The organism is Psychrobacter sp. AOP5-GZ1-6, from assembly GCF_052376345.1.
Classification (GTDB): domain Bacteria; phylum Pseudomonadota; class Gammaproteobacteria; order Pseudomonadales; family Moraxellaceae; genus Psychrobacter.
Window position 1 is genome coordinate 1 of the sequence record NZ_JBQSVP010000017.1, and the last position, 42720, is coordinate 42720.

At 41.1% G+C, this 42720-nt stretch carries 36 protein-coding genes; 19 read left to right on the forward strand and 17 right to left on the reverse strand.

Annotated features, from left to right (window positions below; genetic code table 11):
- Window positions 1-653: 653 nt before the first annotated feature.
- On the forward strand, window positions 654-2354 hold the full coding sequence (locus ACT3RN_RS03995; RefSeq protein ID WP_192991851.1) for an AMP-binding protein: 1701 nt from the start codon (window positions 654-656) through the stop codon (window positions 2352-2354).
- A gap of 84 nt (window positions 2355-2438) precedes the next feature.
- Here the strand turns inward: ACT3RN_RS03995 and ACT3RN_RS04000 are convergent, their stop codons facing one another.
- From ACT3RN_RS04000 to sohB, 5 genes are all read right to left on the reverse strand, one after another.
- Window positions 2439-3308: an SDR family oxidoreductase gene (locus tag ACT3RN_RS04000; protein ID WP_192520513.1), complete on the reverse strand. Its 870-nt coding sequence runs from the start codon at window positions 3306-3308 to the stop codon at window positions 2439-2441.
- 181 nt (window positions 3309-3489) lie between these two features.
- On the reverse strand, window positions 3490-4242 hold the full coding sequence (locus tag ACT3RN_RS04005) for a histidine phosphatase family protein (RefSeq protein ID WP_192520512.1): 753 nt from the start codon (window positions 4240-4242) through the stop codon (window positions 3490-3492).
- Between the two features lie 145 nt (window positions 4243-4387).
- A complete protein-coding gene (locus tag ACT3RN_RS04010) occupies window positions 4388-5671 on the reverse strand; it encodes a phosphotransferase family protein (protein ID WP_192520511.1) in 1284 nt (427 codons plus the stop codon).
- A gap of 227 nt (window positions 5672-5898) precedes the next feature.
- On the reverse strand, window positions 5899-7137 hold the full coding sequence (locus ACT3RN_RS04015) for an acyl-CoA dehydrogenase family protein (protein WP_192991852.1): 1239 nt from the start codon (window positions 7135-7137) through the stop codon (window positions 5899-5901).
- 316 nt (window positions 7138-7453) lie between these two features.
- Complete coding sequence (gene sohB, locus ACT3RN_RS04020; protein WP_192520192.1) at window positions 7454-8434, reverse strand: protease SohB; 981 nt, start codon at window positions 8432-8434, stop codon at window positions 7454-7456.
- 353 nt (window positions 8435-8787) lie between these two features.
- Between sohB and aspS the strand changes: the two genes are divergently transcribed.
- From aspS to ACT3RN_RS04050, 6 genes are all read left to right on the forward strand, one after another.
- The gene (gene aspS, locus ACT3RN_RS04025; RefSeq protein ID WP_192520191.1) at window positions 8788-10614 is read left to right on the forward strand and encodes an aspartate--tRNA ligase; all 1827 of its coding nucleotides are present in this window, start codon (window positions 8788-8790) and stop codon (window positions 10612-10614) included.
- A 65-nt stretch (window positions 10615-10679) separates the two neighbouring features.
- Window positions 10680-11624, forward strand: a complete 945-nt coding sequence (locus ACT3RN_RS04030) for a lysophospholipid acyltransferase family protein (RefSeq protein WP_444518506.1) — start codon at window positions 10680-10682, stop codon at window positions 11622-11624.
- A gap of 199 nt (window positions 11625-11823) precedes the next feature.
- Window positions 11824-12540: a glycosyltransferase gene (locus ACT3RN_RS04035; protein WP_192520193.1), complete on the forward strand. Its 717-nt coding sequence runs from the start codon at window positions 11824-11826 to the stop codon at window positions 12538-12540.
- Window positions 12541-13045: 505 nt separating this feature from the next.
- Window positions 13046-14212 (forward strand): nucleotide sugar dehydrogenase, encoded by a 1167-nt coding sequence (locus ACT3RN_RS04040; RefSeq protein ID WP_192520189.1) that lies wholly within the window; start codon window positions 13046-13048, stop codon window positions 14210-14212.
- A 152-nt stretch (window positions 14213-14364) separates the two neighbouring features.
- A complete protein-coding gene (locus tag ACT3RN_RS04045; RefSeq protein WP_192520188.1) occupies window positions 14365-15114 on the forward strand; it encodes a hypothetical protein in 750 nt (249 codons plus the stop codon).
- Window positions 15115-15119: 5 nt separating this feature from the next.
- Window positions 15120-15971 carry a glycosyltransferase family 25 protein gene (locus ACT3RN_RS04050; protein WP_192520187.1) on the forward strand — a complete coding sequence of 284 codons (852 nt, stop codon included), beginning with the start codon at window positions 15120-15122 and terminating at the stop codon, window positions 15969-15971.
- Window positions 15972-15986: 15 nt separating this feature from the next.
- On the opposite strand, the gene ACT3RN_RS04055 is transcribed toward ACT3RN_RS04050, so the two are convergent.
- The 4 genes from ACT3RN_RS04055 to glnE form a co-directional block, all read right to left on the reverse strand.
- Window positions 15987-17078: a glycosyltransferase gene (locus ACT3RN_RS04055; protein WP_192991850.1), complete on the reverse strand. Its 1092-nt coding sequence runs from the start codon at window positions 17076-17078 to the stop codon at window positions 15987-15989.
- A gap of 11 nt (window positions 17079-17089) precedes the next feature.
- Window positions 17090-18181: a glycosyltransferase family 8 protein gene (locus ACT3RN_RS04060; RefSeq protein WP_192991849.1), complete on the reverse strand. Its 1092-nt coding sequence runs from the start codon at window positions 18179-18181 to the stop codon at window positions 17090-17092.
- 324 nt (window positions 18182-18505) lie between these two features.
- Complete coding sequence (locus ACT3RN_RS04065; RefSeq protein WP_192991848.1) at window positions 18506-19435, reverse strand: branched-chain amino acid transaminase; 930 nt, start codon at window positions 19433-19435, stop codon at window positions 18506-18508.
- A 190-nt stretch (window positions 19436-19625) separates the two neighbouring features.
- A complete protein-coding gene (glnE, locus tag ACT3RN_RS04070; RefSeq protein ID WP_192991847.1) occupies window positions 19626-22496 on the reverse strand; it encodes a bifunctional [glutamate--ammonia ligase]-adenylyl-L-tyrosine phosphorylase/[glutamate--ammonia-ligase] adenylyltransferase in 2871 nt (956 codons plus the stop codon).
- 220 nt (window positions 22497-22716) lie between these two features.
- Here glnE and tusD point away from each other — a divergent pair, with 220 nt between their 5' ends.
- The 4 genes from tusD (at window position 22717) to ACT3RN_RS04090 (ending at window position 24260) form a co-directional block, all read left to right on the forward strand.
- Window positions 22717-23133 carry a sulfurtransferase complex subunit TusD gene (gene tusD, locus ACT3RN_RS04075; protein ID WP_192991846.1) on the forward strand — a complete coding sequence of 139 codons (417 nt, stop codon included), beginning with the start codon at window positions 22717-22719 and terminating at the stop codon, window positions 23131-23133.
- An 88-nt stretch (window positions 23134-23221) separates the two neighbouring features.
- Window positions 23222-23545 (forward strand): hypothetical protein, encoded by a 324-nt coding sequence (locus ACT3RN_RS04080; protein WP_192520149.1) that lies wholly within the window; start codon window positions 23222-23224, stop codon window positions 23543-23545.
- Window positions 23546-23568: 23 nt separating this feature from the next.
- Window positions 23569-23898: a hypothetical protein gene (locus ACT3RN_RS04085; RefSeq protein ID WP_192520148.1), complete on the forward strand. Its 330-nt coding sequence runs from the start codon at window positions 23569-23571 to the stop codon at window positions 23896-23898.
- Window positions 23895-24260 (forward strand): TusE/DsrC/DsvC family sulfur relay protein, encoded by a 366-nt coding sequence (locus ACT3RN_RS04090; protein ID WP_192520147.1) that lies wholly within the window; start codon window positions 23895-23897, stop codon window positions 24258-24260. Before ACT3RN_RS04085 ends, ACT3RN_RS04090 begins: the two co-directional genes overlap by 4 nt.
- 158 nt (window positions 24261-24418) lie before the next feature.
- On the opposite strand, the gene ACT3RN_RS04095 is transcribed toward ACT3RN_RS04090, so the two are convergent.
- Complete coding sequence (locus ACT3RN_RS04095) at window positions 24419-24979, reverse strand: tRNA (cytidine(34)-2'-O)-methyltransferase (protein ID WP_192520146.1); 561 nt, start codon at window positions 24977-24979, stop codon at window positions 24419-24421.
- A 258-nt stretch (window positions 24980-25237) separates the two neighbouring features.
- On the opposite strand from ACT3RN_RS04095, the gene ACT3RN_RS04100 reads away from it, so the two are divergent.
- Window positions 25238-25378, forward strand: coding sequence for an entericidin A/B family lipoprotein (locus tag ACT3RN_RS04100; protein ID WP_101204419.1), 141 nt, complete (start codon window positions 25238-25240; stop codon window positions 25376-25378).
- A gap of 306 nt (window positions 25379-25684) precedes the next feature.
- Here ACT3RN_RS04100 and hemW read toward each other — a convergent pair whose 3' ends face one another.
- Entirely contained in the window at window positions 25685-27004 is a 1320-nt protein-coding gene (hemW, locus tag ACT3RN_RS04105; RefSeq protein WP_192520145.1) for a radical SAM family heme chaperone HemW, read from the reverse strand.
- Window positions 27005-27255: 251 nt separating this feature from the next.
- Here hemW and ACT3RN_RS04110 point away from each other — a divergent pair, with 251 nt between their 5' ends.
- From ACT3RN_RS04110 to accC, 4 genes are all read left to right on the forward strand, one after another.
- Window positions 27256-27729 (forward strand): EVE domain-containing protein, encoded by a 474-nt coding sequence (locus ACT3RN_RS04110; RefSeq protein ID WP_192520144.1) that lies wholly within the window; start codon window positions 27256-27258, stop codon window positions 27727-27729.
- Between the two features lie 320 nt (window positions 27730-28049).
- Window positions 28050-29417: an MATE family efflux transporter gene (locus tag ACT3RN_RS04115; protein ID WP_192991845.1), complete on the forward strand. Its 1368-nt coding sequence runs from the start codon at window positions 28050-28052 to the stop codon at window positions 29415-29417.
- Between the two features lie 412 nt (window positions 29418-29829).
- Window positions 29830-30258, forward strand: coding sequence for an acetyl-CoA carboxylase biotin carboxyl carrier protein (accB, locus tag ACT3RN_RS04120; protein ID WP_192519744.1), 429 nt, complete (start codon window positions 29830-29832; stop codon window positions 30256-30258).
- 156 nt (window positions 30259-30414) lie between these two features.
- Window positions 30415-31770, forward strand: coding sequence for an acetyl-CoA carboxylase biotin carboxylase subunit (gene accC, locus ACT3RN_RS04125; protein WP_192519745.1), 1356 nt, complete (start codon window positions 30415-30417; stop codon window positions 31768-31770).
- A 144-nt stretch (window positions 31771-31914) separates the two neighbouring features.
- Here the strand turns inward: accC and ACT3RN_RS04130 are convergent, their stop codons facing one another.
- Complete coding sequence (locus tag ACT3RN_RS04130; RefSeq protein ID WP_192519746.1) at window positions 31915-32535, reverse strand: hypothetical protein; 621 nt, start codon at window positions 32533-32535, stop codon at window positions 31915-31917.
- A gap of 251 nt (window positions 32536-32786) precedes the next feature.
- Window positions 32787-34571: a 2-isopropylmalate synthase gene (gene leuA, locus ACT3RN_RS04135; protein ID WP_192519747.1), complete on the reverse strand. Its 1785-nt coding sequence runs from the start codon at window positions 34569-34571 to the stop codon at window positions 32787-32789.
- Between the two features lie 217 nt (window positions 34572-34788).
- Here leuA and ACT3RN_RS04140 point away from each other — a divergent pair, with 217 nt between their 5' ends.
- Window positions 34789-35277: an Lrp/AsnC family transcriptional regulator gene (locus ACT3RN_RS04140; protein ID WP_192519748.1), complete on the forward strand. Its 489-nt coding sequence runs from the start codon at window positions 34789-34791 to the stop codon at window positions 35275-35277.
- On the opposite strand, the gene ACT3RN_RS04145 is transcribed toward ACT3RN_RS04140, so the two are convergent.
- From ACT3RN_RS04145 to ACT3RN_RS04160, 4 genes are all read right to left on the reverse strand, one after another.
- Window positions 35274-36587 (reverse strand): ABC1 kinase family protein, encoded by a 1314-nt coding sequence (locus tag ACT3RN_RS04145; RefSeq protein WP_192519749.1) that lies wholly within the window; start codon window positions 36585-36587, stop codon window positions 35274-35276. The two genes, ACT3RN_RS04140 and ACT3RN_RS04145, sit on opposite strands and share 4 nt — an antisense overlap.
- A 90-nt stretch (window positions 36588-36677) precedes the next feature.
- Entirely contained in the window at window positions 36678-37472 is a 795-nt protein-coding gene (locus tag ACT3RN_RS04150) for a HesA/MoeB/ThiF family protein (RefSeq protein WP_192519750.1), read from the reverse strand.
- Window positions 37473-37536: 64 nt separating this feature from the next.
- Complete coding sequence (gene prmC / locus ACT3RN_RS04155) at window positions 37537-38442, reverse strand: peptide chain release factor N(5)-glutamine methyltransferase (protein ID WP_192991844.1); 906 nt, start codon at window positions 38440-38442, stop codon at window positions 37537-37539.
- Complete coding sequence (locus ACT3RN_RS04160; protein ID WP_192519752.1) at window positions 38439-40406, reverse strand: AmpG family muropeptide MFS transporter; 1968 nt, start codon at window positions 40404-40406, stop codon at window positions 38439-38441. The genes prmC and ACT3RN_RS04160 overlap by 4 nt, the downstream gene beginning before the upstream one ends.
- Before the next feature lie 413 nt (window positions 40407-40819).
- Between ACT3RN_RS04160 and ACT3RN_RS04165 the strand changes: the two genes are divergently transcribed.
- On the forward strand, window positions 40820-41404 hold the full coding sequence (locus ACT3RN_RS04165) for an HAD family hydrolase (protein WP_192519753.1): 585 nt from the start codon (window positions 40820-40822) through the stop codon (window positions 41402-41404).
- A gap of 159 nt (window positions 41405-41563) precedes the next feature.
- Window positions 41564-42493: a LysR substrate-binding domain-containing protein gene (locus tag ACT3RN_RS04170; RefSeq protein WP_192519754.1), complete on the forward strand. Its 930-nt coding sequence runs from the start codon at window positions 41564-41566 to the stop codon at window positions 42491-42493.
- Window positions 42494-42720: the final 227 nt, after the last annotated feature.

The window sequence follows — 42720 nt, forward strand, 5'->3', positions numbered from 1 at the left end:
CAAAGAGACATATAAGTAAGGTGTTGCTGCAAAGATTATAAAAGAATATCGAATAATTCCCAAAAAAAATAAACATAAGTTTTTTAAATAAGGGCGTTTGATACTATTGGTAGAACGCTCTGAACTGTAAAAATAGATAATTTCTATGCAGAAACCTGCCCTGTTATAACCATATTGTTAAAACTATCACCCAATAAATTGCCTTAAAAGAGTAATACTGGTTATAATGACTATTATTCTCAATAAAAATAACCGACTACAACATTTTATCGACCATTTATCTCAAAATAGTTGCAACATATATATTTAAATTAATCAAATTTAAATATAAACTATCAAGTATTATATTGGCATAAAAAAATCAATTGTAGTTATGTTAATGTGTTGTCAAAATAAGTTGCTTTACTTTTTTTCAGTCTCAAAAAAAATACCTAACCGTTTAATCTACTTAGATTATGATTCTTTGCGGTTAAATGAATTTGTAATTAAAAAGCTATAGATATAAAGGCCAGCGTATTCTAACAGTCTGTGAAACCATATCATGTCACTCAGCAAGCCATTGCTCTCACAGCAACGATCTGTATTGTTTGACACGAATGTGACTACCTTTTTATAGAACCTTAACTTAATCTCAGCATTTAAGAACGCTAAGTATGACAGTTGATAAACCTTGGCTTGCTCAATACCCAAAAAATGTACCTAAAACCATCAATCCAGATCAATATGCAAATCTGATTGAGTTATACGAGGAATGCTTTGACCGTTTCCGTCCCCATCCTATGACTATCTGTATGGGTGTTACTCATACTTATGGTGACGTGGACAAAGCATCACTTGCAGTTGCCGCATGGTTACAAGCTCAAGGTATTCCTAAAGGCAGTGTCGTAGCATTAATGATGCCAAACGTTCCGCAATACTTACCTACAATGATTGGTATATTGCGCGCAGGATACGTATGTACGCCTGTTAATCCATTATACACTGGCCGTGAGCTACGCCATCAGTTAAACGATTCAGGTGCCCAGACTATTTTTGTGGTGGATAATTTTGCCCAAGCACTTGAGCAAGTTATTGACGAGACAAACATCAGGCGCATTGTTCTCTCAAAAATGGGCGATATGATGGGACTAAAAGGTATTTTAGTCAATACCGTTATCCGTCAGGTGAAACGCTTAGTCCCCAAGTATAATCTTAATGACCCAAAATATCAGGTTACTAAGTTTCCTGAAGTGCTTAAAAAAGGCAAAAACCTACCTGTTCAATCGCCAAAAACCACCATGCAACAAAAAGCTATCTTGCAATATACGGGTGGAACGACAGGACTATCCAAAGGGGCGATTTTATCACAGCGTAATATCGTTTCTGCTGCTCTACAGTCAGAAGCATGGTACCGCCCTGTCACTTCAGAAATTAACGAAGTCTATATCAATATGGTGATGGCTCTACCGCTATATCATATTTTTGCATTTATGCTGAGTTTGCTTGGTATGCGTTCAGGCTACACCTTTATATTGGTGCCAAACCCACGCGATATGTCAGGCTTTGTTAAAACATTATCAAAACAACCGTTTCATATTATTCCTGCTGTCAACACACTATTCAAAGGCTTACTCGATCAGCCAAACTTTAAAGATTTGGATTTTAGCTCACTACGCATATCACAAGCAGGTGGTATGGCAGCAACTGAACAGACCGCGGCTAAATGGTTGGCAGTCACTGGTTGCCCAATGATTGAAGGTTGGGGCATGACTGAAGGTGTTGCTGCTGGTACAGCCAACGTCATCACTGACCGTAAATTCAACGGTACAATTGGTATACCCGTTCCTAGCGTCGATGTCATCGTTGCTGACGATAATGGTAAACATGTGGGATTCAATCAAGCAGGAGAAATGTGTATAAAAGGTCCTAATGTGACCTCAGGCTACTTTAATAAAGACAGTAGCAACGATTTCACCACTGATGGTTATTTCCGCACTGGTGACATTGTCAGCATGGATGAACAAGGTTATATCACCCTACTTGACCGCAAAAAAGATATGATTTTGGTTTCAGGCTTTAACGTTTTTCCAAATGAAATTGAATCCGTCATGCTTGACTACAAAGGCATTATTGACTGTGCGGTAATTGGTATTCCAGATAGCCGCCAAGGCGAAGCTGTCAAAATTTATGTTGTCCCGAGCGATGATGATGTCACCAAAAATGATATTAGAGAATATGCTTTGGAAAACCTCACTGGTTACAAATGTCCGCATCATATTGAATTCATCAATGAACTACCAAAGAGCAATATTGGTAAAGTATTGCGGAAAAAATTGCGCGAAAAACATATATCAGATAACCCTCAAACACTATAACGTCTGAACGTCATAGTGTTTGAATTAAAAAAAGCCCTCTACTTATCAAGTAAAGGGCTTTTTTAATATTTTGATGACTGACTATTAGTTCATCTTATTAACCAGCCGTAATGGTAAGTGTTTCATAGCCTGCCCGACAACTGACCAAGGCAAGCTTGGTACACACGCTTCATCTACGCCAGCTTCAATCGCTGCGACGATTGCTTTGGTACCTGTTTCAGCATCTACTTCAAACGGCAGTGGCTTGGCATTTTCATTGATTTCGGTACGAATATAACCTGGATAAATAGTGGAAACTTTAATCGGCAACTTTGTTAATAGCATATCAGCACGAATACCTTCTGCCAAATAAGCCAATCCCGCCTTGGCAGCACCATAAGCCGTCAGATGCTTAGGCAAGCCACGCATCGCAGACATACTAGATATCACAACCAAATGACCAGCATTCTGTGTTCGAAAAACATTCATAGCCGCTTCACACTGTGCTAAGGCTGATACGAAATTTATTTCAACGGTACGGCGGTTGGTTTCAAAACGACCTTTGCCAATACGGCGACTCTCGCCAACACCTGCATTCACAACAACTTTATCAATATGACCAAAATCAGCAGTAAAGGCATCAAACACTTCAAAAATCGAACTGTAATCACTGACATCTAAGGCTCGATGCTCGATACGAATATTAGGATATGCTGCTACCAATTCTGATTTTAGACCCTCCAAACGATCTATACGACGCGCGCATATCGCAAGATTGTAGCCAAGCGCAGCAAAGAGCCTAGTCATCCCTTCCCCCAGACCTGAACTCGCACCTGTGATAAGTACGGTTTTATCTTGTCCAACCTGCTGCTTATTTAGCTTTTGTAAATAGCGTGTTGGCTGAACGGCACCAAATATCTTATTCTTATTTTGTCTGGCTTTTTTGGTGAGCAAATTTATCACTCTACTTTGCATGGACAGTCCTTTTTATATCGACATGAGATCAAAACGATAATCTATAATATCCTAAATTTATAGATTGATTTTGTTTGTTATCAAAATAAACCAACAGCATCCGACCAATGCTATGGCTGACCTTACTCATATAAAGCGCAGTTATGTATCTTAAGCAACTTCCTTGTCGTTGCTGCTATGTTTAACGCCACGTTACGAAAGATTGGCCATCAGAAAATAAATGACTGTATTCGTTTAGAGACAATAAACGTGTACTTTTGTTTTTGACAGTAATGGAAGTGACACCGGTATTGACCAAATTTTTATTCAACTGATATGCGGTTTGACTGCTTTGTTTTAATAGCTGTGCCGTAATAGCTGCTATCACACCCCCTGAGGTAAAAACCAATACCGTATTATCAGCATCCAAGTTAAGATTGGCTATCTGAATACAAACCTGTTCAAGTGCTTGCTGAGCGCGGTGATTAAACTGCGGCCAACTTTCTAGATAATCCTGATCGTTGTCACCACCATGCCAACGCTGCATCGCCTGATCAAACAACTCAGCTAAACGGGTCGCTGGCACCTCTGCTTTAGCAATCTCAGCTGCAATCGCGCCTTTATTAATAAACGCAGGATCCGATTTGACAAACACGTCTTTATGATTGAATTCATCAAACTGCGGTAAAATATAACTATCAGGCTCACGCATGCTCGTAGACGTGTTGCGACTATTTTTAATAGTCATAGATGACTGATAACTGGCCAAAAAATGCTGAGCAGAATCCTGCTGTCTCACCAGACTCCCTGTAAATATGGCATCGATACGGCGTTGTGTGGCCGCATAGTGCTGACCCAGCATTTTTGCTTGTGTGATACCTAACTCTGAGAGCTGATCGTAATTCTCTTGTCCAAATGATGCCTGGCCGTGACGTGCTAAAAGGATGGTTGTCATATTAATATTGCCTGTTTTCTATGCCTTTCTATAAGGTGCTTTATATATGTAGCTGCAGCTATGCGCTTTTTGATACGAAAAAAACACTTTGTAGCTGTAACCATGAACATAATGGCTACAAATACCTCGTAATATTGTAGGTAAGCTAAGCATACATAGCGTCAGCATAGCCTTTCGGTAATGTACTCTTTACCAGCGCTTGCACCTCACTCGGCAACTGCTCCATACTTTCGGCATCTATCTTAATATCTGACGAATGTGCTGTTAAATATGCGGTAAATGATGCATCACCTTCAAATGCCGCAATGAGCTTTAAAGATTTAGCATGCAACATGTGAACCACTATCCACATACTCTCAAAAACTGGGTTTGAGGTTTGTTTGTTATAAAAACGATAATAAATCTGCTGAATAATACCAGCCAAACGAAATAAGCCAAATACCTCATAAAACGTCCAATTAGAGACTTGCAGACCTGTTTTTGTCAGGTAATAGTCCACTACTTCATTGCGGGTCATCATACCGTCTAAATGTGTCGGTTGACGACGTGACTGCTGCATCACTGCATCATCATCAGCCTCTATCCAATAAGCAAGGGCACTGCCCAATTCCATTAGCGGATCACCTAGCGTTGCCATCTCCCAATCAAGCACTCCGATCACTCGTGTGGGATCTTCTGCATCTAAAATAACATTGTCAAAGCGCCAATCGTTATGAATCACGCAGGTCTTGATATCTGCTGGTGTATGACCAGTGAGCCATTGGCCAACTAGGCCAAAGCTAGGAACATTAGGCGTTTTAGCTTTAGCATAACGTTTGTTCCAGCCACCAACTTGTCGTGCGCAGTAGCCATCACCACGTCCTAACGCTACTAAGTTAGGATGATTGCTATAATCAACTTGATGTAGCTCTATTAAAGCATCAATAACATTGGTACATAACTCACGGATTTGGGCTGGATTAAGATTGATATCTTTGGGTAAATTGGCACGTGGGATGATGCCTTCAACACGCTCCATCACATAGAAATCATCACCAATAACCGACTCATCTTGACACAACGCAATCATTTCTGGCACATAGGGATATGCATCCTTCAATGCGGCTTGAACTGTGTATTCACGCACCATATCATGAGCAGATTTGGCTTTGGTTCCCTTTGGGGGACGACGTAATATCAAATCTTGGTTGTCATACTTCAGACGATATGTCCAATTGGATGCGCCTCCGGAAAACTGAGTAACCTCAGGTTCACCTTGAATATTCACACCCTGTGCGCGTAACCAGCTACTGACTGCCTGTACATCTAGAGACTCACCATCACGAACCGCGCCACCGATGTCCAAAACCTTTGTGTTTTTTGCAATGCTGTCAGTCGTAGCAGCATCATTCGTGGCACTATTATTTGTGGGACTGCTATTAGTCGCCATAAGACATTCCTTATCTATATTTAATGATAATCACTTACATATAAATCAGATACGGTTTTAACCTACTATCTCTAGTATTATCGTCATCCCATTGTATCCAAATTATAGTAAATTCACTATATCCATACTCAAGCTAGAGCATGTCACCCAGTTACCAGTGTTATCAATGCAATCGCACACTATAAATGATGACACGCCCTACTATCTGTGATTATTAATCACTATTATTATTTATTTTTACGACTAAACCCTTGGCTCTTCAGCTCTAATTTTGCAATCATGGTTTTATGAACTTCATCAGGGCCATCAGCCAAGCGCAACACCCTTGCTTGAGCATAGAAGCCTGGCAACATTGTATCCTGACACACACCCATGCCACCATGAACCTGAATCGCCATATCGACGACTTCTTGTAGTACAGTCGGCGCCACTACTTTGATCGCAGATATTTCTGTGAGTGCCGCTTTTGTTCCTTGTGCATCCATCTTCTGTGCAGCATACAAAGTCAGCAAACGAGCTTGGTCAATTTTGATACGAGCTTCAGCAATGCGCTCAAAGTTTCCGCCCAACTCTAGTATTGGCTTACCAAAAGCAGTACGAGACATACCACGTTTTACCGCAAGCTCTAAAGATTTTTCAGCAGCACCAATACAGCGCATGCAATGATGAATACGACCTGGCCCTAGACGACCTTGCGCAATCTCAAAGCCCATCCCTGGTCCACCAATAAAGTGGCTGACTGGCACACGTACATCTTTAAAGCTCACTTCACCATGCCCGTGCGGTGCATCATAATCACCGAATACTTTAAGCATACGCTCAATATGTACGCCAGCCGTTTTAACTGGTACCAATACCATCGAATGCTGATGATGACGGTCTTTGTTTTCATCAGGGGTATAAGCCATCACAATCAAAATATCAACAGCAGGGTCGCCCAAACCAGATGACCACCATTTGCTACCATTGACAATTATCTCATCAGCATCAACTACAGCCGTCGCTTGCATATTAGTGGCATCACTCGATGCCACCTCGGGTTCAGTCATACAAAAGACAGATCGCGTCTTACCTTCTAATATTGGCGTCAACCACTTGTCTTGTTGCTCTGGTGAGCCATAACGCCACAACAACTCCATATTGCCGCTATCAGGGGCATTACAGTTGAATACATGAGGTGCTAATAAACTGCGGCCTGTCAATTCTGCAATTGGTGCATAATCAGTGACAGAAAGCCCTGCACCTAATGTGTCATCAGGCAAGAACAAATTCCACAAACCAGCTTCACGCGCTTGCTTGCGCAGGTTTTCATAGGCTTCTGGCCATTCCCAGTTCTGCCAATCACCATCAGGATTTTTTTTGTGACAATCTGTCCAAAACTGCGCTTCTATTGGCTCAATATGGGTTTCGATAAATGCTTTGACTTTGGCATGCATGGTTTGCCCATGTTCTGTTGCGGTAAACATCAATGTATTATTTGACATAAGTGACTTCCTTTTCCTTATTTATCATTTGAATCAAGTGTTAATAAAAAACTCCATCAGAGCCTTATAGTCGGTTCAACCTAAAAGTAGCACAAGCCAACCTAGTGTAGAAGTATGTTTAATACCCAAAGCGAGGTTAACACCACAATACTTTTATAGTAGAATAACTATAGTGTACGCACGTATACTGTTTCCGTGTGTCTCATTTATAACACAGCATTTGTGAATAAACAGCAAAAAGGCGCGACCCGCTAGGACACGCCTTTTACAAAACACAAACAATGCTTAGATTTTGCTGCTATTTGAGAATATTCAAACGACTGTTCAGGTCAAAACGAGCCAAGGCATCTGGTAGTTTGTCGACCACCGTACTTACTGTCGCTTCTGCTGCTTGAGCCAACCCGAGCTTTTCAGCCAATGTTGGTTTTTGACGCGAGTGCAATGCATATACCTCACTATTTTCCATACGTTCTAAAATATAGCTATCTGACGTTTGTAGACTATCGATTAAGTTAAGTGTCAGTGCATCTTCGCCATACCAGTGCTCGCCAGTAGCCACTTTGGCAACATCCAATGCTGGACGATAGGTATTGACAAAGTGTTTGAACAATTCATGCGTCTGCTCTAGCTCTTCTTGATATTTAGTGCGGTCTTCGGCATCGTTTTCACCAAACATAGTAACCGTGCGCTTATAGTCACCAGCCGTAAACATCTCATAATCCACATCATGGTTTTTTAGCCATTTATGAAAGTTCGGTAGCTGTGACACCACGCCGATTGAACCGATAATGGCAAATGGCGCAGCAATCACATTATCCGCCACACAAGCCATCATATAACCACCACTGGCAGCCACTTTATCGACACATACTGTTAGTTTTAGGCCCGCGTCTTTTAGACGAACCAATTGCGCTGCGGCCAAACCATAACCATGAACCATCCCGCCACCTGACTCAAGACGAACGATGACCTCGTCGCCTTTGTTTGCAGTGCTGATCAGCGTGCTGATTTCTTCACGTAAATGCTTGACTGCTGTTGCTTTGATATCACCATCAAAATCTAGGACAAAAACTTGTGCCTTGTCATCCGCATTTTTTTTCTTATGTTTGGTTTTTACTTTTAATGCCTGTTTGGCTTTTTTGGCCATGGTCTTTTTGAATTGTTTGAGTGCCGCTTTGCCTTGAGTTGCTTCCATTAAATGCTCACGGCGTTGCTCTTGGCTTTTATTTAAATGTATAACTCGTAGTTCGATAGGGTTTTTTGCGGGATGAAAAAGCATGAGCAGTATTCCTTAAGTAATTGAAACCATTTTAATAAATTTTATAAGTTAGCTTGATATGTGCATAGTGGGCTATATTTTCAAGCAATATGACAATATTTAACCAGATGTAAATGTTCTGGTATCAATACATGTAGCGCTGAAGTATTACCGTTATTTGATTGACCTCAGCAGGTTGTATAACAAAGGCAGATTAGGCATAATATGCGTTTAAACCAAATTTTCTGCAGCCAACGTGATGACCATTTGTCGTAATCGCGTTGTTTGTGCGTTTTTTAGCGGATAGCTCGAATCGCACAGCGATGGCTGCATTATTGTATTTCGAATTGGGCTGACAACTGGATAACTATATTATGACGCATAGCGAATACCGAGACGAATATTGCGGAGCTGTAACCGAAAGCTTGATTGATCAAACCATTAGTGTCGTAGGCTGGGTACATCGTCGTCGCGATCACGGTGGCGTGATTTTCTTAGACATGCGTGACCGTGCTGGTATCTTGCAGGTCGTTGTTGATCCTGATACCCCAGAAGCGTTTGCTACTGCTGATGCAGTACGCCCAGAATACGTACTAAAAATTACTGGTCGCGTACGTCGTCGTTACGAAGGTACAGAGAACGCCAATATGACCAGTGGTCAAATTGAGCTATTAGGTAAAGAGATCGAGGTACTTGCCAAGTCTGAAACCCCACCATTCCCATTAAATGATGACAAAGCCACGGTATCAGAGGACTTATGTCTAAAATATCGCTATCTGGATATGCGTCGTCCACAAATGCAAGAACGTATGGTATTCCGTGCGAAAGCCACATCAGCGATTCGTCGTTATTTAGATGACCATGGCTTCTTGGATGTTGAAACCCCTATCTTGACTCGTGCCACACCAGAAGGTGCGCGTGATTATCTAGTACCATCACGTACCCGTCCAGGTAACTTTTTTGCTCTACCACAATCGCCACAGCTATTTAAACAGTTGCTAATGGTGTCAGGGTTTGACCGTTACTATCAAATCGCTAAGTGTTTCCGTGATGAGGATTTACGTGCTGATCGTCAGCCTGAATTTACACAGGTGGATATTGAGACTTCTTTCTTAAATGAAGAAGAAATCATGAACATCAACGAAGGTCTAATCAAGCATTTGTTCAAGACCATGATGGACGTTGAGTTCGAGCAGTTTCCCCGCATGACTTACGCTGAAGCAATGCGTGACTACGCCTCAGACAAGCCTGACTTGCGTATTCCTTTAAAACTCATCGACATTGCCGATTTGATGAAAGACGTTGATTTTAAAGTATTCGCTGGTCCTGCTAACGATCCTAAAGGTCGTGTGGCTGCCCTGCGTATTCCTGGTGGCGCTTCATTAAGCCGCAAACAAATCGATGCTTATACCAAGTTCGTTGGTATCTATGGCGCACGTGGCTTGGCTTATATCAAAGTCAATGATGCCAGCAAAATCAACAACGGCGTAGATAAAGAGTCTGGCCTACAGTCTCCAATCATCAAAAACATGACTGATGAAGTATTGGCAAGCCTAATCGAACGTACTGGTTCAGAAGATGGTGATATCATCTTCTTTGGTGCAGATAAAGCCAGTGTCGTAAACGATGCAATCGGCGCACTACGTCAAAAAATCGGTCTCGACCTTGACATGACAACTTGTGAGTGGGCACCACTTTGGGTAACCGACTTCCCAATGTTTGAGCAAACTGATGATGGCAACTGGACATCAATGCATCATCCATTCACTAAGCCTAAAGGCTCAGTTGATGAATTAAAACACAACCCAGAATCAGCCCTATCTATTGCTTATGATATGGTGTTGAACGGTACAGAAATTGGTGGCGGTAGCTTACGTATCAACACCTTTGATATGCAGCAAGCCGTACTTGAAGCTTTGGGTATCGGCGAGCAAGAGGCTGAAGACAAATTTGGTTTCTTACTTGATGCATTGAAATTCGGTGCACCACCGCATGGTGGTTTGGCGTTTGGTTTAGATCGCTTGATTATGTTGATGGTAGGGGCAAACTCTATCCGTGACGTGATTGCCTTCCCTAAAACCAAAACCGCTGATTGCCCACTGACTCAAGCACCTGCTGGCGTCGATAGCAGACAACTGCGTGATCTTGGTATCCGTGTGCGCGAAAAAGCACAGGCTGACACCAATCAATCTGCACAATAAACAGTCAAGATAATGGTTAGCTACTTTTCTGACTGGTTACGTGATTCATCACCGTGTGAATGGTCATGAATCCGTATCATATTTTCAAATTCGTGCCACTGTCTGTATTACAGATATTGGCACGTTTTGCTGCGTGGATAATTATAAAGATACCCAGTCTCAGCATCATGCGTACGGTTAGTACCAACATGGCGATGATTGCTCCTAAATTGTCCACTGCACAAAAACAAGCGTTAACCAAAGAGATTATTTATCATCAATGTTTAACCAGTATTGAGTCAATCAAAAGCTGGGCAATGTCACCTGAGTGGAGTATTTCTCAGATTCGTGATGTCCATAATAAAGAGATTTTATTAGAAGGACTGGCTAATCCTAACGGCATGTTGGCCATCGTACCGCACCTTGGTACGTGGGAGATGATGAATGCATGGCTCAACCAGTTTGGTTCGCCGACCATCATGTATAAACCCGTCAAAGGCAGTCTCACTGATGACTTTGTGCTGCAAGGTCGTTCACGGCTTAATGCAACTTTGGTCCCTACTGATGGCAGCGGTGTCAAAGCTATCTTTAAAACCCTTAAACAAGGTGGCTTTAGTATCATATTGCCTGACCATGTTCCAGATCCATCTGGCGGTGTGGTTGTGCCTTTTTTTGGAGTGGAGACATTAACCAGTACGCTCGCCTCCAAATTGGCCAGTAAAACCAAATGTGCATTGGTAGGCTTATCTTGTATCCGTCGTGACGACGGGCGTGACTTTGATATTTATTGCTATCGGCTTGATAATCCAGCACTTTATGACCGCAATACAGAAACATCTGCTCAGGCACTTAATTTAGCCATGCAACATATGATTGAAGACAAGTGCAGTCATTATATGTGGGGCTATCGACGTTTCAAACATATTCCCACACTGGGCAATCCTTATACTGCTGACCAAGAAGCGCTAGCCAATTTTATTCATAAAAACAATCAAACTGTCCATGCTGATAAAAGTCAACATAAGCAATAACCATACAGTCAGTTAAGCGTTTAGAGAGATTGTGAATAACATCCATGCTAATATTGGCTAACTTTTGTGGCTTTTAGCTTTATTAACTTTTTATCGATATCAATATGAGTGCATTATGGCAACTGACCTAACGAACATCTCATCAACCGACCTCACGGCAGCAGAGTCCAGTACTACTGCGCAACGTTATGTCATCTGTATGAAATGGGGTGATAAATACGGCCCTGAGTACGTCAACCGCTTGTACAATATGGTCAGCCGCCATCTTACCTTAGACTTTCAAATGGTCTGTCTCACAGATGATAGTACGGGTATTGACCCTGCTATCATGTGCCACCCTATCCCAGAAATGGATCTGCCAGCAGGTCCTGAACGCGGTTGGAAAAAGCTTACAACGTTCAAGCCTGAACTGTACGATCTCAAAGGCGTAGCACTGTTTTTAGATATCGACATCGTTATCGTCGATAATATCGATGCCTTTTTCACTTACCAAGCCGAGCATGAAGACAGCGTCGTCATCATCCGTGACTGGAAAAAACCATGGCGCATGATTGGCAATAGTTCAGTCTATCGCTTTAACATTGGTACGGGCACGTATCCTGACTTATTGGCAAACTTCGAGCGCAACTTTGACACTATTCGTCAGCAAGTACGCCACGAACAGGCCTATTTGTCCAACTATTTACGCGAACATCATCACCTAGAATATTGGGATAAAACTTGGTGCGTCAGCTTCAAATACCAATGTATTGCGCCTATTCCTTTTAACTTTGTGCGTGCACCTACACTGCCTGATGGTGCAAAGATAGTAATATTTCATGGTGAGATTAACCCGCCAGATGCCATCAATGGTAGCGGCGGCAAGTGGTATCGTCATGTTAAACCAAGTCCATGGTTAAAAACTCATTGGCAGTAAGTAAAAAGTCTATAGCATAGCTGCCACAACAAGCAATACTGAATAATTTTCCAAATATAAACTAAGGCGTGTTGCTAAGGTATTCACATTACCTTCGACTTACTCTTTGTTTGGAACACAGATTTCATAACCTAGCAGCAATCAGCAGTGCCTATTTGTGAATAATCAAACACGCCCTAATACAAATTAGCTATACTAAGACTTAATTGCGATATGCTTTTCAAACAGCAATGAAGCCTATCTAAACACCACCTTTACCTTACTATCATAACTACTTCGTAAACAATCATCAGTCTTCATCAAACACTAGGGCGTGTCTTCATTTTAAAAATGGTGATAAAAATGAGATAAACAGCAGTCAAACAAGGAAAATAGCGCAGATAATATCGATATATTAGTCAGCTATTTGACGCCGTTTAGCAAAATTTAGCCATTTTTAACCCATTTAGATGACTATCGATTGAATTGAAGACACGCCCTAATTCAACAATTACTTGGATTAATCATGAAAATAGCAGTTGTAGGCACCGGTTATGTTGGTTTATCAAATGCGTTGTTACTGGCCCAGCATAATGAAGTCATTGCGGTTGATATCATTTCTGAAAGAATCGAACTACTGAACTCGAAGCAGTCACCTATCGAAGATAATTATATTGCAGATTTTTTATCATCTAAAGACCTGAATTTTTCTGCAACAACTGATGCACAATCTGCCTATAAAGATGCAGACTTCATCATTATTGCAACGCCAACAGACTACGATATAAAGACCAACTACTTTAACACTTCAACTGTAGAGGCTGTCATTGAACAAGCGCTATCAGTAAACCATAAAGCTACTATCATCATAAAGTCCACCGTTCCCGTTGGTTATACTAACGGTATAAGAGAAAGGTTTTCCAGCCAAAATATTATCTTTTCTCCTGAGTTTTTACGTGAAGGCAAGGCACTCTATGACAATCTTTACCCATCAAGAATCATCGTTGGCGAACAGTCTGAGCGTGCCGAAATATTTGCAAACTTACTCTTAGAAGGTGCTATTAAAAAAGATGCACCCCTGCTATTTACCGACTCGACTGAAGCTGAAGCCATTAAGTTGTTTTCTAACACTTACTTAGCCATGCGTGTTGCTTATTTTAATGAGCTAGATACCTACGCGCAGACCTTCGGCTTAGATACCAAACAAATTATCAAAGGCGTAGGCCTAGACCCCCGTATCGGTGATCACTACAACAACCCATCATTTGGCTATGGTGGCTACTGCCTACCTAAAGATACCAAACAGCTCCTTGCCAACTATAACGAAGTCCCTAGCAACCTTATTAGAGCCATCGTTGATTCTAATAGCACTCGTAAAGACTTTATCGCCGACGCAATAATCAAAAAACAACCAAAGACCGTGGGGATTTATAGACTGGTGATGAAGAGTGGCTCAGATAACTTCAGAGCATCTGCTATCCAAGGCGTTATGAAGCGTATCAAAGCGAAAGGGATCACAGTGGTCGTTTATGAACCAGTTTTACAAGAAGATAACTTCTTTAATTCAAAAGTCATTACGGATTTAAACGCATTCAAAGCTATGAGTGATATTATTGTAGCCAATCGCTTATCCACTTATATTCAGGATGTATCAGATAAAGTATTTACACGTGACTTGTTCGAAAGCGATTAGCTGCTGTATTACAAACCTAGAAAAATTAAACACTGACTATCGTTTATGCCTCATTTAGCACTCTTTTGGCTGGCCACATTGCCTTCTGTAGATTGTAGGAAATGGTATCGCCATCTGAAAATAATCCCAACGCTGAAGGAATATTAGTAATAATGAAACAACCTAAATCTAAATTGGCTAACCTACTTTCTTTGAATCAGCATCGTAAAAGACTTGGTGCAGCAAAAGTAGCAAATCAATTACAACAAGTGGATTGGGAAACCATGAGCTCACAGATCATTGAGGGTGATACAAGCACATACACTCATGGTTCTGACAAAAACCTACAATCTCATATTGATAATTTGAGACATGAATTTGTGGGTCGTACAGAGCTTGAGTACTACCATGCCAGTTTAATTGTACTAATACGCCGTGACTTTCAAACAAAAAACAACTTCAACATCTTCGAGCAGCTTTGGTATCAAAACCATGAGTTTTTGATCAACAACCTCAATACCCGATGGTTAATTTCAGCTTGTGATACCTTCATAGATCACTCTGATGATGACTACTTAATATCTTTATTGATGAATGCTGTTATCATGGTGAATACGATTAAGCTACAAGAAAGTGAGCTGTTTTTAACCGCATCAGAGAAAGCTTTACCGAAATTAGAGCGCAAAAATTCTTTAGAAGCTGAAAGATTAGCATTGTTTGATGGTGTTTCAGGATTTGCAGTGGGTACTGATGATACATTACGTAATATGCGCTGGCGCTTAGATAAGTTATGTAACGCTCATGTACTTGGCGGCATTGTTCTTAAAGTTTTTGAAAGTGCTCAGCACCCAGATGCTAACACCGTGTACTCCCGATTTCGTGCTTTGCATACTCGGGATAAAACTGCTTGGTGGACGGAATAAAATCAATGTCAAATCAATCAAATATAACAGCGTTAGTCATTAACTTAAATAGCGCAGTAAAACGCTGGTGCTTTCAGGAAAAACAATTAAGCCATCTTAAGATCAACTATCATCGTCACGCAGCAACATCTGTAGATGACTTAACAGATGCTACGTATGAAAAGTGGGCTAATGACTGGCAACGGAAACTGAGACGTACCGAAGTGGCTTGTTTTTTAAGCCATTACCGTGTTTGGAAACATATCGCTAATAGCGGGCAAGCGTTTTTGGTTTTAGAAGACGATGTCTTACTGTCTGAGCACCTTCCTGAAGCCTTAGCAGTCTTAGAAAACAATCAGTCTCTTGATTATGATCATATTACTTTCGAAACTAGAGGCAGAAAGAAGCTTGTTACTAAACAAAGTGTCTTAGACTCAGAACATTTTAGCCTGCACACTCTATTTCTAGATAAAACAGGAGCAGCAGCTTATCTTCTAACCCCAGCAGGAGCAAAGAAGCTGATTAATCAAGTAGACAAGAAGGGTGCGGGACTAGCTGATGCTCTTCTGTGCCATACTAAGACTCTAAAAAAGTTACAATCTATTCCTGCTTTGGCTATTCAAATGGATATGGCAAGTCATTACAAGATGTCCAACCTTGAACAACCGTCTGTTGCCAAAAGCAATATTTCTACAGTCATCCATTCTAAACCTACGGCAAATAGCCTATCAGATAAGCTAACATTTAAATCTAAGCGCTTAGCTGCTCAGGTAGATATGGGGCTGATTCAAGCTCGCCACTCTAGTCAATCTAATTATATTGAAATAAGACCAAATGAAGATGAGTTTGCCTACTTATCTTATTTACTTAAAAATTAATTGACTCTTTTTTCATTAGGATTCTAAAGTCTGAAGATATTTTTGAGCAACACTATCAGGTAGCAAACCTACGTCAAAGCTACTACTAAAGCTTTCAGGACTTTCACTAATCTCATTCAATTTAGCAGATAAACTCTCTATATCACCTACCTTCACTAGGTTACTCTCAGGAAGAAGCTCTCTTGGTCCAGATTCACAGTCTGTACTTATAACTGGCACACCTAAAGCCAAAGCTTCCGCTATTACAATGCCAAACCCTTCATAAATTGAAGAAAGCACCATCGCATCAGCATTAACTATCAAAGGATAAGGGTTCGGCTCAAACCCACAAAATATAACCTTATCTGTGACACCTAGCTCACTGCAGAGGTTTTCACATTCTTGTTTAAGCTCTCCCTGCCCTACCAGTAGCAATGGTTTTCTCTGATGACTCCTCGCATAAGCCTTTATCAAGTCCATATGATTTTTTTGAGCCTTAAACTTTCCGACATGAATGAGATAACCCTGCTTGAGTAATGGATACTGAGTGATTAATTTGTGTAGTATATCCAACTGCTTAGCAGATTTTAAAATAAACTCTCTATCAATTGGATTATGAATAGCTGTAAGTGAGCTTATCTGTTTGACTATACCTTCGAAGTCCTGCTTCACACCTTGACTAACTGCTACAATGTTCTGATTTGAATATACGTTTTGTAGCGCTTCATTCGTTAAATAGGTATGGATACTCTTTTCCTTAGATAAGGTGTTATGTATTACAAACAACTTATTAGGCAACTTACTATATGCTAGGACCTGATCCACCTGCCATAAATTAGATATCAAAAGCGCAGGTGTATCAGTAATATTATTTTTTACATATTTATCGAACACTCGAGCAAACACCTTATTTCGGATATACTTAGGCATCCATCGATAAGACTGATAAGATAAAAAATGCAAATGAATATCTGATACTTCATAGTCAACTTGATTTTTGAAGCAAACAATATGAGGTTTATAGCCTAGCTGTTTAAAACCTTCAGCAAGCGTCAATACAAAGCGTTCAGCTCCTCCGCCTTGTAGGCTAAATATTGCTAGAATGACCTTATTTTTTTTCAGAGTCATATGCCATCTCTTTACTTAGTGAAAATATTTTTATTCACGTTTTTTATTGCTCCTTCAACGCTATTATTTCTATATAGGTCAAATTTAATATTTCTAATAAAAGTACTCCAAGGTTTTTTGATATTAGAAATGGTGGTTGATATTTTCTCTCTATTAGCACTTTCGTACTTGGGGTTAAGGCTACGGATTTGAGCATGTGTTTTCAGCGGCTGAACTATTTCTGGAAAGTTTTCTGTTAGAAACATCTTGTACTGCGGTACATAGGGTTGAGTATACTCACAATCAAACATCCAAGGTTTATTACGACTAATAAAATGAATAATATAAGGCTCTACCTTCTTTATTAGCCTATAGTTAGTTTCATGCAGCTGCCAATTAAATTCAAAAGGAATGACTGGCATTTCACCCATAAAGGCTATATTTATTGCAGACTGATCATGACATCTTAAGTTTGAGCTTTTATTAAAAGCAGCTTCAAAAACCCTTTCAACTAAACTATATTTTATACAGTTTTGGACATCAAAAACCAACACGCCTGAGTTTCTATATAAATGGTTACCTTCATGATATACACGAAGATAATCTAGTATTTTGGGTGTAACACCATTCTTAATTTTAGAGTGCCTATTAACTTCGGTAATATCAGGTGCTGCTGCCACGCAGAAATCACTATCAAAATCATCGCATAAGAACATTAAGTCTTTAAAAAAAGGCTTGTTAATATATACATCTGCATCTAAATAAACAATTCGCTCATACTCTTCAGCGAAAACATGAGGCAAAAAAACCCTGTTATAAGCAGCTAGTGATAAATGATCAACAGGTAAGCTATCCATACCTGTAGCATTAAGCTCAATGAATCTAATATCTAAGCTTCTAAAGCTTTCTGGAACTAACTTAAGGTCCGGTAAACAAATACATATATCAAAAGAACGCTCTTTTTCTTTATTTATTATTTGTTTTGCACAAAATAACGAGTAAGCTAGATATCCCTCATCAACACAGAATACAACTGCATTCTGAAACTTATTTATACTATTATATTTTTCAACCTGACAATATATCGAACCATTCAACGTCTTTATTGATAAATTACTGATCATAAACTTCCTCTTAAATACTTTTCACTGGTGTTCATTGCTCTTCCATATTATTAGTGCGTTATACATAAACAAACCCACCTCTCTAAATAACTAGCATAAATTAATATGTTTTTATGAGTTTTATTACAAATCGAAGTAGTTACATTATGAATACATATATTTAAATCTATATTATCTACTTACAAGAGTACAAACCCATTTAATAATAATTATAATGTAGCTAGTAAAAAGCTGAGACCTGCAACCTACAGAACTCAGCCTTTCTAGAGCTTCAGTTTGTTTTTAAATAATATTAAACCTTATGATTAATTAGATATGAAATTATCAATCAATAAAACTTAACCAATCCATATACTGCTCATTGCGACCATGTACCACGTCAAAATACAAGGTTTGCAGCTTCTCAGTTAATGGACCACGGCCCCCATTACCGATAGTACGGTCATCGTATTCACGAATCGGTGTGACCTCAGCAGCCGTACCGGTCATAAAGATCTCGTCCGCTAAGTAAAACTCATCACGAGTGATGCGACGCTCGACGACTTTGATACCTAAGTCATCAGCAAACTGAATGATCGTACGACGGGTGATACCGTCAAGCGCACCACCGCCCAAATCTGGTGTATGTAGTACGCCGTCTTTCACTAAGAATAAGTTCTCGCCAGCGCCTTGGCAGACATACCCTTGGGGATCCATTAGGATGGCTTCGTCATAGCCATTGCGGGTGACTTCTTGGTTGGCCATGATAGAGACAGGATAGTTGCTCGAGGCTTTGGCTTTACACATGGTCACATTGGTCATGTGGTGGGTAAATGATGAGGTTTTGACACGGATACCGTTTTTGATGCCTTCTTCACCAAGATAGGCGCCCCAGTGCCATGCTGCGACCATGGCATTGATACTGTTATCACGTGATGATAGGCCAAGTTTTTCTGCGCCAACCCAAATCAGCGGACGGATATACGCCTCTGCCAAGTTGTTTTGTTTGACCACGTCTTTCTGGGCTTGCTCAAGTGCCGCTGCGTCAAAAGGCACATCCATCTGAAAAATCTTCGCTGAGCCCATCAAACGCTCAGTGTGCTCTTTTAGGCGAAAAATCGCTGTACGGTTGTCAGCAGTTTGGTAAGCGCGAACCCCTTCAAATACTGCCATGCCATAATGTAGGCTATGGGTCAGTACGTGGACGCTGGCATCGGGCTGCTCGATCATCGTGCCATTCATCCAAAGCTTACCTTCTTGTGTTGCCATATTCATTTTATAGTCCTTATGCTAGCGCTGACGTCTAACTTTTTTAAGTAGGTTTTGTTTAACAGTGATTATCAACCATATATGATACCACCACCGCATCTATTTTTATGGTAAAAAATGCATCTTGGTTGTGAAAATTGGTTTAAGAAAACCAATTGTCAATTTTTTATAAGTAGTTTGTACATTGTCTCAATGCTCAAGGCGTATCCTCGGCATCATCCACCCCCATCAAGTGCTGCCACTGATCTTGCACCAGTGCGCGCGTTTCCTTCCATAGCGATTCATCGACCAATAGCGACTGCTCGGATAGTGCCAACTGATGGGTGGCCGCGCGTATTCTGAGATAAGCATCGGTCAAGTCTTGGCAAACTTGCGCTTCCCAAATTCCTAGTAATGCAACCTCTTCAAAAATCCGAACGTTGTCGCTCCATTTGGTCAAGCTTGGGTACTCATGTGAGTAGGCCAATACGGCAAACTGTGCCAAAAACTCAATATCAATGATGCCGCCAGCATCTTGTTTCAGATGGAATTTACCAGCGTGCTGTTTCCACTGGCTGGTGCCTAGATGCTTTTGCATTTTAATACGCATACTGGTGACTTCACTACGCACTTGCTCTAGCGTACGCGGTAATGCCAGCACATTTCGTCGAATGTCATAGAAGCGCGCCATGACTCTTTTATCTCCACAAACTCCCCGCGCCCGCACCAATGCCTGATGTTCCCACGACCAGGCTTTATCCATCTGATACGTCTCAAAAGCATTACAAGACACAACCATCATGCCTGCATTACCTGAAGGGCGCAGACGCATATCAATCTCATAAACACGACCATCTCGAGTTTGCGTATTGAGGTAGTTCATCAATTTTTGTACCAAGCGCGCAGCGAACTTCATACCGCTTACAGACTTTTCACCTGTGGTCATGCCTTGTTCTTTAATTTTATGTAAAAACACCAAATCCAAGTCTGAAGAATAGGACAGCTCTAACCCGCCAAGTTTACCATAACCAATAATAGCAAATCCACAATTGGCTTCAGTCACAGGGTCGCCGTCTTGGCCAATAGGATAGCCATAGCGGCTGACAATCTCTGAAAAAGCACGCTCTAATGCTGCCTCTAATACCACTGCTGCGATATAAGTTAATGAATCAGATACTTTCATAATAGGACGTTCAGCCAATATATCGCTAGCAGCCACCGCCAATATTTGGTTCTTTTTAAACAGTCGTAAGACGCTGAGCAGCTTTTCTTCATCATGAGGTTCTACACGTAATAACTGTTGACGCAGAATATCACGCAGCTCAGCCTTATCAGGTAAATGATGGTAGCGCTGCTGTAAGAAAGTATCTAGCAGTACAGGATAGTGTGCCAACTCTTTTGCAATCCAAGGACTCGCTGACAGCATCGGAATGAGTTCAGTTGTTGCATTTGGGTTTTCTGCAATCATCACTAAATAAATAGAACGGCGACAAATCGCTTCGAGTAAGGAGATGAGACGTGGCAACGCTGTGTTGGCCAATTGCTGCTGATCTTGATGTGCCAATAGCGCATGGACAATCACAGGATATGCATCATCTAAACGCTCTCTTGCTTCGTCACTTAAGTTTCCGACCAGTTTTGACTGCCAAAAGCTTTGTAGTAGCTCACGGTTTGTTTGTGTGAGCACTTTGTTTAAGCGTGTAATCTGCTCATCAAGATCTTCTGGCTCAAGGCTTTCATCGTCTTGATCTGGTACTTGCCGTTCAATTACCATCTTCTCAAACGGTACATTTACATTATTTCGATGCTGATTGAGTGTGTGCAACAAGGCTTTCCAATCCTCAAAACCCAATGTGATAGCCAGATTATGTTGCCAATGTGGATCATGTGGTAAGCGTTGTGTTTGCTGATCATTAATCGCCTGAATTGCATGCTCAAGTCGACGTAAAAAGCGATAAGCTGCTTGTAGATGCCTATAAGTTACAAGCTCTAAATACTTGAGCTTATATAATACCTGCATCGCTTCTAGACACGACTTCACTTGTAATTGAGAATGCCTACCACCATAAATCAACTGAAACGCTTGTACGATAAATTCAATATCCCTAATGCCACCTGCGCCAAGTTTGATATTATCCAAATCTTCACGTTGTGCCACTTGGTTTTGGATGAGAGATTTCATCTCTCTCAATGCTGAAAAAGCACTGTAATCAACATAATAGCGAAAAACAAATGGCTTAATAAGCGCTTGCAACTCATCATAAAACGGTTGTTCTAGCTGCCCTACCACACGCGCTTTTAGCCATGCAAAACGTTCCCAAGCTCGTCCATGTCGACAAAAATACTTTTGTAGTGCTGACAGATGAATAGCCAAATCACTACCATCGCCCCATGGACGCAGACGCATATCAACACGAAAGACGAATCCATCTGCTGTGTTATGATCCAACAACTTGATAATACCTTGACCAAGCCTAGTCATAAAACGCTTGTTATCTATGCTACGTGTGCCTTTGGCTTTATCTCCATTGGTTTCACCCAGTGCCTGATGCACAAAGATAAGATCGATGTCACTCGATAAATTCAGCTCATGAGCACCAAGCTTACCCATAGCCATGATAGCCATATCATCAATTTGAACCTGACCTTTATCATCAATAAAAGTCGGTTCGCCATATTGGTCAATCAAGTTTTGATAGGTATAATCTTTAGCAAACGAGATACAGCCAGCTGCAAACTCAGAGAGCTCATCAGTTAATTGCTCAAGTTTAATCATCTGCAAAGCATCTTGCCATATCCAACGCATCATAAGTAAGGTGCGCAAATGACGTAACCCTCTCATCACCTTAACTTCATCAGCAAGTTGATAATTCTCATCCAACGTATAGTCTTGTATCAGATCGTCAATCTGCTGCCGCGTTAAAGTCTGATCTAATGGGTAACTTCGTAAAAACGTTTGGCAAGAGACTGTGCGTCTCTCCCAAATCTGATATGCAAACTCGCTAGCTGTTTGCAATACTTGCAGCTGATCTGCTGTAGGCTGACTATCTGTACCATGGATCTCACGTGAAGACGTAGCAGGTAACATAGGTAAATAAACTCCTTGCTTGGAATGATAAGACTACGTGAACCTAGCGCATAATATTAGTGTTTTTTCTTATGAGGTAGTTACCGCATCGGACAACCATACTAATATATGCCAGTATTTAATATAAAACCACTTTTTTTAATAACACTGACTCTATTTGCTTTTGAACGCTTTATGGTAGCATAAACCACTTTAGCATTAATGACTGATAAGACTTCCTATGGCAACCACGACTCCTTTACTCCTGATTACCGCTGACCCTAGTCAGCCGCTTAACGCTCTAGCGCTACGCTATGCTCATGCCTATCTCAAAAACATCTCAAATCAGGAAGATACAAATAGTAATAAAAAATTAAATGTCTTTTTTTACGGCGACGGTGCCCATACCGCCAACCGCTTACGATGGCAGTCAGCAGATCAGGTCGATTTGACCAAAGCATGGCAACATCTTGCGGATCAGTATCAATTGTCACTGCCAGTCTGTGTCAGTACCGCACTTAGCCGCGGTATTAGTGACACAGACAACAGTACACGCCATCAACTCAATGGTGATAACCTTGCTACTGGCTTTTCACTAGTCGGATTGAGTGAGCTTGCTATGATGATGCAAGATAACTGTCGTCTGATACAGTTTTAACAGAACACCGTTTTGAGACAAACCTCTTAGATAACCTAACCGTGACGATAATAAACCGTCAAGCGACCAATCAGATTAGGATTTAATCATGAAACTATTAATTCAGTTGCAGACACCGACTGAAATAGCCAGTTACGAAGGCTGTGCACTCGCCCTAACACTGGCGACCTTTGGTCATGAAGTGCAACTATATTTGGATGCCCCTGTCTTTGGCCTACTGATGCAATCTGAATCACGTTTGCATGGCATGATTCAATCACTGGAGCTATATGATATGCCAGCGGCTTGGTTACCTGATGATGTCTTTAGTGGCTGGGTCACTGGCATGCTACCAACCGACCTGGCCTCACAACTGACCCTGATACCAGAAATCGTCAACTCACAAGATTTTGAACAAATACTGACTTTTTAATTGATCAGATAGGATTAAAGTAAATGGCAACGTTATATCAATTACACAGCACAATAGACACACTTAGACGCAGTGTCGATGAGATGTCACGTACATGGCACTCAGGTGACAGCATTGTATTACTTGGCACGACCGTCGCTTTTATAGACTGGCTAGACGCCTATCTGGGCGATATCAATATTGAGGATATTGCTGGTATTTACGCACTGGCCGATGACATCTCACAACTATCTGTTGATACAACTGACAAACTGAGGTTGCCTAGCAAGCTAAGCGGCGTCTTAACAGATAATGAATGGGTCAACCTGACTCAAGACAAACAATTTGATAAAGTCGTGACTATTGCCTTATGAATAACGATAATGCTACTACTCCTACAAAACCACCTCATGACATTGAAATTAGTGTTGAATTAGATCATGACGGTCATCTGTGTGACCATACTATCTGGACACCTGATATCGCACAGCAGCTGGCTGACACGCTAGACGTACATTTAGAGACCGAGCATTTAGAGGTTTTACAGCAGGTACGAGCGTTTTTTACTAAATTTAATCATGCGCCCGCAACACGGCCGCTGATAAAATGGCTACAAAAAACGCTACCTGAACACGATATTAGCAATCAAAAATTACAGCAGCTATTCAAAACAGGTTTGGTCGCCCGTCATGTCAATCGTCTAGCAGGTTTACCAAAACCGCCTAATTGCTTGTAACACGCTCTATAGTCGATTCAATTTAAAAGTAGTACCAAGCGATCGAGTGTAGACGTATATTTAATGCTTCAAACGAGGCTAACGCTATAATCATTTTATGCTGTAGTCATTTTATGCTTTAATTGTTGTATAGCGCAATGACGATAACATTGGCAACACTATTTTGGATCGTATACCGTCAACGTCTCATAACCCACGCTACGTCCTTCATCACCACCAAATCCTTGCTGACGCCATATTTCATATAGACATATCGCCACGCTATTTGACAAGTTCAAACTGCGTGAATCGGCTAGCATTGGTAGTCTCAACCAATTATCACTACCAATGTCTGCTCGTATATCATCTGCAAGACCTGCCGTTTCTGAGCCAAACACCAATGCGATATTGGGCATCAATGCCACATCTGATGACCCACTTGCCTGCTGCCCACTAAAATCATAATCGTAAAATGGTTTACTCAATTTGGTGGTCAATGCCGTAACGACATGACAGTCAGCAGTTTGCAATGCCTGTCTGGCGGCCACCCAATCATCATGTACTTGCAGATGTGCATACTCATGATAATCCAAACCTGCACGGCGTAGTTTTTTATCATCAAGCTCAAACCCTAACGGCTTGACTAAGTGCAATTGTGCGCCACTATTGGCACACAAGCGGATAATATTACCCGTATTACTAGGCATTTTGGGTGCTACCAATACAATATGAATGGTCATGCTAACTACTCCGTAAGTGGTCAAGGCTTATTATTTATGTTTATTGTCAATGAGTTATCGAAAGTTACAGTTTACTGCCAATAATTACATTTTGATACTGTGCAACGTTTTTAACTTTCACTATGATGTCTGTAACGGATAGCAAGATAGTTATTACTTATAATTATCTCTCTATTCAATAAACCCTCAGTAAGGCTTAAGCAAAATGCTTAACACCACTGTTATTATTTATAAACAATTTATTTTGAGGATATTATTATGAAAAAAGTAATCATCGCATCTTTGACAGCTATGTTTGTACTAACTGGTTGCAACACTTTTAAAGGTTTGGGTCAAGACGTATCAAGCGCTGGTAATGCAGTTACTGGCGGCGCACAAGACGTTCAAGATAAAATCTAATTATTAATATATAGTTGAGTTCAAATAATTTCGATACAAGGAAACCGAGTGCAAGCGATACATTAGTATGGTTAGCGAGGATGACGATGTAGCGGATTTATCTGGATTTGACTATAATAGATTTTTAAAAGGCTTATCATTTATTTGGTAAGCCTTTTTTATTGATGCTTATATTCCACTGATTTTTTCTGAAAGGCTATCAATATATAAAGTAAAAATGGTAAAAAACAACCAAGTGTAGATATGTATTAAATCACTCAAACAAGCTTAACACTGTCACATTTCTATAGCGGATAAACTATAACACTATAAAAACTCTCTTAATATCTGATTGAGATAACGCTGTCCCAATTCTGTTGGCTGTAACCACGCCCTACTGTCTGTCAGTAATCCTTGTGCCACCAGCTTATCTATGGATGAGGCAATGTCATCACGCTTTCGTCCTGTTCTCTCTTGAAATAACGACCAAGCAACGCCGCCATGTAAGCGCAGCGCATTTAGCATAAACTCACTGACCAGCTCATTATTGTCAATTTTTTTCCAACCGACCATTTTGGGTGCATTTTCATTTGCTTTAGAGCAATCGGTAACATCCTGATAGCTCACATAATCTTTAGGCAGCCGTGACTTGCTAAAACGGTAAATACCAGCATCTACTAACCTTTCATTTTCATTCATTTCTGATGCGTTATTCGCTTTATGACTCATCGTTGTTCTGCGACTAACGGTTACTTTGCCATGAGCACCCGCACCAATGGCAAGATAATCACCGAATTGCCAATAATTGACATTGTGACGGCACGGCTGATCAGATCCACCTGCCCAAGCGGACACCTCATAATTGTGATAGCCCAGTTGTTGCAATAGCGTCTGACCTGCTTGCTCAATATCTGCCAAATTGTCTTCGTCTGGCAAAATAGGCTGACTACGATAAAATACGGTATTAGGTTCTATCGTCAGTTGATACCAAGAGATATGAGTTGCACCTGCATCATGTGCCATTTGAATATCGTTTAATGCTTCAGCCATCGCTTGCTGTGGCAACCCATGCATCAAATCGACATTGACACGCTCAAACCCAGCAGCGCGTGCAGCATGAATCGCAGACAACGCCTGATCAGGATTATGTATACGTCCCAATGCTACCAATTTATCAGCAGCAAAGCTTTGCACACCTATCGACAAACGGTTGATACCGACGTCTAAATATTGCGCAAAAGGCGCATGCTCTAATGTGCCTGGATTGGCTTCCATGGTGATTTCTATATCATCAGCAAACTTCAAGATACGTTGCAAGCCAGAAAATAGTCGCCGATACTGGGCAATAGGTAATAGCGATGGCGTGCCACCACCGATAAATATCGAGCTAATTTCTCTTTTTTGGGTTAAAGGCTGCTGCATGTTCGCGTCTGATAGCAATGCATCGACATACTCATCATACATCGATACCTGACTATCTATCGGCAGCTCATGCGAGTTGAAATCGCAATAAGGGCACTTTTTTACACACCACGGAATGTGAATATATAGCGCTAATGGAATAGCACTGACTTCTATCGCATTGGCAGTAGTGTCATTAGAGATGTCTATCTGCTGTAAATCGTTAACGATATTGATATTTGACATAAAAATATTTATCTATAAGTACGTTGCTGCTGTCATTAGCAGAAAGTAGCGCTAGGATAACGGCTAAACTCATTAAAAAAAAGACTCTCTTAAAGAAAATCCCTGCAATAACAAAACCAGTAACAAACACTCATACTAACTACGCTTTCTTATTGGCAGAATGGCTACCACTAAAACGACTGTCACCGGCTAACGGCTGATTAATGTTCAACACACCCTAACAAAACCATAATAATTAACAGGATAATAATATGGCTTACTGGTTAATGAAATCCAATCCAAAGTTTTTTGGTATTAATGACTTGCAACGTTTGGGCACAGATGGCTGGGATGGCGTACGTAATTATCGTGCTCGTAACTTTATGCGCGATGATATGAAAGTCGGTGACCAAGTGATTTTTTATCATTCTAGCGCCAAACCGTCAGGTGTGGCTGGCATCATGACTATTAGCAAAGCGGGATACCCCGACCCGACTCAGTTTCATCCTGAACATCGCCATTACGACCCTATCGCCACCGAAGAGGAACCACGCTGGTACATGGTCGATGTTAAGTTTGAACATGCCTTTACCGATGTTATACCACTCTTAGAGCTTAAATTTTTACCAGCACTCGAAGACTCGTTATTACTGAGAAAAGGCTGTCAGCAGCTCACCGTTATTCCGCTAGAGCCAAAGCACTGGCAAGCGATTATGAACATGGCTGAAACACTAGAACTAATATGATCCAAGTTCATATTTACCTTTCTCTATGATGGTCTATACCGACTACCATTGGACACTAGTAAAACATTGACATTATAACCCAGCTTCTTTACCATCGTATTTATTTATGACCTGTTAATCTCCTATTTAGATTAACGGGTTATTTTTATTTTAGTGCCTTCGTTTTTGTTGTCATACTTCACTTATATGAGCTTGCGCATATGATGTATCGGAGTATTATCGTCGGCACTACTCCTACCGTCCTATCTCACTATTACTATATTGATGGCAGGTGTTGCTCATTCATAATAAATACCGTAAAAAATAAAAAGTTGCTCACTATGGTTTTCCCATTATCCTTTAGAGATTTTAAAAGCTACAGCTTACGCTTAGGTGTGCTCGCACTACCTATCTTAATTACTCAGTTTTGCCAAGCAGCACTTGGCGTAGTCGATGCCATTATGGCAGGTCAAGTCTCTGCGCTCGATTTGGCAGCAGTTGCCGTCGGTTCTGGTATGTGGCTACCTCTATTTTTGTTGGCCACTGGTATTTTAATTGCTACCACACCACTCATTGGCGAAGCAATCGGGCAAAATGATCATAACCGAGTACCTCATATCACACAGCAGTCTTTATGGACAGCTGGTGTCATTGGTATTGTTGGCTTTATCGTGGTTAATTTAGCTCCAAATATGCTGGGAATAATGGGCGTACCTGAAAACATCCAGCCAATAGCCGCGCAGTATCTTCACGGTGTGTCGTTTGGTTTCCCCGCCCTAGCCGTCTATGCGGTACTACGCAGTTATTGCGAAGCACTTGGTCGACCTGAACCAGTCACTGTCATTAGTGTCATCGGCTTACTAGCAGACATTCCGCTGAACTATATTTTTATTCATGGTTTGTTCGGCATGCCTGAGATGGGCGGCGCAGGTTGCGGCGTTGCAACGGCCTTTGTGCTATGGATAAATGTACTACTGCTTGCTGCTTATACTAGCTTCACAAAACGGCAGCAGTTTGCTAGCACACGATTCTTTTATAGTTTTGCTAGTCCTAACCGTGCACAAATTAAAAAACTGCTTAAACTGGGTATTCCGATTGGTATCTCTATATTTTTTGAAGCCAGCTTATTTAGTTTGGGCGCATTGGTCATCAGTCCACTAGGCGAGATAGCAACGGCTTCGCATCAGGTAGCACTGTCAGTGACCTCCCAACTATTCATGATACCCATATCAGTCGCCATGGCGCTGACAATCATGATATCCAATCGTTTTGGTGAAAAAAACATTATGGCTCTGCGACAAGTGCAAGCCACAGGCTTAATTTGGACAGTGTTGATTGCACTCACTTGTATGCTTGGTATTTGGCTGTTTAGGCCACAGCTGGCAGCGGCATTTACAGACAATCCTATCGTCAGGGCACAAGCCATGCACCTACTTATCTTTGCATTGGCTTATCAATTGTTTGATGGTTGGCAAGTCAATATCGCTGGTATATTGCGTGGCATGCAAGACACCACCGTGCCAATGTGGGTCACACTATTTTGCTATTGGCTAGTGGCGTTACCACTCGGTATTTACTTAGTACGCTTTACTGACGTTGGTGCTCAAGGGTTTTGGATGGCATTAATCACAGGATTATTTTTATCGTCCATCCTGCTGACTTTACGACTGCGTTATCAACAAAAACGCTTAACAGCAAAATGGGCTTAATATCTTTCTGTAAACCTAGGGTGTGCCCTCATTTTAAAAATGGTGATAAAAATAAGATAAATCGCCGTTAAACGAGGAAAATAGTGCAGGTAATATCAAGATATTGACCAACTATTTGACGATGTTTGGCAAAATTTAGCTATTTTTAGCCCATTTAGAGGGCACTCGTTTGAATTTAGGACATGCCTTAGTATCTAGTAACCATTACTAGCGCTACTTGGTTACATAGACTATGATAAATCCTTGTATAATTCTTACTCGTATAATAGCTTACGTCATAATATGTAAAAAAATTCAGTTAACAACTGTACATCGATTGCTCATTTGCACGAATATAGGTATCATTAGCAATTATCTACACAATATTTAGTTACACTATTTCTCGAATTTAGTACAAGGCAAAATTAAAACTATGGATATTGAAAAAATACGCACTCTGATCGCACTCATGGAAGAAAGTGAACTGGTTAACTTAGAAATCAGCTCAGACGATGAACACATTAGTTTGACTCGTCACTACGACGCCCCTGCTCCAACGATGATGGCTGCACCTGCAGCAGGTGCTGCTCCCGTTGCTGCTGAAGCAAAACCAGCTGTCAAAGCAGGTAGTGTTGAGACATCACCGATGGTTGGCGTTTATTACTCAGCACCTAGCCCTAATGACCCACCTTTTGTCAAAGTAGGTCAAAAAGTACAGGCTGGTGATACGCTTGGTATTATTGAAGCCATGAAAATCATGAATCCACTTGAGGCAACTCAAAGTGGCATCATTGATGAAATCTTAGTCGATAACTCTGAAGTGGTACAGTTTGGCCAACCTGTCATACGCTATAAAGCGTAACGATTGTTTTTGCCACACTTTATATCACTATAATTGAGGTTTCATTATCATTTGGCATCTAAATTTAAGCTATATTGCACTGACAATAATAACTTAAATTCACGATGCCAAAGTAACGACTCTATCAATGACTGCCGCTTCGACAAGGATGACCCCATGATAAAAAAACTGCTCATCGCCAATAGAGGTGAGATTGCCCTACGTATCGTTAGAGCTTGTAAAGCTCTTGGAATAGAGACTGTAGGTGTTTATTCCACAGCTGATGCAAACTTGATGCATTTACGTTTTGTTGATGAGGCAATCTGTATTGGTAAACCTAATGCCAATCAAAGCTACCTTGATATCAATACTATTTTAACTGCTGCTGAAATCACTGGTGCCGACGCCATTCATCCTGGCTATGGTTTTTTATCAGAGAATGCTGAATTCGCTGAACAAGTTGAAGAAGCAGGTTTGACCTTTGTAGGCCCAAACGCTGATCATATCCGCTTGATGGGTAATAAAGTATCCGCTATTAACGCCATGAAAAAAGCAGGCGTGCCGACTGTACCAGGTTCTGTTGGTGCTGTGACGCTACATAATGCTGAAGAGCAAGCACGTAATATTGGCTTTCCACTATTGATTAAAGCTGCAGCTGGCGGTGGTGGCCGCGGTATGCGTGTCGTTGAACGCTTTGAGGAGGTTATCGGACAAGTACAAGCTGCTAAACAAGAGGCAGAGTTGTGGTTTGGCGATGACACTGTTTATATGGAACGCTATCTACAGAATCCACGCCACGTAGAAGTACAGGTGCTTGGTGATGGCAATGGCAATGCCATCCATCTATATGATCGTGACTGCTCATTACAGCGTCGTCATCAAAAAGTCCTAGAAGAAGCGCCTGCACCAGATATTCCAGATGATGTACGCGAACCTATCTTACGAGCCTGTGTAAAAGCGTGCGAGCTTGTGAAGTATCGCGGTGCAGGTACTTTTGAGTTTTTATTTGAAAATAACGAGTTTTTCTTTATTGAAATGAACACTCGTGTACAGGTCGAGCATCCTGTGACCGAAATGATTACTGGTATTGATGTGGTCGTTGAACAGCTAAAAATCGCTGCAGGTTATGGTTTATCTTACCGCCAAAGCGAAATTGATGTTCAAGGTCATGCCATTGAATGCCGTATCAATGCTGAAGATCCAGCGACTTTTATGCCTTGTCCTGGTACTGTCAATCAGTTGTTTGCACCAAGTGGCTCAGGCGTTCGTTTTGACTCGCATTTGTATCCTGGATATGAGATACCGACATATTATGATTCATTAATAGGCAAGCTTATCTGTCATGGACAGACTCGCCAACAAGCGGTATCAAAAACACTACATGCACTAGATGAATTGGTAATCGAAGGTATCAAAACCAATATACCAATGCATCGTGATGTTATTTTAGCCGATGATAACTTTGTTCACGAAGCGCAAAACATTCATTACCTTGAAAGAGAGCTTCTAACCACTAATAAAGAAAAATCATAATTTATTGATATAAATAAAAAAAACCGTTCCTTCATTAGGTAGCGGTTTTTTTTATTATATGCAGATAGATTTCTTATCCTATTTATGATTCACAATCAATTAGCGTGGTCGAAAAAATACGTCCTCGCAAGTGATTATAAATCACTATGGCAACACCTTATGAAAATTCATAAAGCATTCGTTTCCTTCTGGATCTGCACACCACTGCATTTGGTTGCCGTCATGATTTAAAAAAGCAATCAACGCCTCACCGCTCTGATCAATCTGATTACCAGAACAATCTACTTCATTATTATCATAGACAGTGCTAATAGCGATAACTGGCAAACCTTCTTCTCGGTGTGTGACTAAATAACGACTATACGTCCATTCTTCACCACTCACCGCCCACATTTCATTGTCAGCACCAAAGTTATATAACTCACGGCACTGAGTTGAGTCTTTAGTAGAAGCACTCGTTTTTGTATGAGCAGTTGGTGGAATATCAACAATACGCCTTTCGCTTTGTACCAGAACACCATCTTCTGTACCAGTCTTTACGTCAGGCTCGACACTCTCTGTCTGCTGAGTAGCTTCTAACGTGTCTTGTCTAGCTCTAGCTTCGTTGGTCATTGTGATCGGACTATCCAAGTCTATCTCCCACTGTCCTGCAATAGCCGGACTGATATGCGTGGTAATGGTAGGCTTAGTCACAATTTCACCATTCGCAGGTACCGAAGCCAAAATAGATGCCAATGAAAGTGAAGCAAAAGATATAGGTTCCATAATTAACCTTATGTTTATATTAATATAATAATAGGTGCTATACACATTAGCGTAAGTCTTAGACAGCAAAAACACAAGTAATATTATGCTATTACTCTTGGCAGTCTATGCAGCTCGAATGTAGGTTATCTTGAGATAGTGTGGTCTCAAACTGCTAAGCTTTTTCCTATACAAAAAAAACATCACCGCTTCTTGCTTGTAGAAAAAAAGCGGTGATGTTTTTTGCTGTATTAAACGAATGCCTTTTGATATTACGCGGCGATACTATTGGCTGCTTGAGCAAAGGCTGATAATGCACCTTTAAGCATAGCCGATACAGTACTGCTACAAGTACCAATCCCTGAATAAACATCACCATCAATATTTAACTGTATATAAGCCGCTGCATTGGCATTGGTTTTGTTGTCGCTATTGGTATCATCATCGATACCATCACCACTATTGTGCTGCGGATTGATTGCATGTTCAGCATAATTAATGACATGTATCGACTTACCAGTATGCTGAGCAATACCATCAATGAATGATGACAATGGTCCATTACCTTTCCCAGCAATATTGATGGTTTCGTCGTTCATCTGCACTTGACCGTCAAAGCACACTGCTCCGCCTTTGTTATTGACGCTATAGTCTAGTAGCTCAAATTCACCTTGCTGCAAATACGTGCTTTCAAAAGTTTGTAATATTTCATCATTTTGCAACTCACGTGCAGCACTTTCCGCTTGCTTTTGCACCACACCGCTAAAGTCAATTTGCATCCAACGTGGTAAGTTAAAGCCATAATTGCGCTGCAAGATATAAGCGACACCACCTTTACCAGACTGACTGTTGATACGTACCACATCTTGATAGCTACGACCAATATGCGCCGGATCAATCGGTAAGTAGGCCACATCCCAAACATTTTCTGTTTCATCTTGATGCTTTTCATTGTAGTCAAGAGACTTTTTGATAGCATCTTGATGTGAGCCACTAAAGGCGGTAAATACTAACTCGCCGACATAAGGATGACGCGGATGCACAGGCAAATTATTACATTCACTGACTACCTGAACAATATCACTCATATTACTGAAATCAAGCTCTGGATCGATACCTTGGCTAAACAAGTTCATCGCCATTACCATGATATCCATATTACCCGTACGCTCGCCATTACCAAGCAACGTACCCTCAATACGATCGGCACCAGCCAACACACCAAGCTCAGCCGCAGCAACCGCACAGCCACGGTCATTGTGCGTATGCAAACTAACAATCACATGCTCGCGCTGAGCAAGATGACGGCAGAAATATTCAACTTGATCGGCAAAAACATTAGGCGTAGAGGCTTCCACCGTCGCTGGCAAGTTAAGAATCACTTCCTGACCTGCTTGTGGCTGCCATACGTCACAGACGGCATCGCAGACTTCTACTGCATACTCGGTCTCTGTTTGACTAAAGCTTTCTGGCGAGTATTGGAACACCCACTCTGTCTCAGGATATTTTGCCGCATACTGCTGCAATAGTTTGGCACCTGCAATCGCAATTTCTTTAATCTCAGCTTTGTCTTTACCATATACTTTTTCGCGTTGAATGCGGCAAGTTGAGTTATACACGTGGACAATAGCACGCTTCGCGCCTTTTAATGATTCAAAAGTACGAGCAATCAAATGCTCACGAGCCTGCACCAAAACTTGCAAAGTTACATCATCAGGCACATGATTTTCTTCGATAAGCTTACGAGCAAAATCAAACTCAACCTGTGCCGCTGATGGAAAACCAATCTCAATCTCTTTAAAACCCACATCTACTAAGGTTTTAAAAAAACGCATTTTTTGTTCGATAGTCATTGGATCAATGAGTGCTTGGTTACCATCACGCAGATCCACACTTGCCCATATCGGTGCTTTCTCAATTGTCTTACTCGGCCAAGTACGATCTAGTAACGATGGTGCAAAGGCAAATGGACGATATTTTTTATAATCAAAAGCGGCATTTTTTGGTGTGGTCTTTGCAGTCGTAGCGGCTACAGTGCGCGTGGCTTGGTCAGACATAATCAATCCTTAAATGGTATGGGAATTTATGTTTTTAGCTAAATGGTAGATGACTCGGGTGATCTGCCTCATACGAGATAACCAATGTTTATGTGATTATAATATCAAAGTTCATGAAACAGAAATCGGCTTTATTTTATATAATTTTAGGTTATTTTAGTGAAATCCTATGCAATAGTAATTATAATTAGCTAAATCCTCTAATAAATCCAAAAATATGCTAAACCATCATTTTCCTCAACCTTCTTTAGCCGATATAGATGAGACCGATAGAAAGTTATTACGCTTATTACAGACACAAGCACGTATGAGTGTGACCGAGCTTGCGGAACACGTGAACCTTTCGGCCACACCTTGTGCCCGCCGTATTAAACGCTTAGAGGATGCGGGCGTTATCACTGGCTATTACACCAAAACAGATGCGCAAAAGCTTGGTTATCCATTGGCCGTATTTATCGCGATCAGTATGGATCGTCATACTGCTGAACGCTTTGAACAATTCGAGTCCAAAATACAGAGCTTTGAAGAAGTCGTTAGCTGTAGCATTGTCACTGGTCGTACCGAAGACTATCTTATCAAAGTTAGAGTACGCGATATGACACATTATGAAGAGTTTTTACTACATCGGCTAAACCGTATCGAAGGCGTCGCGCAAGTACATACCAGCTTTGAATTACGGGAAGTATTTAGCCGTAGCGTAGTTTAGGCTTGTCCTAACATTTGCACACGCTGATCACTGAACATATCCATATCTGGTGCAAGCGTACGCATGAACCGATCAAAATACAGCATCTGCTTGGTCAATAACGCAAAGTCACGTGGAAAATGAATACCATGACGCTTACCCACTTCCACAATCTCAAGCATCATTTGATTCAGCTCATCGGCTTGCTCTTTACTATTAAAAGGTACGCCACTGGTAAAGGCTTTATCCTCTGCCATGATAGTCTTCATCATACGCTGTAGGTCATCGCCCAGTGCCACGACATCGACCTGATTGCCACCATGCGTCATTTCCATATCAATCATATGTTGCGCCATTGCTTGATAGTCGCTGTCTTGCATAGCTTGCATCATACCCATACATGCCCGCCAGCTTTCTGCTTTTAGCTTACCAACGATACCGAAGTCTAAAAATCCAATGCGGCCATCTGTCAATAGCATCAAATTCCCTGCGTGCAGGTCAGCATGGAAACTATTACAAAGCATTAGACTAGCAAACCACGTATTTAACGTGTCTGCCATCACTTGTGCAGGATCAGCGCAGTACTGACGCATTAATGACTCCTCTACCATGGAAACACCATATAGACGGCTCATGGTCAGTACACGCTTAGTCGTCAACGCGTCATAGACCGTGGGCGCTGTCACACGAGTGTTACCTGATACGGTCAAAAACTGCTGAAAATCGCGAATGTTTTGCGCCTCAGCGATAAAGTCAGTCTCAGCTAACATACGCAAACGAATCTCATCGATAATTGGCGCAATGCTGGCAAACTTCATCGATGGCATCAGGATTTCAAGCAATTTAGTCACACCATGCAGTACGCCTAAATCCGTCTGCATAATAGTTTCAACGTTAGGCTTTTGTACTTTTAATACCACTTCATCACCATTGTGCAATCGTGCGGCATGCACTTGGGCAATAGAAGCGGACGCCAATGGCTCCGGATCGATATGGGCAAACCTATCATCAAGCGTCATGCCATCAACGGCCAACTCTTCTTTTAATACTTGCTCGATATAAGCATAAGACAATGGCGTGGTTTGATCCAAACAGCTCTGAAATGCCTTGACATAATCACGTGGAAACAAAGACGGCGTACTCGCAATAAACTGGCCAATTTTGATATAAGTCGTACCCAATTGTTCAAAAGTGTCTTTTAATAGCATCGCGTCAGGTTTTTCACCTTTCGCTACTCTGAGTGCAGACAGACCAGCGACACTCGCAGTTTGGCGAACACGATTGACAACATTGAATGTATGCTTTAATAAATGCGGACGGTGAATTTTCATAAGAAACAACTATGGTGATAGAAAGGATATTTTAGAATAAATGCTGATGTCATTAAATATTAGCGCAGTAGTGCATACAGTAAGGAGATGCTAATGACTGCTACAAACAGGACACTCTTTATCTTGTCGATAGCCCATTAATCGCTGCTGCATTTGGCTACCATCCCATATGAGCAGCTTGTTTTTCAGTGGATTTTTGGTTAATCCAAGGTATTGTAGAGCGGCATTGGCTTGTAAATTTCCCATAATCGCAGTCGTACTAGCAAGCACGCCTGAGTTAGCACAAGTACGCTCATCAGATTCTGTATCACTCACAACTGAACCAAACACGCAATGATAGCAGCCAGTGTTCAAATGTGGTTCATACAGTGCTAACTGACCTTGCATCGCAATTGCCGAAGCAGACAACAATGGAATCTGATAACGCACACTAATACGATTGATCACATCACGTGTGGCAAAATTATCCGTACAGTCTAAAAGCAAATCAGGCTTTACTGCTGCCATGTTGAGCAGCTCGTAGGCATTGTCTTCTTTCAACCGCGCCACTGCACCGCAAGCCGTAATCAATGGATTAATGCGCGCTAACATTTGCGCTGCTGTCAGTGCTTTATGCTTACCGATATCTTCGGGTAAAAATAGCGTCTGACGCTGTAAATTACTGGCCTCAATCACATCATCATCGATTAGCTCAATATGCCCAAGTCCTGCACGCACTAGCGTCTCAGAAGCAGGACAACCTAGACCGCCCGCTCCGATCATAACCACACGAGACGACTTCAGACGTATCTGAGCATCAATATCCCAGCCATCAAGCAATATCTGCCGCGCATAACACAACAGTTCTTCGTCTAGCAGCTGCCCTGCCTCTAATGAGAGTGCCATATTTAACCCTTATCCACTACTATTCCAAACTTATTATCAAACAAATTTATCTATACAAGCCTACTTACTGAAACTGTCCAAGCGTCACACGGTCATTATTACCGTAGTCTTTTACCGTATGCACAGACTCAAAGCCATTATCCAGAAACAGCTGTTGAACAGCAGATCCTTGGTCAAAACCATGTTCAATCGCTAATAACCCACCTACACGCAGATACTTCGGTGCCTGTTCGACAATATTTATTATATCCGCCAGTCCGTGATTAGGTGCGCTTAACGCACTAATAGGTTCAGCAACTAAACTAGCCAAATGCTCATCCTCTTCATCAATATAAGGTGGGTTGGACACAATCACATCGAATAATTGACTATCATCAGTCGGCAGACTCTCATACCAACTGCTCTGTATAAACTCAATATCAGCAACGTTATTGATAGCCGCATTGTGCTTAGCGACTTTTAATGCTTCTAACGACAAATCAACCGCGACCACTTGCCAGCTATCGTCTGTAGGACCAAGATTTTTTGCCTTTAGCTCATGCGCTAGGCTGATTGCGATGCAACCTGAACCAGTACCTAAATCCAGTAAACGTTTCTGTCTATTGTCATCATCCATACTCTTTGGCTGAGCACTTATTCCATTTAATACTTGTTCAATCAACACTTCTGTGTCGGGTCTAGGAATCAACGTATACTCATTGACAGTAAACGTGAGCGACCAGAACGCTTGCTGACCCGTCAGATATGCAAGCGGTATTCCTGCCTGCATCTTGGTCACACCTGAATTGAACTGCGCAAGCTCGCTGTCTGTTAGTTGATAACCTTCATCTGTGATTAGCGCTATCACAGGCTTATCAACGACATACAATAACCAGTCCGTTAGCCAAAACGATGGTAGTTTGCTGTTTGCAGCCTCATTCGTCAATTGCTGAATGTGCTGCTTTATCTGACGAATGGTCGATGCGATCATATATAGTTCTTAAAAATAATGTACATAACGAATAATGAGATAAAAACCAAAGACAACCATCGATCTGAAACACGTGGCCGCTCTTTAGAGCTATCCAATTTTGAGTTAGCTTTAGTTAATTTATTACCACCACTATTATCACCCTCATCATCGCCATAAATATCATCGTTGTCACCAATGACGATATGCTTATCGACATAGTAAATCAGCGCCAGAATCGGGATACCAATCGCAAAGGTAAAGATAAAGAAAAATGGATAGCCCATGTTATCGACGATAGCACCCGAGTATCCGCCCATTACTTTAGGAATCAACGTCATAAGTGATGAGAAAATAGCGTACTGAACTGCTGTAAAACGTATGGAGGTCAACGCTGATAAGAAAGCAATAAACACTGCACTAGCAAGCCCTGCTGCTAAGTTATCAAATATGACCGCAACATACATAAATGGCAAACTGCCTGGATTGTAAGTAAGTAGCACAAATAACAAATTGGTCACACACGCAAGAATCGCGCCAATCATCATGGCATGCATCATACGGAAACGCTGTGCTAATAGCCCACCTAAAAACCCACCCGCAATCGCCATAATCACGCCGACGAGCTTCACTGCGTTGGCGATATCTGTTTTACTAAAGCCCATGTCTTGATAAAAGACGTTGGAGATGACACCTGCAACAATATCTGAAATACGGTATAACCCAATGAGCGCCAGTAATAAAAATGCCTTTTTACCATAGCGTCTAAAGAAATCTAAAATCGGCTCAACCCAAGTGGCCATCGCTACTTCTTTTTTGACCAACCCTACTTGTACGAGTGCATAACCTGCAGCCATCGCCACACCCAAACTTATCAGCAGATGTAATGTTTCTACAAGGAAGCTAGAAAACGCGCCTTCGAACTCTGGAAATAATGGTCCAATCAAGACATAAGCCATGATAAACGCGACGACAGAGAATACAAACAGCAATACCAATCTTACGTAATCTTCGCGAGTTTCAGCGACTAATGGAGCTTTATTGATAATTTTAGGTTGGTTGATAATGAAGTACAACAGCAATAAAGGCGCACAAGCAACCAAGGCCAAAAAGTAAAACTTAATCGCTGGCATGGCCATTAATGGTATTAGCGCTAGGGTACTGCTGAATACTTTGTTGATCACAATATTGATTAGATATATCAAACTAAAAATCAATCCTGGTATTAATAGCAAACCAGAATAAATCAAGAACACCTTAAGATTGCTCTTCTGCTTTTTGTGTTGCAACGTCTCAGCCGTTGGCTCATAGCTGGCAAATGTGGTCAATACCCCTAACGTCATGACACCTGCCATGATGTAGTAAGTATTACGCCATGCCTCATAACTATAAAAAGTCTCATTCGAGCCAAAAAAATCTGCCAAATATAATGCACCTGCCCCTGCGACAATCATACCAATGCGGTAACCTGACACATAAACAGAAGACAATATAGACTGCATCGATGGCGGCGCAAGTTCGATGCGATATGCATCGATGACAATATCTTGGGTTGCAGAAGAAAATCCTAATAATACGGCAGCTCCTGCCATATAAACTAAAACAGCTTCGCTTACAGGATTCACATTGGCCATTAGGAAAATAGCCAGAACGATAAGTAGCTGTGATACCACCATCCAACTGCGTCGACGTCCCAACCACTTAGTCAAAAACGGTACAGGTAACGCATCAATCAATGGTGCCCAGATAAACTTGAATGAATAACCGAGCGCGGCCCAACTAAACATGGTCACAACGCCACGATCGATGCCAGCTTCTCTGAGCCATAATGACAAACTAGAAAAAATAAGCAGTATGGGAATACCTGCTGAAAAACCCAAAAACAACATAATCATGACACGTGGGTCTAAATAAGCTTTCGCCGCTTCTCCCCATGATTTTTTGGCAACTGGCTGATTGGGCGGCACAGATTTGACAGCAGACATAATAACTCACCAACACTTGAGAAAAAGAACACAACCGCGCACAATTTTTATCAATCATTACTGTCCATCATTGATATCGATTATTAACAATAAGGATCGATAAAAATTGCTTTACGTTGTAAAAATACGTTCATTAGAACAAAATTCAATTATGGTACTTCAGAACACCTAGCTTGACTAGACATTCTAATAATATTTTTCTATTCAACCGACTATATAGTCCAAGAGCTCTAAAATGGGCACAAGGCTGCCGACTGCAGATCGTACAAGTAGTATGTCTAAGGAGACTAATGCCGTAGTGGTTGAGTAGTTCACCGACTATAGTACGAAAGAGCTATACAACAACTGTCTAAGTAGACGCTATGTGTAAAAAATTAACATGACCCATGCCCTAATAATACGAGATAGCACCTATGGATATCGCTTTATTTGATTTTGATGGCACTATTACCCACACAGATACCTTTACCAAATTCTTATTATTTGCAGCACCTAAAAGCAGAATTAATACAGGTAAAGTCATCTTATTACCAACTGTTGTGAAATACAAATTAGGTCTATTACAAGGTAGCGAAATTCGAAAAAAGGTCTATCACTTTGCTTTTAAAGGAAGGAGTGAACAACAGCTTAGAATAAAAGGGGAAGCCTTCTCTGAGTTGATAATACCTCGTTATGTCAGACCTAATGCTTTTGAAAAAATAAAATGGCATCAACAAAAAGGTGATGTCGTCGTTATTGTATCGGCATCTCTAGACTTATATCTCAATCCATGGTGTGTCAAACATGGATTGGATTTAATATGCACTGAAGTAGATGTCGCTGACGGTATATTGACAGGCAACTATATCAATGGTGATTGTAGCGGAATAACAAAAAAGCAGTTAGTTGAACACAGATACAATCTGAGTAATTTTAGCACTGTATACGCATACGGAGATACGCCAGAAGATAACGAGTTACTCAGTCTGGCAGATGAAAAATTCTATCAACATTTTTGAATACTTAAAATATATATTCCAAAAAAGTATAAATTGATAGCTATTTATTATATACAAGAATAATAGCTTTGTTTTACACTGTTTACTTATCGCATGTTTATACATATTTATTTTATGTATACAGACGGATTTTGTATATTTAGATAATAGGATTAGGTTATGGCAATCGACGTAGTAGTCAATCAACGACACTTACAAATTCAGCTCAAACAGCTGGAGACAGTATGGCACACGGTGATTAATGGCTATAACTTAAGTCAGGCAGCTATCGTACTGCATACCAGCCAATCAAGTCTATCTAAACATATAGCGGCACTTGAAAATCAGCTAAAAACGGAAGTTTTTGTCCGTCAAGGCAAACGACTAACAGGGCTGACAACCATGGGTACAGCGCTCATGCCTCACATTGAGGCCATCTTCGCTGAAATTCGCACCATTGAAAACCTTAGCCTTGATTTTAATAACCCAAATATTGGCACGCTCACCATTGCAACTACTCATACACAAGCACGTTACGTGTTGCCGCAAGTGGTTAAAGAGTTTAAAGATCGCTTTCCTAAGGTTAATCTGATACTTCAACAGGCAGATCCTGAAACCATCGCACAGATGGTGATCCGTGGGCAAGCTGATATTGGTATTGCAACTGAGTCCCTACTACACAATAATTATCTACGGTGCTATCGCTATTATGATTGGACGCATCGTGTCATTGTGCCAAGCGATCACGAACTTGCTAGCCTAGAATCTATCGATTTACCGACCCTTGCTAGCTATCCAATCGTTACTTATCACGGCGGTTTTACTGGACGTGGAGCAATTGACAAGACTTTCTATGAGGCAGGGTTAGAGCCTGATATCGTACTAGCAGCACTGGATGCTGATGTGATTAGCACCTATGTTGGCCTTGGTCTAGGTATTGGTATCATTGCCGAAATGGCATTTGAGCCGAGCCATTATCAGAACTTAACCGCGATTCCAGTGGACCACTTTGGTCGCTTTACCAGTTGGATGGCGGTACGTGATGATGCAGAAATTCGTCAGTATGGGCGTGCTTTTATGGAGCTTTGTCAAAAACAGTTTAGCCAGTAGATTGATTTAATAACGTTCTAATACCATTCACAAAAATTAGAGTAGCAAGGAAAAAGAGTGCAAGCACTACACGTTGTAGGCTAAGCGATTTTGACACAGCTAATCGTATTCTTATGAATGGTATAAGCTTGAAAAGGACCGTTTCAAAAAGTAAATAATAAAAGGCATCGCCATCATTGAATAGCGATGCTTTTTATTGTTACTCGTACCAACACTTACCTTTATAT

Bases quoted from the DNA above. Each gene is read 5' to 3' on its own strand.
- leuA (WP_192519747.1), bottom strand. From the start codon at position 34,571: ATGTCTGACCAAGCCACGCGCACTGTAGCCGCTACGACTGCAAAGACC.
- accC (WP_192519745.1), top strand. From the start codon at position 30,415: ATGATAAAAAAACTGCTCATCGCCAATAGAGGTGAGATTGCCCTACGT.
- accB (WP_192519744.1), top strand. From the start codon at position 29,830: ATGGATATTGAAAAAATACGCACTCTGATCGCACTCATGGAAGAAAGT.
- ACT3RN_RS04085 (WP_192520148.1), top strand. From the start codon at position 23,569: ATGGCAACGTTATATCAATTACACAGCACAATAGACACACTTAGACGC.
- ACT3RN_RS03995 (WP_192991851.1), top strand. From the start codon at position 654: ATGACAGTTGATAAACCTTGGCTTGCTCAATACCCAAAAAATGTACCT.
- ACT3RN_RS04170 (WP_192519754.1), top strand. From the start codon at position 41,564: ATGGCAATCGACGTAGTAGTCAATCAACGACACTTACAAATTCAGCTC.
- tusD (WP_192991846.1), top strand. From the start codon at position 22,717: ATGGCAACCACGACTCCTTTACTCCTGATTACCGCTGACCCTAGTCAG.
- ACT3RN_RS04050 (WP_192520187.1), top strand. From the start codon at position 15,120: ATGTCAAATCAATCAAATATAACAGCGTTAGTCATTAACTTAAATAGC.
- ACT3RN_RS04080 (WP_192520149.1), top strand. From the start codon at position 23,222: ATGAAACTATTAATTCAGTTGCAGACACCGACTGAAATAGCCAGTTAC.
- ACT3RN_RS04065 (WP_192991848.1), bottom strand. From the start codon at position 19,435: ATGAATATGGCAACACAAGAAGGTAAGCTTTGGATGAATGGCACGATG.
- ACT3RN_RS04015 (WP_192991852.1), bottom strand. From the start codon at position 7,137: ATGTTTACCGCAACAGAACATGGGCAAACCATGCATGCCAAAGTCAAA.
- ACT3RN_RS04110 (WP_192520144.1), top strand. From the start codon at position 27,256: ATGGCTTACTGGTTAATGAAATCCAATCCAAAGTTTTTTGGTATTAAT.
- ACT3RN_RS04095 (WP_192520146.1), bottom strand. From the start codon at position 24,979: ATGACCATTCATATTGTATTGGTAGCACCCAAAATGCCTAGTAATACG.
- ACT3RN_RS04130 (WP_192519746.1), bottom strand. From the start codon at position 32,535: ATGGAACCTATATCTTTTGCTTCACTTTCATTGGCATCTATTTTGGCT.
- ACT3RN_RS04160 (WP_192519752.1), bottom strand. From the start codon at position 40,406: ATGTCTGCTGTCAAATCTGTGCCGCCCAATCAGCCAGTTGCCAAAAAA.
- ACT3RN_RS04145 (WP_192519749.1), bottom strand. From the start codon at position 36,587: ATGAAAATTCACCGTCCGCATTTATTAAAGCATACATTCAATGTTGTC.
- ACT3RN_RS04100 (WP_101204419.1), top strand. From the start codon at position 25,238: ATGAAAAAAGTAATCATCGCATCTTTGACAGCTATGTTTGTACTAACT.
- hemW (WP_192520145.1), bottom strand. From the start codon at position 27,004: ATGTCAAATATCAATATCGTTAACGATTTACAGCAGATAGACATCTCT.
- ACT3RN_RS04115 (WP_192991845.1), top strand. From the start codon at position 28,050: ATGGTTTTCCCATTATCCTTTAGAGATTTTAAAAGCTACAGCTTACGC.
- ACT3RN_RS04010 (WP_192520511.1), bottom strand. From the start codon at position 5,671: ATGGCGACTAATAGCAGTCCCACAAATAATAGTGCCACGAATGATGCT.
- sohB (WP_192520192.1), bottom strand. From the start codon at position 8,434: ATGCTTTTTCATCCCGCAAAAAACCCTATCGAACTACGAGTTATACAT.
- ACT3RN_RS04040 (WP_192520189.1), top strand. From the start codon at position 13,046: ATGAAAATAGCAGTTGTAGGCACCGGTTATGTTGGTTTATCAAATGCG.
- ACT3RN_RS04030 (WP_444518506.1), top strand. From the start codon at position 10,680: ATGAATCCGTATCATATTTTCAAATTCGTGCCACTGTCTGTATTACAG.
- ACT3RN_RS04000 (WP_192520513.1), bottom strand. From the start codon at position 3,308: ATGCAAAGTAGAGTGATAAATTTGCTCACCAAAAAAGCCAGACAAAAT.
- ACT3RN_RS04060 (WP_192991849.1), bottom strand. From the start codon at position 18,181: ATGATCAGTAATTTATCAATAAAGACGTTGAATGGTTCGATATATTGT.
- ACT3RN_RS04035 (WP_192520193.1), top strand. From the start codon at position 11,824: ATGAAATGGGGTGATAAATACGGCCCTGAGTACGTCAACCGCTTGTAC.
- ACT3RN_RS04005 (WP_192520512.1), bottom strand. From the start codon at position 4,242: ATGACAACCATCCTTTTAGCACGTCACGGCCAGGCATCATTTGGACAA.
- ACT3RN_RS04055 (WP_192991850.1), bottom strand. From the start codon at position 17,078: ATGACTCTGAAAAAAAATAAGGTCATTCTAGCAATATTTAGCCTACAA.
- glnE (WP_192991847.1), bottom strand. From the start codon at position 22,496: ATGTTACCTGCTACGTCTTCACGTGAGATCCATGGTACAGATAGTCAG.
- ACT3RN_RS04045 (WP_192520188.1), top strand. From the start codon at position 14,365: ATGAAACAACCTAAATCTAAATTGGCTAACCTACTTTCTTTGAATCAG.
- ACT3RN_RS04165 (WP_192519753.1), top strand. From the start codon at position 40,820: ATGGATATCGCTTTATTTGATTTTGATGGCACTATTACCCACACAGAT.
- ACT3RN_RS04140 (WP_192519748.1), top strand. From the start codon at position 34,789: ATGCTAAACCATCATTTTCCTCAACCTTCTTTAGCCGATATAGATGAG.
- aspS (WP_192520191.1), top strand. From the start codon at position 8,788: ATGACGCATAGCGAATACCGAGACGAATATTGCGGAGCTGTAACCGAA.
- ACT3RN_RS04150 (WP_192519750.1), bottom strand. From the start codon at position 37,472: ATGGCACTCTCATTAGAGGCAGGGCAGCTGCTAGACGAAGAACTGTTG.
- prmC (WP_192991844.1), bottom strand. From the start codon at position 38,442: ATGATCGCATCGACCATTCGTCAGATAAAGCAGCACATTCAGCAATTG.
- ACT3RN_RS04090 (WP_192520147.1), top strand. From the start codon at position 23,895: ATGAATAACGATAATGCTACTACTCCTACAAAACCACCTCATGACATT.